Here is a 46,309-nt window from a genome sequence, read left to right as displayed (position 1 = left end):
CTATTGGAGGACAGGGATTGCGTAGGTGCGCGGGGCAAGCGGCGGTCAGGCCGTGAAACGTGTGGTGTCAGGTGAGACTCGCGTACTTTGCGAGGCTCACCCGACATCACACGCGGCAACTTTTGAGATTTGCAAGGCGAGTCGCAGGCGAGCGCAAAGCTCAAAAGTTAGGTGGAAAACGCGCGCTCTTCAGCGCGGTTGGAACCGGCCGCACCGCCTGCACCGCCGCTTGCCCCGCGCACCGAAGCGATCCCTGTCCGGGCTTGGCGACGTCCACGCCTTTTACGCTGTGGTCTTCGTCGAGCTGCGTGGCGCAACGCGGCGTGATATAAGTCGTGACGCCGCCAAGGCACAAACCGCCTTTGCGTCATCCCGCCTTATATCCACCGCTAAAAGCGCGCCACTCCGCTCTGGGGACAAAAAAATACCACACCCCTAGGAGTGTGGTATCTGTATGGTACGTCGGCCGACGGACCCTGATATATCAGGAAGGATTACTTCTTAACTTCCGTGAAAGTGACGCGCTTGCGCAACTTTGGAGAATATTTCTTCAAAGAAAGACGATCAGGCGTGTTACGCTTATTCTTAGAAGTCAGGTAGATCCGTTCGCCGGTTTCAGCACATGCAAGTAAAATGTTATCACGCATGTTCTTCACCTCGCTTTAGAATTTTAACTAACCTAATAATCATACCGGATTTGGCGGGATTGTCAAGGTGATAATTTGACACTATTGCAACGCGGCTTGCCAAGCTGGCGGCATCGGCAGCACCGCACTCATGCGCGTGTTGGTGAAGGGATCGTTGAAACTCAACTCGCTGGCTTGCAATAACTGGGTTTGGTAATGGCTTGTATCGCCACCGTACAAGCCATCGCCCACCACCGGATGGCCAAGATGCGCGAAGTGCGCCCGGATCTGATGCGTGCGTCCAGTCACCAAGTGCACGCGCACCAATGCCGCATGTGGCCCTTGGGCAACACGGGTGAATTCGGTTAGCGCCGATTGGCCGTCTGCACGCACTTCGCGATGAATACCATCTGCAGCTTTGGCCAAGGGCAAATCGATTCGTCCGCTGGCTTCAAGTGTACCGCCAACTACCGCCAAGTACCGCTTCTCTACTTGGGTATTGACGCCTAATGTATCCAAGCGGCCTTGCGCATAACTGTGCTTGGCAACAAGCACCAAACCGGTAGTATCACGATCTAAGCGCGTGATGATCGCCGGTGCAGGACCAGCATAACCGGCTTGTAACAGATAACCTGCCACTCGATTCAACAAGCTGTCAGAAGGATTGCTTGGTCCTGGTACACTTGCCAACCCAGTCGGCTTGTTAACGATCAGCCAATTGGCATTCTCGGCAACAACCGTCAGCGCGCCGCTGCTAATGCTGATCCCTGTTTCAGGCGGCAAAGCAAACGTCACGACGTCACCTTCAAGCAAGGCAACATTGTGCACAGCAATGCCGTTGACTTGCACCGCCGATGCATCATAAAGTTTCTTAAGCAGCCGGTGGCTGACGCCTTGCTCAGCCAGCAGGCGCTTAACGGTAGTGGCTTGGGTGGCGCGATAAGTGAATGTAAATTGCATGGTGAATCCTCCGCTAATCAGTGTACCATATTGGCAAATTTCCAGCAGTGCGGTAAAGTGAGTGAAACGACTATTGGGAGGTCATTATGACACTTATCGCCTTATTGCTCGACATCGTGGCAGCTGCCAGCTGGTATGTGCAAGCTAACAATTCTCAATACTATTTTGTGGGCTTGGTGCTGCAAGTGATTCTTGCGGTGGTGCTGTTGATCATGATCTTTGGCTACCGCGGCCGACGCAACATCCGCATGAACTTTAAAGTGTTTTCGCCGATTTTCACCATTCGCTTTGCGATCATCGTCTTATCGTTTCTGATCAACGCCTTGTTGGTGTTCTTATATTACCTCAACTACACCGGCGCCAATTCAGTGATCTTCGGTTAATTCACAAATCGCCGCTTTGCAAAATTGCAAAGCGGCGATTTTTTAATATAGCGGCGTGTTTTGCGCCGTTTGCAGCTTCTCTGCGGGCTTGTTGAAGTAGAAGCCTTGCAGCCAGCGAATATTGTACTTCATTGCCAGCTGGACATCTTCTGCCGATTCCAGCCCTTCCAAGGTGAAGGGCACCTTTGCATCAGTCGCCAATTTATGCCACTTAGGAATCTCGATATTGGCTTCATCGCCGCGCCCCAAGTCGCGCAGATTCTGCAGCGCATACTTCAACATGTCCACATGCGGGGCGAGCTGCGCAACCAAATCGTAGTCGGCAATGTCGGTGCCAACGTCATCCAGCGCAAGATAAATTCCTGCTTGGCGATACTGCTGGCCAATGTCCATGATCTCATCCAGCGTCGGCGCCTGCGTCACTTCCACCGTCAAACGGTCCAAATCAGGACTGGAGGCGGCGAAGGTCATCAGCTGCTGCATCGTATCTTGTGAGGCGAACTGCTCAGCCGTTAAGTTGATCGAGACATTCTTATTAGGCAGATTGCGCAATACGCGGCGCATCATGCGCATTTGCATTCTGACGGTGATATCGAAGTTATCCGGCAGCACCCAGTCATTGCGCTTGGCGTCCCACACCCGCAACAACAATTCGTATCCGGATGGCTGATGCGTCGTCATATCGATGACGGCTTGCGTGAAGTATGTGTATGTGATCAAGACCTTATCCCCCAAATCGACGCATGCGCCGACTTTCTTTCAACAGTTATATTATACGCACACAAAAAATGAAACTACGAATAGTTTCATTTTCCGTTGGTTATCTACATGAGATCTGCACGCGTCCCAGGCATTGCTGGGCGGCTGAAGTAGTAGCCTTGCACAGCGTTGATGCCTAAGTCGTGGGTCATTGCCAATTCATCGGCAGTTTCCAAGCCTTCGACTTCCAGCGTGTTGTGGTGCGCGGCTGCGGCCTTCTGCCAGGCGCCTAATTGCATAGCGATCTGGTTGAGGTCGTTGCCATCCCGCCGCATCCCGCGCAAGGAAACCTTCAGCGTGTCGACTAAATCAGCGGCTTTGGCCACTTGGGTGCCATCAGTGCTGCTGCTCAAGTTATCCAACGTCAGCTTGACGCCGGCGTCGTGATAAGTCTTGGCGTTGGCGGCCAAGGTTGCCGCGTCTGGAATGCTGCCCAGTTCAACAGTGAGCTGCCCCACTTCGCCGCTTTGTGAAAGCTCAGTGACCGCCTTTTGCGTGGCTGGATCGCTGAATTGCGCATCAGTCAAGTTGATCGATGCGTTCTTCACGTCCAATTGCGCCACGGCGCGCGCCACCAGATGCGCTTCCATTGCAGCCGGGATCGCGAAGCTGGCCGGCAAGTGCCAGCCGCCTTGCTTAGAATCCCAAACCCGCAACAAGAGCTCGTAGTGGTCAACGCTGTTATTGGCCGTGTTCATCACCGGCTGCGAGAAGAACGTGTAATCCGCCATCCCAGGCGCCCCACCCGCGGTGAAAATGTTCCCGTGAGTGAGCTTGGCGTTGTCGTTGATCACATCGATCACTTGTGATGCCGCATTCTGCGGATCATTAATTTTCGGTGCATTCACGATATTCGTGCCAAGGCCGTCAAATGCTGGCGTAACCGCATTAGGCTTCGTCACATTGGCATCAACGTCACCTGGTTGGGTACCAACATTGTCCATCGCAGTGTCCGCTGTTGGTGCTTGAGTAGCATCAACATAGGTCACGGTCCGTGAAGTCGTCCCATCAGGATTGGTCGTTGTCGTGTCAGTCGCAGGCGTCTGGCCGTTGATCCCATTACCCGTTGGCAAGTTAGTCAACGGACTGCTTGGCGTTGTCGGCGTAATCGCAGCTGCCGTTGGCGTGTTGGTAGTATTGCCACCAATATTACCATTCGGCGTTTGAGTTGCGGTGTTACCGCCATTGATCGGTGTACCAGTGTTGTTAGCTGTTACGCCGCCGCCATTTGGTGTTGACGTACCAATGCCGATTGTCGGCGTACTGCCGTTGCTTGGCGTTGACGTATTCCCGTTGCTTGGGGTACTCCCATCACTCGGAGTGTTGCCGTTGCTTGGGGTACTACCGTTGCTTGGCGCGCTCTCGTTACTTGGGGTACTACCATTGCTTGGCGTACTACCATTGCTTGGCGTACTACCATCACTCGGGGTGTTGCCGTTGCTCGGCGTACTGCCATCACTCGGGGTGCTGCCATTGCTTGGGGTACTACCGTTGCTTGGCGCGCTCCCGTTACTTGGGGTACTACCATTGCTTGGCGTACTACCATCACTCGGGGTGTTGCCGTTGCTCGGCGTACTGCCATCACTCGGGGTGCTGCCATTGCTTGGCGTGCTCCCATTGCTTGGCGTGCTCCCATTGCTTGGCGTGCTCCCGTTGCTTGGCGTACTGCCATCACTCGGGGTGCTGCCATTGCTTGGCGCGCTCCCATTGCTTGGGGTGCCGCCATTGCTTGGCGTGCTGCCGTTGCTTGGGGTACCGCCATTGCTTGGGGTGCCGCCGTTGCTTGGCGTTGACGTATTACCGTTGCTTGGGGTGCCACCATTGCTTGGTGTTGACGTATTACCGTTGCTTGGGGTACCGCCATTGCTTGGTGTACTGCCGTTGCTTGGGGTACCGCCATTGCTTGGGGTACCGCCATTGCTTGGGGTGCTGCCGTTGCTTGGTGTTGACGTATTACCATTGCTTGGTGTACTGCCGTTGCTTGGTGTTGACGTATTACCGTTGCTTGGGGTGCCACCATTGCTTGGTGTTGACGTATTACCGTTGCTTGGGGTACCGCCGTTGCTTGGGGTGCCGCCGTTGCTTGGTGTTGACGTATTACCGTTGCTTGGGGTACCGCCATTGCTTGGTGTACTGCCGTTGCTTGGGGTACCGCCATTGCTTGGGGTGCTGCCGTTGCTTGGTGTTGACGTATTACCATTGCTTGGTGTACTGCCGTTGCTTGGGGTACCGCCATTGCTTGGGGTGCTGCCGTTGCTTGGTGTTGACGTATTACCATTGCTTGGTGTACTGCCGTTGCTTGGGGTGCTGCCGTTGCTTGGTGTTGACGTATTACCGTTGCTTGGGGTGCCACCATTGCTTGGTGTTGACGTATTACCGTTGCTTGGGGTGCCGCCGTTGCTTGGTGTTGACGTATTACCGTTGCTTGGGGTACCGCCATTGCTTGGGGTGCTGCCGTTGCTTGGGGTACCGCCATTGCTTGGGGTACCGCCATTGCTTGGCGTGCTGCCGTTGCTTGGTGTTGACGTATTACCGTTGCTTGGGGTGCCGCCGTTGCTTGGCGTTGACGTATTACCGTTGCTTGGGGTACCGCCATTGCTTGGGGTGCTGCCGTTGCTTGGTGTTGACGTATTACCATTGCTTGGTGTACTGCCGTTGCTTGGTGTTGACGTATTACCGTTGCTTGGGGTGCCACCATTGCTTGGGGTGCTGCCGTTGCTTGGTGTTGACGTATTACCATTGCTTGGTGTACTGCCGTTGCTTGGTGTTGACGTATTACCGTTGCTTGGGGTGCCACCATTGCTTGGGGTACTGCCGTTGCTTGGGGTACCGCCATTGCTTGGGGTACCGCCATTGCTTGGGGTACTGCCGTTGCTTGGGGTACCGCCATTGCTTGGGGTGCTGCCGTTGCTTGGCGTTGACGTATTACCGTTGCTTGGGGTGCCACCATTGCTTGGTGTTGACGTATTACCGTTGCTTGGGGTGCCGCCGTTGCTTGGTGTTGACGTATTACCGTTGCTTGGGGTGCCACCATTGCTTGGTGTTGACGTATTACCATTGCTTGGTGTACTGCCGTTGCTTGGTGTTGACGTATTACCGTTGCTTGGGGTACCGCCATTGCTTGGTGTTGACGTATTACCGTTGCTTGGGGTACCGCCGTTGCTTGGTGTTGACGTATTACCATTGCTTGGGGTACCGCCGTTGCTTGGTGTTGACGTATTACCGTTGCTTGGCGTACTGCCATCGCTAGGTGTTTCGACAAATTTATCCTTATCATACACAACTGTGTAACTCGTATCCTTGTCGCCTGGGGCAACATTTTGCGAAGCTTCCGCTTCTGCAGAAGGTGTCACAACGTGATAACCCTTAATGACAGGATTCGAGACGCCTTCCAAGGTACCCTTCTTTTGGGCCGTTACCTCACCGGTAACTGGATCTATGGTTTCACTGACTTCGGCAGTCGCTGTCTTATCAGCGGCAATCTGCTTGCCAGCTTTGTCCACGTAATGCACAGTCTTGGTGATTGTTACATTCTTAACCGTTGGCTCGTCTTTGTCGTAAGTAACAGTGTATTCTCGATCCTTGTCGCCTGGGGCAACATTTTGCGAAGCTTCCGCTTCTGCAGAAGGTGTCACAACGTGATAACCCTTAATGACAGGATTCGAGACGCCTTCCAAGGTACCCTTCTTTTGGGCCGTTACTTCACCGGTAACTGGATCTATGGTTTCACTGACTTCGGCAGTCGCTGTCTTATCATCGGCAATCTGCTTGCCAGCTTTGTCAACGTAGTGCACCGTCTTGGTGATTGTTACATTCTTAACCGTTGGCTCGTCTTTGTCGTAAGTAACGGTGTATTCTCGATCCTTGTCGCCTGGGGCAACATCTTGCGAAGCTTCCGCTTCTACAGAAGGTGTCACAACGTGATAACCCTTAATGTCAGGATTTGAGACGCCTTCCAAGGTACCCTTCTTTTGGGCCGTTACCTCACCGGTAACTGGATCTATGGTTTCGCTGACTTCGGCAGTCGCCTTCTTATCATCGGCAATCTGCTTGCCAGCTTTGTCCACGTAGTGCACCGTCTTGGTGATTGTTACATTCTTAACCGTTGGCTCGTCTTTGTCGTAAGTAACGGTGTATTCTCGATCCTTGTCGCCTGGGGCAACATCTTGCGAAGCTTCCGCTTCTACAGAAGGTGTCACAACGTGATAACCCTTAATGTCAGGATTTGAGACGCCTTCCAAGGTACCCTTCTTTTGGGCCGTTACCTCACCGGTAACTGGATCTATGGTTTCGCTGACTTCGGCAGTCGCCTTCTTATCATCGGCAATCTGCTTGCCAGCTTTGTCCACGTAGTGCACCGTCTTGGTGATTGTTACATTCTTAACCGTTGGCTCGTCTTTGTCGTAAGTAACGGTGTATTCTCGATCCTTGTCGCCTGGGGCAACATCTTGCGAAGCTTCCGCTTCTGCAGAAGGTGTCACAACGTGATAACCCTTAATGCTGGGATTCGAGACGCCCTTTAGGGTGCCTTTCTTTTCCGCCGTTACCTCACCAGTTACTGGATCTATGGTTTCGCTGACTTCGGCAGTCGCTGTCTTATCATCGGCAATCTTCTTGCCAGCTTTGTCAACGTAGTGCACCGTCTTGGTGATGTTTGTTTTCTGCACCTTGTCAGGGAGCTTTGTATAAGTGATCAGCACGTTCAACGCCTTCTGCGTTGGGCCGTTCTTCTTGAGCATTGTCAACGCCGCTGCCGTGTCAACATCTTCAGGTTCATCATGGATATATCCAGTCAGTTCTGGCACATTAATCGCCGAAAAGCCAGACTCCACCTTCCAGCTATCAGGATCGATGGTCTTAGTGCCATCTGCTGCAGATGTTAATTCAACATACGAAAATTCAGCCGTCAAAGTGTCTGTCTTCGGCAACTTGTTTGGATCGCTGGTGGTATCGTCAGCTGCATAGTCATAATCAACATACTTGGTCACTGTCACATGCTTGACAGTGCTGGAATTTGCAGGTTGATAAACCATGCTGATGGTGTAGTCAAAAGGTGTGCCATTCTTAGCTGCCTTGATGATGCCGTCAGTAATGGCTTGTGCATTGGGATTACCAGGGTCAAACGTCGCGCGATAAGTGACAGGTTCTCCGTTTGCATCAAGACCATTGAAATCCGGATAATTATTCTTGTCGACGTCAGCGAAAGGTTTATCATAAGTTATCTTGCCATTCGCATCAACTGTGGCGGTTGTCCATTCTGTGACAGACTTCGGCAATTTCGTTAAATCACCAGTCACGCCGTCTTTATACTTCGCGTCCACGGTTCGAGTGACCAGTACTTGCTTTTGCTGGTCTTTCTTATAGGTGACTGTCTCGACGATGTCATCATCACCATATGTCACTTTTGTCTCAGACTGCGCTGCTTCTGGGATCTTGTCTACTGTGTAGCCGTCTTTGGTCGGCAGTTTTGGAAAGCCTAGCATACCTGATGTTTTGTTGCTCAGTGTGCCATCTGCCGCTTCGTCTGCAGTTAGGTCAAGCGAGTCGGTGTAATCGTCAAAAAGCTTATGCCCATTTTGATCTTCAAAGTGAATCGTCTTGGTGATAGTTTGTTTCTTGTGCGTTAAGGTGTCTTTGGGCTTGCTTGGCTGATTTGGGTCATCTGGCGTCTGTGGCGTAGAGTTGTTAGGATTATCAGGGTCGCTAGGTGCGGTGTAGCCATTGCCGGCACCATCACCATTGATTGCACCGAAGAAGCCGCCGAGGTTGGCTTTATCGGACTCAACATTAGCCACTGGCGCTAAGATATCGACGCTGGTACTTGGTACTGTATCAGAATTCAACACACTCAAGTCGCTGACGTCTGGTGCAGAAATCACAAGTTTGCCATCTTTAATAAAGTCGACGCGCTGGCCAAAGTCCTCATCATGGCCACTCATATCCAGCTTGCCGCCGCCGACAAAATCAAGCACGACATTTCCGCCTGTGTATAAGTCTTGATTAGCAAAGGTTTGGATGTAGCGCTGCGATTGTTGCCAGTCGCTGACGTTTACCGTAAAGATCCATGAATTGCCGACATGCTTGGCATCTTTAAAATCAAAGGTGAAACCAGGCGCATTGTTTACCCCTGTCTTAGCTGCATGCGCTGGATCAGCTTGAGCCGCAAGCGTCTGATTGATCGTTGTGACAGCAGTTTTCAACTGCTGGACTTTAGCGACTAGAGAATCCTTGGAAAAGACAAATTTTGACAGGCCATTATTATTGAGCACACCTGACGGCAAAGCGCCAGTCCCCTTCAAATAGCCGCCATCGGTCAACATTACTTTAGCGTTATCGTTGCTTGGCGCATTGAAGCTGCCGCTATTGATCGTCAAAGAGCCGGCAATCAAATCCCCGTAGCCGGTTTGTTTCAACACGGCGTTGTCGCCGCTGATTTGGCCTTGAGCAGACGCATCGAGACTGCCCCCTGTGATCAACCCTTTATTGAAGGTTGTTGCAGTACTATTCGTCTTACCACCATTCATGGTGATGGTTGACTGAGTGGCCAGAAAGTCCAAAATCTTCTGCATATTAGCCGGGTCAGTTGGTGCCGCTAGCGCTGCATCTGATGGAAAGCCAACTTTGGCCAACACAGTATTGGCATCACCATATTGATACCCTGGTGCTGGGCTGATCGTCCACTGATCGCCATCCGTGGTCAGGCGCATACCCGCCGCTTTGATTGCTGGCAATTGTCCCCAATTGATCGAAACGGTGGTTGTGCCAGCGCTTTTATCAACGAAGGTGCCGTCGGCGATTGCCGGGTCAATTTCTTGTTTGTCGAGTTCTGACTTGCCCATGCCATTGTCCGGCCGCGCATAATTTGCATCGCTGCTGCCGGCAAAAGTAGTTTGTTGCGGCGTTAAAAGGGCCGCAGAAAACAATGCTATCGGAATCGCGATCCCGGTGACAATTGTTGCTGTGACCCAATTTTTACCATCTTTATATAATTTGTAATGCAGCTTCTTCTCAACATCCAGCCGATTATCTCTGCGTTTCATCGTGTTTGCCCCCCAAGCGATGGCAACTTGTTACAACGCCATCAGTCAAACTATCAAATTCCATAAACATATTTAGTCTTTAGAATCTTACATAATTATTAAATCATTTATTACTAGGGGTGTCAATTACGGTGTCACAGCTGTCTATACTTTTTGCTTCCTCGCGCCAAACCAAGCTTTATGATTCAAAAAGACGAATACTGGGCAAAAAAAAGGCCCTAAAGTCAGGACCTTTCTGTGAACTCATAATCAACGATTAAAACTGCTTTAGGCTTGTTTGCTGTCCTTATCGATAGCTTCCCACAGCCCGTTGAGATACGTGATCCCTAAGGCGCGATCATACAAACCATAACCTGGCACCCCGTCTTCGCCCCAGATATTGCGGCCATGATCAGGGCGGATATAGCCGTCAAAATGCGTATCATGCAAAGCCTTCATGATCTCGTACATATCCAATGAACCTTCAGAGGATAAGTGGGCGGATTCATGGAAGTCGCCTTTGGCATTCATGAACTTGATGTTGCGGGCGTGGATGAATGGTGCGCGGTCTTTGGCGACGAATTCGCGAATGATCGCTGGCACGTCATTGTCTGGGTTCTCGCCTAAAGAGCCGGTGCAAATCGTGAAGCCGTTGTACTTGGATTCATGCATCGCTTCAATAGCACGCATGTCTTCGGCATTCTTGTAAATGCGCGGCAAGCCAAACAGCGGACGAGGCGGATCGTCTGGGTGCATCGCCATGCGGACGTCGCATTCTTCACAAGTTGGAATGATGGCATCCAAGAAGTACTTCATGTTGGCGCGCAAGGTTGGTTCATCAACATCCTTGTAAGCCTTGAACAGCCCTTCAATGGTGGCCAAGCGTTCTGGTTCCCAGCCTGGCAGGACGTAGCCATTGGAACCGTTACGGGTGGAGTCGATGATTTCTTGCGGGTCATCGGCTAACTTGTCAGCTTCAAAGGCCATGTCATTGGAGCCGTCTTCTAAGACGTAATGCAAATCGGTGCGCAGCCAGTCGAAAATTGGCATGAAGTTGTAGCAGATCACCTTGATGCCGTATTCGGCTAAGTTGCGAATGGTTTGCTTGTAGTTTTCGATGTATTGATCACGGCTTGGCTTGCCGATCTTAATGTCGTCGTGAATGTTAACGGATTCGATGACTTCCAGCTTTAAGCCGGCAGCTTCGACTTCGTCCTTTAATTCCTTGATCTTAGCCTTTGGCCACACTTCGCCGACTGGAATGTCAAACAAAGCGCCAACGACTTGGGTCGTGCCAGGGATCTGGCGGATGTTTTGTAAGGTGATCGGGTCGTTATTCTTCCCGTACCAGCGAAAGCCCATATTCTTCATATTAGTTTACTCCTACTTCTTCGTGAATAGTTTTAAGCACTGCTCCAGGGGCTTGGATCATCTTGGTGAAGTTGGCTTCGATTTTTTCAGTCAAGCCTACTGCGTCAAGGTCCACTGGGAAGATCTGCTTGTTGGTCAAGATCGGCTGCAGCTTGGCATGGGCGTCAACAGCGTCGCCAAGTTTGATATCAGCCACATAAGGCTGCAGTTCTTCAAGCAGCGGATCGCGGCTTGGGGTAAATGGTGTGCCATCGTCTTTGATGGCCATCAAATAGCGGCACCAGCCGGCGATGATCAACGGGATCGCCTTGAGGTTGCTGGTATCTTTGCCTTCATCCAAGTAATGCTGCAAGGTCACACCATAGCGGATTGGGATCTTCTGTGAGGTATCGCTGGCAATCCGTTGCGGCGTGTCTGGAATATTCTTGTTAGGCAGGCGCTTGTTAACTAATTCATCAATGAAGGCCTTAGGGTCGATGATTTTCGGATCCTTAACCACTGGCAAGTCTTCGTTATAGCCAAGCTGCTTAATCATAGCGACGAGGTCTGGATTGGTCATTTCTTCGGCGATGCTGGTGTAGCCCAGGATCGAACCGAAAATCGCCAAGCTGGTGTGCAATGGGTTCAAGCAGGCGGTGACTTTCATTTGATCGGCATCATTAACCGTGTCGCGATCGGCCAAGATCACCCCAGCCTTGTCCAAAGCTGGGCGGCCATTCGGGAAGCTGTCTTCAATGACCAAGTAGTGCGTCACTTCGGTGTTGCCAAACGGCGCAATGTTGGTGTGCTTATCGGTGTGAATGATTTGCGTATCTGCAAAGCCGCTGGCCTTTAAGATGTCGGCAACAGATTCGGCTGGGTTTGGCGTGATGCGGTCGATCATGCTCCAAGGGAAGCTGACTTGCTTGTCGTCTTTGAGATAATCGATGAAGCCTTGTTCAACGGTGCCGTTTTGGGCCCAGCCTTCAGCGATGGTTAAGACGCCTTCTTCAAAGCGTTTGCCGTTTTCGGAGAAGTTATCGGTGGATACCATAGCGATCGGCAGCTTGCCGGCGTTGTAGCGGGCCAACAGCAGGCGAGCAATGGCACCCATGTTGGTGGCTGCGGCATCTGGTTGGCCTTTGATGTCGGCTTGGGCTGCGGCAGTTAAGTTGCCTTGAGAGTCGCGCAGCGCGTAGCCTTTTTCAGTGATGGACATGGTGACAAACTGCAAGGATGGCTGTTCAAAGACTTGCTTTAACTTGGCCCAGCCTTCAGCGTTGGCTTTGTTGTAGTAAATGGCTTCGGCAACACTGGCAATCAAGGTCTTGTCGTAGTTACCGGCTTCGTCCATCACCACTTGCAGCACACGGTTGTTGTATGGCTTGTAAGCTTGTTCTACCACGCCGTCGTCGTAGGTTTCAGCGACGACCACGCCGGCTTTGAGTTCGCCTTGGTTTAACAAGTCTTGAGCGATCTTGGCATGGAAGCAGCGGAATAAGTTGCCGCCGCCAAAGTGGACCCACACTGGGGCCTTTTCGGCAGCCGCAGCGGCTTTGGCCTGATCAAACTGCGGTACCGTAATGCCTGCTGCGGTAAAAGCGGCAGCGTTTTGTTGGTAATCATCGGTTAATTGAACCATGTTGCATCTCCTTAACGAGTTTTGCATATACTAATATATCACTCCGACTCCACCAAGGTACCACGGACTGAATCCGATTTCAACTCCTAAACGGAAATTTCTGATCTTGCATTGTCGCGCCCACTTTGTCTGCTATAATCGAATTTGAACGATATAAAAGGCGGCGATTTCATGGCACAAGCGATCGGTAATTATCAAGACGAAGCATACCAAGCGATCCAACGCATGATCATGCGCATCGAGCTCAAGCCCGGTGAGCGCGTGAACAAAAAGGCGCTGGAAGAACAACTTTCTATCGGCGCCACACCGGTGCGCGAGGCGATCTTGCGCTTGCGCCGTGAAGGCTTGCTGACGGTGTATCCGCAAAGCGGTACTTTTGTATCCAAAATCAACCTTGATGAAGTTTATCAAGCCCGCTTTGTACGCGAAAGCATTGAGAAGCTGATCGTCACTGAGGTGATCCCTGTGATCACCCCGGCTGAAATCGATCACCTGCGCAAGCTGATCGCCTTGCAAGAAGTTTATATGCGCTCGCGTGATTACGATAACTTCTTTAACTTGGATGAGCAGTTTCACCAACAGTTCTACTTGATCGCGCACAAGGACTTTGTTTGGGACTGGCTGCAAGTGGTCAACTTCCAGTTCAACCGTTTCCGTTATCTGCGCTTGGAAGTGGATGATTTGGATTGGCAACAGATTTTCGATGATCACACCGCGATTGTGGATGCCGTCGCCAATCGCCAAGCCCAACGCGCCGCCACTACTGTTGAGCGGCACTTGCATATGGTCGACGACGATGTGAAGGTCGCCTTGAAGGTGCACGCCGAATATTTTGAGTAATTGATATCTTAATTCCCCCGTCTGGCCAATCGCCAGGCGGTTTTTTTATGCCAAAATGTTGAATCTGTTCAGTAGCATTCATACGTACTGTCATATTCGTAAAAAAATTCACAAAAATATTGCGCGTAAAAACGCCTCCATGCCGGCGATCATCCTGATTTTCTGAAACAATATGGGTATGTTGACAGTTGACATCATCCGCGAAACAAGTAGAATGAAATCGAATTCAAGCAACATACTAATATTTTAATGTTCCATCCTTGATCAGCGTTTAAACGTGCGCATACGTGCAACGCTGATCAACTTATTCGATATTGCGAGGTGCAATTGTATGGACAAGAAACAATCTCAACGTCGTGTCTTCGGCCCCCACGGTCGCAAAGTCACTTATCCTAGAGCCTTAGCCTTTGGGCTGTTTGACTTAATGGGCAGTGGCGGCTTCACCGTTATCGGGGCTTTCTTACTGTTCTTCTTCACGACCTTTGCCGGCTTGACTGCTACGCAAGGGGCTTTGATCATCGGGATCGCCCGGGTCGTGGATGCCGTGGCCAGTTTGGTCATCGGCAGTCTCACTGATAACTTGTGGCGCTACAAAATTGGTCAGCGCTTCGGCCGGCGGCATTTCTTCTTGCTGATTGGTGCCCCGCTGATGCTTGAATACATCTTGATGTGGATCTCCGGTCAAGGCTTCTGGTATTACTTGATCGTGTATCTGTTATTTGAAATCATTGCCGCCGGGGTCATGATCCCTTGGGAAACTTTGCCGACTGAAATGACTGATAACTACACTGACCGCACTAAGATGTCCGCCACCCGCGGCTTCATCTCTTCTGCCGGTGCCTTCTTGGCCACGTTCATTCCCGGCCAGATCATCAAGTACATGGGTCAAAACAACCCTGACGCTTACTTAGTCACTGGGATCATTTTCGCCTTGATTGGCGCCGGTGCGGCGATGTCTGCATACTTAGCCACTTGGGAACGCCCAGTGACCAAGGAAATGCAAGACCTGGCCAACCGCACCCCTAAGCGCGGTTTGATCAAAGGCTTAGCCAAAGAAATCAAAGACTATCTGTCCACGATGCGTGTGAAGTCTTTCCGCAAACATATTGCCATCTACCTGTTATCCTTCACCGCCAAAGATACTTACAACACCATTTTTGTTTACTTCATCGTCTCTTGCATGGGCTTAACGGCGACGGACTCTGCCAACATCTTGTCCATGTCAGTGATCGGGATCCCAACGACCATCTTGGCCGGGATCTTAATGATCAAAAAAGGCCCGCGCTTCTTGTGGAAGAGCGCCTTCTCGATCATGTTAGTGATGTATGTTGCTGACTTCTTGGTTTACCTCTTACAACCAGCTCACCCGCTGCTGTGGCTGTTGGCCATCGGTTTGATTTATCAAATCGGCCGTCAGACTTTGGAATTCACGCCTTGGAACGTGTTCCCATTCATTCCAGACTTGGATGTGTTGATCACCAAGCAACACCGTGAAGGGATCTTCGCGGCCTTCATGACTTTCGTGCGCAAGTCCACGGTTGCCGTCGCTACGGTGCTGGTCGGGATCATCTTGGATGCTTCCGGCTACAAGCCAGGCACGCAATTTCTGATGCACGAACCAGCCAGCGCCAAATTCGCCATCGTTGCCGTATTAGTCTTATTGACTGGCGGCATGATCGTATGTGCTTTGTTAGTCACCCTCACCTTCAAACTGGATCGCAACTCACATGATTTGATCGTCGCTGAAATCAAGCGCCTGGAAAACGGCGGCAAGAAAGCAGACGTCGATCCTAAGACCAAAGAAGTTTGCGAAGAGCTCACAGGTTGGGATTATGACAAGCTATGGGACGAAGATAACGCCAAGTAATTAAACTGCTAGAAGCTGAACCAAAGCAGTTGCGCCAATGACGCAAGCGGCTCTACTCCACGATTTTTGCACTTTGAATCGCGGAGTAGAGCCGTTTGTGTTGCTTGGCGTTGCAAAACGTCTCACGCCGATGAGCCTGATGGCTTGCCCACTTTGAGTATGGACCGAACTCGTGACGCTGCGCAGCGTCTGCTGAAACTGCCTCACGTCACTAATCCGACACGCTTTAACATCGTCACAACACCCATCGCAACTGCACCTAGTGGCCAATTGATCTATTCAGTCAAATAAAAAAGCCGGCACACGGCCGGCTTTAGGCGAAGAGCTTACATCACGCCAAGTGTTTGTAAAATCAAGTAAATGTTCAATGCAATCAAGACCACTGTCGCCGTCCAAGCGCACACCCGCACCCAAGTCTTGTTGGCAAATTCACCCATCAGCTTCTTGCTTGAAGTAAACAGCACCAACGGCACCACCGCAAACGGCAAGGCAATACTCAAGAACACTTGCGAGAAGGTTAAGAGGTTTTCGATTTTGGCTTCATTGCCATGATAGATCACGGCAAAGATCAACACCGGAGTCACTGACAAGCCCCGAGTGACGACCCGCTGGACCCACAATGGCACCTTCATGCGGACAAAGCCTTCCATGATAATTTGCCCAGATAACGTCCCGGTAATGGTGGAACTCTGCCCAGAACTCAACAGCGCAACAGCAAACAACATGGATAACGCTGGGCTGGCAATGGCGCCAACCACGTTGGAATCTTGCAAAGCTTGAAACAGCTCCCCAAAGCGTCCCAGACTGGAATTGGAGCCATAAAACAACGCCGCCCCTAAAATCAACAGCAATGAATTGACGATGAACGCCAGGAACAATTGAATATTGGAATCGATCGTGGAAAAGCGCACCGCTTTGCGTAATTCATCAAGATTAGAACGATCGACTTTACGCGTTTGGGAAATCGATGAGCCCAAGTACAGATCATGCGGCATCACCGTAGCGCCGACAATCCCTAAGGTTAGATACAACATGCCGTGATTTTGCAAAATTGCCTTAGTTGGGACATAACCATTCAAGATCCCGGTGATACTAGGCTTAGCCAAGAAGACTTCATAAGCGAACACCAACAAGATCACGGCAACTAAAGTGGCAACGATCGCTTCGATCTTGCGGAACCCCAGCTTCATCAACAGCAACAGCAACAGGACGTCTAAAGCAGTGATCACGATACCAATCACCAGCGGAATGTGAAACAGCAGTTGCAAGGCGATAGCTGAGCCGATGATTTCGGCGATATCTGTCGCCATGATGGCCGATTCAGCAACAACCCACAATAAGATGCCAGAGAATTTGTTCGTGTGCTCTCGCGTCAATTGGGCCAGGTCTTTACCAGTAACGATGCCCATTTTGGCCGCCATGGATTGCAGCAGCATGGCAATCAAACTCGACAGCAGGACCACTGCCAACAGGCGATATTTGTACTGCGCACCACCGGCGATAGAAGTGATCCAGTTACCAGGATCCATATACCCCACGGCGATCAGAATGCCAGGACCGGTATAGGCCATCAAAGTCTTGAAGAAACCGGCATTTTTTGGGACTTCAACGGAGCCGTTGATCTCGTCTAGGGACTTATCAGCGATCGCGTCTTCTGATTTGATTCGTTCGATATCGATATGCTTATTCATCATATGAGCCTCTTTTCTATATAGATAGAAATTCGGTGACCATCGTGGCTCCCCACAAGCGGCACTTGGTCGAGCGCACGCTCAATTTCCATAGAATACTATAACCAGAATCCGGACCGTTGACAAGCCTTTTGTTAGGAGCGCCGAAGTTTTTGTAATGCCTGTCTCATAGGTTTCTCAGCACCACTTCAAGCGTGGATTAGCCGGCACTCAATCAGCTTAAGATCCGCGCCACCCGCTTGCGGATCGGCTCGTTGGTGTGATAGGCGCGCTTGGCGCCAAGGGCCAGCAGATCCTGCTTGGACGTGGCTTGCGTTAAGTGTTCAACGCCCAGACCGTGCGCATAAAACAGCGCATTGTTAGGGGTAAATGTGTCGATCACCACCGTGTGATACTGCGGGAAGGCCAAGGCAAAATACGCCACCTCCCCCAGCTGCATTGCCACTGGCGGCTTAGGCAAATAGCGCAGCCACGCCACTAAGCGCTGGTGGGTGTCGACATCTTTGACCTTGGCGATTTGCGCTTTGAAATTCGCCAGCGCATCGCTGGTATGTACCAGCAAATGTGTGCGGTGGCTTGGCGACGCGACAGTTGGCACTAAGGGCTTAAGCATCGGCTGCAAACTCGCCCACCAAGCCGCTGTTGGCTCACTTGGCGCAACCAGCAGCGTGTCTAATTCCAAGCTGGTGTGATAAGCACTGGCTGAAACATCACTGGAGCCGATGATGCTCAGCGCCGCTGCTTCAAATTCAACGCTCAATAAGTGCGCGCCTAAAGGCCGATCAGCCGGCGTATAAAGCATCGCACCGGCGTGTTGCAATTCTTGCAAATCAGCGGCGCAACTAGGCGTAAATTTGGTGTTGCACACAATTGAAACCTCTGCTTGATCGATCACCAACGCCTGATCCAAAGTCGAAGCCAACTCATGCAAACCGCCGCTGGTGATGCTTGGCGCCACAATATGCAAGGCTTTGATGCGGGCAAACTGGCGCAAGGCATTAACCAACGACGGCAGATTCAACGCCAAAGGCAGCACTTCTTGAAAACTGGCTTGGCGCGCGGCGGCTTGCTGCAAAGCGCGGCGCACGGTGTGCAACAACTGCGGATCTGCGCCTAAACTTGGCGCCGCCGGCTGCACTGAAGCTTTTGGGGCTGGCGCTGCAGGCTGATTTAATGCCTGCCAAGTTGCAGGCACCGGCCCAAACGCCGGCAGCAGCACTTGCACGGCGCGCTTAAGGGCTGCTTGCGGCACTTGCAAATATGCGGCTAATTGCGCCGGATCGACACCCGGCAGCAATTGCTGGCACAACTGCCACCCCGTCGGCTGCGTTAAGCTGCCGTAAAACACCCACGCCCCAACGCGCGCAGGCAAGTTGTGGGCTTTGGTCCAAGCGCGCTGAGCGTCAGTCAATTCGGCGTTACTGATCGGCTGTTGCACCGCTTGGGATACCAAGTTGCGCGCCAAGTCATAATTCACCAGCATGCCGATCACGCGCTGCAGCCATAAGGTTTTATTGTGCGCCAAGGCGGCTTCCACACGGTGCGGGCGCAAGGCCAGCCACAAGGTTTCACTGATGTTTGGGCCATATAACGCTGCGGCATGAGCCAACACGGCTTGCCCTAGCGCCGCAAAGTTGGCCAATCGTTTCGCCAAGCGCTTGCTGTGAATATCGACCACCGCGGTGTATACCGCCCGAGTCAGTTTCGGGTTGGTCGCATGCAGCGCGGTGTAATTTAACCAATTTGACATCTTATCCTCCATCAAACAAACGTACGTTTAATTCTACGTGGCCACTTGGTCACCGTCAACTACCGCAAAAAAAATTTTGTGCGCAAAGCCTGATTTGACGCGCATCAGTGCTGATTTTAGCGCCTGGTGGCAAATTTTATGGTGAAATATGGTTGCATGATCGCGCTAAAGCGGCTATGATAAGCAACATTAAAACAAAGCGAAAAACTGACGAGAGACAAGTAAGACGACGCTGGCCATCCAGTGAGTCGGGGGCAGTGCAAACCCGATCGGTACCGGTCTTCTGAATAACACTCTCCTAGTTGCTGACCCAACGACATTCGTCTAGTAGGCTCAGTCGCGTTCGGGGCGTTATCATCCGAAAGCGCATGTTCGTGCGCTAATGAGGTGGTCCGGGGTATGCCGGACAACTTGGGTGGTACCGCGAAATAAAGTCTTTCGTCCCTTGATAACTGGGGCAGAAGACTTTTTTATTTTGTCCTAAATACAACAAGGGAGTTCTGTTCATGCAATTACTTACACCACAAGGTTATGATCCTAAATTGTCCCCGCGCAAGACGCAAGAGGCGATTCGCTACATCCGTGAAACGTTCCAAGACGAATTCGGCAAGCAAATGAACCTCAGCCGCGTGTCCGCCCCAATGATGGTCGACCACGCCACTGGCTTAAACGATAACTTAAACGGCGTCGAAAAGCCTGTTTCCTTCACCATGGCCGCTATGCCTGGCCACCAAATGGAAATCGTGCATTCTTTGGCCAAGTGGAAGCGCAACGCCTTGGGTGAATTCGGCTTTCAACCAGGCGAAGGCTTGTACACCAACATGAATGCCATTCGCAAAGACGAAGAACTCGACAACTTCCACTCCATTTATGTTGATCAATGGGACTGGGAAAAAGTCATCACCAAAGAACAACGCACCGTTGAAACCTTAAAGGCTACTGTGCGCCAGATCTTCAAAGTGATCAAGCACATGGAACACGAAGTTTGGTACAAGTACCCAGAAGCGGTTTACCATCTGCCTGACGAAATCCACTTCGTCACCACGCAAGAACTTGAAGACCGCTGGCCTGATCTTGATCCAATGGCCCGCGAAGATAAAATCGCCAAAGAACTTGGTTGTGTCTTCGTGATGGGTATTGGCGGGGCTTTGAAGTCCGGCAAGCGCCACGACGGCCGCGCCCCTGACTATGACGACTGGTCATTAAACGGCGATATCATCTTCTGGTATGAACCATTAGACTGCAAGCTGGAAATCTCTTCCATGGGCATTCGCGTTGATGAAGACGCCATGGCCCGCCAGTTGAAGATCGCCGGGGCGGAAGATCGTTTGGAATTGCCTTTCCATAAGAAGATCATGAACCGCGAATTGCCATACAGCATTGGCGGCGGCATCGGCCAATCCCGTTTGTGCATGCTGCTGTTAGGCAAAGCCCATGTTGGTGAAGTCCAAGCCAGCGTCTGGCCGCAAGATATGATCGACCAATGCGAAGCCGACAACATTCACCTTCTATAATATAGAAGCAAAATATTTTCTTGACCGGTGTGTGAACTCACAAGTTCATGCGCCGGTTTTTTTATACGGCACTGTATTCATGCCGGAAAGGGGCCCCAGGGGCCCCTTTCCTTCTATGTTCGTTTCAGATTACACCAAATAGCGATCAAACTGTGATCGCATCAATTCTTGCCTGCCTCGACTATGGAAGGGCCGGGGTTGCGGCGCATCGTGGGGAAAGCGGCGGTCAGGCCGCGAAACGATCAGCGCAGTGAGACAAGCGGGTTGTGCTTGGCTTGCTGTGCTGATCGCGGCAAGAATCGAGACGGGCAAGTGAGCGCAGCGAGCGCCTGGCTCGATTCTTAGGCGTAAAACACGCGCTCTTTGCGTGGTTGGAGCCGGCCGCGCCGCCTGCGCCGCCGCTTTCCCCACGATGTGCAGCAGCCCCCGCCCGGCCCGTTGCCTTCAAGGAAACCGTTGCCACGAAATTCTTGACATCCCCTTATTTTGCGCTAACATTAATTTATCAATAAGCGCCACGGATCCTTAGTCCTTACTAGGCTTGGATCCGTGCGCGCTTTTTTATCAGAAACAACCAGATCGGAGTTGTGTCTATGTTTACGATCATCATGCACCACACTCATGGCAAAGCCCGCGCCGCGTTCTTCTTGGCGCCTTTGATCATGCTGGGCGAAGTGTTGTGCGACTTGCAACAGCCCACTTTGATGTCTCAAATCATCGATTCCGGCTTGGCGCACGGCGATGGCCATTACGTGTTGACGCATGCGGCGCTGATGCTGATGTTCGCCTTGCTGGGCGTGATGTGCGGTGCCACTTGTGGGACTTTAGGCAGTTATGCCTCGCTTAAAATGGGCGAAGCGCTGCGCAGTCATATGCTTGATATCGCCTTGATCAGCCGCGATCCAGCCGGACTAGCCCCGGCGACGTTGATCACGCGCATCACCAACGACGTCACTCAGATGCAAAACCTCGTGATGATGGTCACGCGCGGTATGGTGCGCTCGCCGATGCTGCTGTTAGGCGGGATTGTGATGTCGGCAATCGTGTGTCCGGACTTGGCGCCGATTTTGTTTATCATCATGCCGATCCTTGTGGTGTTCTTGCTGATCGTGGTGCGCCGCTCGATTCCAAAATATTTGGCCATGCAACAAGCCGTCGATCGCGTCAACCGCAGTATGCGCGAGAACCTCCAAGGCGCCAAAACCATCAAGTCTTACGTGCTGGAAGACCACCAATTGGCGCAATTCAACACTGACAACTTGAATCTGCAAACCACCAGCCAACAAGCCGCCATGGCCACAGTCACCTTAGGCCCGGTGATCCAATTGATGTTAAACCTTGGCGTCGTGGTGGCGTTAGGTTATGGCGGCAGTTTGGCCATCAGCAGCACGATTTCTGATGGCCAGATCATTGCTTTTGTCAATTACATGATCCAAATCACCACCGCCATGATCCAAACTGTCAACATCATCACCGCCTTCTCCCGAGCCATCACCAGCGCCACCCGGGTGCAAGCGGTGCTGGATGAAACAGTTGTCGTGCCGCAAGCCACCAGCCAAGTCCCAACAGACAACACGATCGTCTTTGACCATGTCACCTTCGGCTATGATCAAGCCACCCCGATCTTGGCTGACATCAACTTAACCATCCCTGCCGGCACCACTTTAGGCATTGTCGGTCCCACCGGTTCTGGCAAAAGTTCCTTGATCAATCTGTTGACGCGCACCTACGATGATTACAGCGGGACAATCAGCATCGGCGGCGTCGATATCCAAACCTTGTCGCTTGAAGCCTTGCATCGGCGCATCGGCGTGGCCTTGCAAGACTCGATCCTGTTTTCAGGCACGATCGCTTCAAATTTGCGCTTTGCCAAAGCCGACGCCACGCCAGCCGAGTTGCAAAAAGCGGCGGACATGGCTGCCGCTAGTGAATTCATCACCCCGCTAGCCAAGCAATTTGACGCTTCAGTCGAACAGCGCGGCAAGAACTTCTCTGGCGGCCAGCGCCAGCGGCTGAATCTGGCGCGCGCATTCACCGGCGATCGGCCGATCGTGATCTTAGACGACGCAACTTCTGCGGTGGATCAAAGCACCAACGCGCAGATCAAAGCGGCTTTGGCCAACTCGCGGGCGCATGAAACCTCGATCATCATTTCCCAGCGCGTGACCAACGTCATGGATTGTGACCACATCATCGTGATCAATGCCGGTGCGATCCAAGCTTCAGGCACCCATGATGAATTAATGCAACAGTCGCAATTCTACCAAGACTTGGTCAAGACGCAATTAGGAGGCGACCGCTATGCAAATGAATAGACCGCGGCGCAATATCCATCGCCAGAAAGTCGTTGTTGGCGATTGGCAAACCACCATCAAGCGAATCTGGGGCTACCTTGGCGCAAGTAAGCGCCGGCTGATCATCGTGTTCTTGTTGACGATCTTCACCACGGCAGTCACGATTGTCGGCACTCGGCTCAATGGGGTGGTGATCGATCGCTTCATCGCCAAACACCAGCTGCATACCTTGCTGATTGTCTGCTTGGGCATGGCCATCGTATACGTCTTGGCCAGCGGCTTTGTGTATTTTCAAAACAGCATCATGATCAAAGTTGCCCAAACCACCAGTGCGGCGATTCGCAAAGACGTGTTTGCCAACTTGCAGAAGCTGCCGATGCGCTATTTTGACACGCATGACAACGGCGACATCATGAGCCGCTTGACCAACGATGTGGATAACATCAACACCGCATTGATGCAGACTTTCGTGCAGCTTTTCACCGGCATCATCAGCATTGTCGGCATGGGCGCGGCGATGATCATTTTGTCGCCGGTGTTATTTGCCATCACCTTGTTGGCCACTGCGGCAACATATTGGTTCTCGCGCACCGTTGCGCGCTTGACCCAGAAGGCCTTCATGACCCAACAAGTGGCGTTAGGCAGCTTGAACACCCAAATCGAAGAATCAGTTTCGGGCAAACAAGTGCTGCAGTTATTTGATCATATCGAGCCGACCATGACCACATTTAATGAAACCAATGCCAATTACACCCACGCCGCCTTTATTGCCCAAGCGCTGTCCAGTATCATCGGCCCTTTTAACAACATGACCAACAACATCGCTTACGTCTTGATCACCGCTGTAGGGGCGGTGTCGATTCTGGGCCATTGGGGCGGGATCACCGTTGGCGTCATCTTCACCTTCCTGTTGTATCTGCGCAACTTTACCGGCCCAATCAACAACTTATTGGACTTGATCAACACGCTGCAATTGTCGCTGGTTTCTGCCCAACGGGTGTTTGAACTGATCGATGAGCCCACTGAACAAGACGTGCCTGATGCTTTAACGGTGACGCATACCAAGGGCCATGTCGCATTTGATCATGTCACGTTTGCCTATGATTCAAGCCGCACGATCTTGCATGACGTCAACATCGACGCGCAGCCTGGTGCCGTCATTGCCTTGGTCGGGCCCACCGGTGCCGGCAAAACGACCATCATGAACTTATTGACCAACTTATATCCGCTGCAGTCTGGCCGCGTCTTGCTGGATGGTACCGACGTGACCAAGCTGCATCGCGCCGATTTGCGCCACTTGGTGACTGTGGTCCAGCAAGAATCATATCTGTTCAGCATGTCGATCCGCGAAAACATTCGCTTGGGTCGCCCGCAAGCCACTGATGAAGAAGTGATCCAAGCCGCGCGTGCCGCCAATGCCCACACCTTCATCACCCAACTGCCAGACGGCTATGACACCCAACTGCGGGAAAACGCCAGCAGCCTTTCTCAAGGCCAGCGCCAACTGTTAAGCATCGCGCAAGCCTTCGTCACCCAAGCGCCGATTTTGGTGTTAGACGAAGCCACCGCCGCCATCGACTCCAACACTGAGGCGTTGGTGCAACAAGCCATGAGCAAGCTGATGCGCGGCAAAACCAGCTTTGTGATCGCCCATCGCCTGTCAACGATCCAAGCGGCCGATCAGATCTTGGTCATCGATGCAGGCGCGGTCATCGAATCTGGTACCCATCAAGAATTGCTTGCTAAACATGGTTTCTATGCCAAGCTATATAACAGTCAATTTGATCAGCGTTAAGCTAATGGCGCGGTTTCGTGCCCGATTTGGGTCACGAAACCCCGCCTTTTGTATTGCCAAAAAAGCACGTATGAAAGCGATATTACACGCATTTTGGCTGACAGCGTTTTCTTGTTTGGAACATATTCACAGGTATTCGGATCGTGTCTACGGTCGGCAGACGGATTTTCTGAAAATCGTTAATGAGGATGCTACAATTGGCTTCAGCATAAGGGGTGTTAACGATGGAAGAAAACGCAAAATCCGCGCGTCAAATGGCGCTGATCGGCAGGCTGGGCTCAGCTTTGTCGATCGCAATGTATGTTTCATACGTTCCACAGATCATCAACAACTTGTCTGGGGCCAAAGGTAACCCCTTGCAGCCGCTGGTTGCCGCGATCAACTCGCTTTTGTGGTGTTTGTACGCGGTGATGCACAAGAAAACCGATTGGCCGATCCTCATCGCCAACGCGCCTGGGATCGTGTTTGGCCTGGTGGCATTTCTCACAGCGATTTAAGAAAAAGCCGACTTGCAAAAATTTGCAAGTCGGCTTTTACTATAGCGGCTTCACCAAGTTGTACCAGACTTCGCCGGCATGCGTCGACTCAGATTCGCCTTCATTGACATACCCATTGGCTTCATAAAATGGCACCAAGCGCGCCAAACACGTTAAGGTAATGGCTTGGCGCTTTTGCGCAGTGGCCACTGTCGCCAATTGCTGCAACAACGCCGCCCCGACGCCGTGTTTGCGCATATTCACGGCCACCGCCAGGCTTAACACGGCTTGATAAGGCGCCTCAAGGGGATTGGCAACGGCTTGTTCAAACAAATCATCCGCCAAATAACGCGCTTTGATCGCCGGGCCCACCACATAGCCGGCAAGATGTTGTTCAACAACCGCCACGATGAACGTGTCCGGATAAGCCTGGATCCGCGCTTGCATCGCTTCTTGCGTGGCGGCTTCATCAGGCGTGAAGCCGGCTTGTTCAATGGTCATGATCGGATTTAAGTCACTTAATTTAGCAGGGCGAAATTCAATATTCACTGCGACACCAACTTTCTTTGCTGTCGCTAGTATAGCATCAAGGATTTTGCACCGCCACCCCGATCAAACCTGGCCCGGTGTGCACGCCGATTGCCGCAGACACTGAACCGGTATAAGCCACATGATGGCCGGCTTGTTCAATTGCGGCCGTCACGGTGTGCAGCAATTCTGGATTGGCCCCATGCGCCACGGCGATGGTGCTTTGCGGGGTGACTTGCGCCAGCGCAAGTTCCAGCAGTTTCTTGATGGCTTTGTGTTCAGAGCGAACCTTGGCCACCGCCGCCACTTCGCCGCGCTCGTCCACAGCTAACAGCGGCTTGATTTGCAAGGCGGTGCCTAGCACTGAAGCGACTTTACCAATGCGCCCGCCGGCTTGCAAATATTTAAGCGTGGGCACATATAACCACACGTGGCTGTGGGCAATAGCATGTTGCACCGCGGCAATCACCTCCACAAAGCTGTGGCCTTGATCGATCAAATCCAATGCATACACCGCCAACAACCCGCTGCCAATGCCGGCGCTTTTGCTGTCTAACGTCATCACCTGACCTTCCGCAAACGCCCCAGCGGCCAGCCGAAAGCCTTGATAGGTAGCCGATAAGCCGCTGGAAATGGTGATGCCCAACAACTTGGTATAGCCTTGATCAAACAACGCCTGCATTTGTTGGGTGATCAGCCCAGGCGCCGGGCTGGCGGTTTGCGGCAAGTTATCTGTCGTTAAGTGGGCATAGAAATCATCTGGCGTTAGATCCACACCGTCTTGAAAATCTTGGCCATTCTGCCGCACATGCAGTGGCACCACTGCGACATTAGAATGCGCGGCTAACACTTGCTGCGGCACATCAGAACCGGAATCAACGATCAACGCGATTTTATCAGTCATGTTTATCCTCCGTTACCAATTGTGGTTAACAAGAGCATAACCATTTCAATGCATTTTGTAAATGGCATAAACACTATATGCCGTCATAAAAGTCAAACCGCCGCCTGATCAAGATGAGGCGGCGGTTTGCGGGTGTTGCTTATGTGCCGGGTCAAAAGCCGGTATTGTCATGACTCATTAACCTAATAACCGCAACGCCATATAACTGCCGGCATCAGTGCCGATCACATCGCGATATGCCAACGCCACCAACGTGTGAAAGCCCAACGCGTTGGCAAAGCCACGTTCACCAAATCGAACCATTGACTTGCGCATGACGCTTGCCGCCTTTCTCACATCACCAGCCGGCTTTTGACCCACTTCAAGCCTAGCGCCGTGCAAGAAATTCGTCAAACTTTTGCTTGAGCCGCTTGCGCAAATTCGTCAGCAAACGCGGCCACATCATCCCCGACTACCGCCAAGACATCTTGATGTTGCGCCGCGGCGTCTTCAAACAACGCCAGCAGCGCTACCAAAGCCTGCGCGTTGGGCAAATACGTCGGCGCAATGGCAACTTTAAACCAATACCGTGAAATTGCCTGATACACCACTTGATAATCATGCGGCAGCGCTTTGACGCGGGCTTGATGCGCCCGCCATTGTCGTTTATCGTCTAGGATCGTCACAGTCTTACCTCCCTAATTGCTTGTGCACATCAGCATTGAGCTGTTGGCGCCACTTGTCTTGTAAGACCTTGACGCCGCTGGCCTGCGCGGCAGCCGCGGCAAAATCAGCCGCGTCTTCGCCTAACACCACAGCCACCGGCTCACCTAATGCGGCAGTTTCGCTAAACAATTGCACAATGCCGGCCAACACCGGCATCACATTGCGCCCGGTAAAACTCGCCGCGCCTTGGCGATAATCGCCGCCGCCCCACAAGGTTTGGGTGATGGTTTGCCAAGCGGCTTGATAATCTTTCGGCAAGGTGGCGATAGTTTGCGTATATGCCGCCATTTGCCGATCCATGTCTGCGCCAGTGAGTTTATCCCAAAGTTTCATGTCGTTGCGCCTCCAATTCTTGCATCCGTTGCGCCAAGAAGTCCCACTTCTGCCAAAATGTTGCCAAATACGCCTGTCCTTGCGCATTTAAGCTGTAGAATTTGCGCGGCGGGCCGACTTGCGACTTGCGCCTGACCACAGCTAACAATTGCTTGCGCTCCAAGCGCAACAACACCGTGTACACCGTGCCTTCGACAATGTCTTCAAAGCCCAAGTCGATCAAGTATTGCGTGATCTCATAGCCATAAGTTTCCCCTTGGGCGATGCGCTGCAACACCACGCCTTCCAGCACGCCTTTAAGTAATTCAGTTAAGTCTTGCATGCTGCCACCTCTTTATTCGTTATCACTAGGTACTGGTACATCATATTACTAGGTAGCAGATGTGTCAACCTTTGGCGCACAAAAAATCCCCGCCAAGTTGCTGGCGCGGATCTCAATGATTATTCAGCTAACACGCCATGTACGACCATCACTTCGCCGGCTTCAGCTGGTGCTTCCAGCCAGTGGAATTCACCAGGCGCCATCACCACCGCTTGGCCTGGCACCAGCGTGGTGGCTTCATCATCGGTATGAAAGACAATGGCGCCTTTAATGGCGACAACAGTCACCGTCATTAATGAACGGTGGCGCTTGATGGTAAAGCCTTTAGGCAACACCAAGCGCACAATGCTTAAGTGGCGCTTTGACAACATGCGATCAGGGCCTTGGCTAACGGATAAATCAGGATTGAGGATTTGCATAAGTAAGCCTTTCTACAACAAGATAGCTTTATTATACACTTATCATGATTGTCTCAGTATATCCTCATTATTGCTTAGCAGCTCACCCCAGCGACCGTTAACCCTTTGCCAAAAGCCGCCAAGACGTCCTTGCCTTCTGCGATTCGCAGGCCATCATCGAAGCTGTGGGCGTTGTCCTTCAAGCGGATCTGATGATCAACAAAATCCAACACCAAGCCTTGTTCCAAGAACAACAGATCATATTCAGAGCTGTAAAGCGAAAGGCCTGCCGCATTGGTTAAGTGCACCGGATATTCTGGATCAGGTGCATCCAAGGCGATCAAGGTGAAACGCGAGCCAATGGTGCAAGCGCCGCCTTGCAACGAATATTTGCCGCCGCCATCATCGGCGATCAGCAACAGCGTGCGCTGAGCTAACTTTTTGGCTTTCATCAGCGCCACAAACGCCGGGGTCAAAGTGATTTCTGTCATCATAGATCCTCCTTGATTAGGTTACTTTTCGTCAGTGTCTCACCTCATCGCCGCTGATGCAACTAAAAAGTGCCCGACCACAGTCAGGCACAATGAATTCGTTAATCTTGCATCAATACAGCCAAGGCCAAGTAAACCCAGATCAAGACGCCGCCGCCAAAAACAAACAACAGCCGCACCCAAATCGAACTGATTCCTAAGCTTTCGGCTAAACCGCCACATACCCCTGTGAACACGCGATCAGCTTGTGATTTGCGTAAACGCATCATTTTCACCCCACTTGATTTGATAACTTAAGCATACCAAGTTAAGGCAATCAGCGCCTCAGTCAGCAAACGGATAAGCGCTCAGCCGCAAGCCCGATTAGGCGATGACTTTAGCCACTGCGGCGTTGACCGCATCAGCTTCAGCTTTAACTAAGTCCACGCGGCTTTGGATCACTGTGGTGTCCATGGCGATTTCACGACTCAAGCCAGGATTTTGTTGCAGCGGTTTGAAGAAGGCGATGAATTCAGCCAAGCGCCCAGGCGTTTCAAATACGCGTGAGGTCACAGTGATGTAAGTCGGGAACTCCATATCGCCGCCAACTGTGGCTTCCAGCCAGCTCCAGCGCGTGCGCAGCCAGTCCCAAGCCAATTGTTGACCTTCCGGATTGGCTAAGACGCCGGCAAACCAGGCGCGCAAATCTTGCGGCTTGATCGTATCGGCATCTTCAAAGGCGGCCACAACGATCTTTAATTGCGCCAAGTCTGGCGTTTGGGTCAACGCCGCGCACAAGTCGCGCTTGTAATTGGCGTCGGCACTGGTGCGATAAGCGTCTAACAACTGCGTGAATTTCTCGGCGGTGTTGAAATTGGCCAATTCGTTGCGCAAGATATACACGCGTGTATCTGCCGGCAAAGCTTGCGGCTGTGTTGCATGGGCTTCAAATTGTTCATGCGCCGCCAACAATGCATTAGGCGTCTTGGCGTATAACGCGGCATTTAACACATAAGGCCGCGCCAACGTGTCGGCAAACGTATCTGAATCTTTCGGCGTCCAGCCTAAGCGTTTTAAGGCAGATTCGCTGAGCTTGGCAAACAACTTGCGCAATGCCGCATTCTCTGCGCTGTGCGGGGCGGTGAACTTCTTTAAGCTGTTGGCTAAGGTGTATAACGCCGCTTGCACGATTTGAGAGTGACTGTCAGCAAAGTTTGGCAGCATCGCCACGACTTCGGCATACCCCAGCACCTGACCTTCCGCCAGCAAGCGCTGATCTTGGATCAATTGCATTTGGGTGATCGCATCCAGTTGGGTCACTTCTTGCATGATGTCGTTAAGCAAGGTTTGATCATAATGCACGATAAAATGCGACTCGTTGCCATCATTTAAGCGCAAGGCATGGCCTGCTTGGCTGCGCAATTGTGCATAGTCGCCGAGATCAAGCGTGGCGTCTTTCATTAATTGCGGGGCGTTGAAGTTGGCTTTTAACGGGATCTGCCACAAGCGGCCGCGATCTTGGCCTTGGCCGATGAAGAATTGTTCTTGGTGCAATTGCAAATGGCCATCAACGACGGCAGCATTAACGGTTGGGTAGCCTGGTTGTTCCAGCCAAGAATTCATCACCGCCCCGACATCGATGCCGGAAGCTGCCCCTAACGCAGCCCACAAGTCAGCACCAGTGGCATTGGCGTATTGATGCTTGGCAAAATACTGCTTCAACCCAGCGCGCAAGGCGTCATCGCCTAACAAAGCGCGCACCATGACTAACATCCGCGAGCCTTTGGCATACACGATTGCCGAATCAAACAAGGCATCGATTTCTGCCGGATCTTCAACTTGGACATGCACCGCTTGCACGCCATCGGTGGCATCGCGGGTCAATGCGGCAATGGCTTCATCGGTTTGGAAGGTTTCCCAAATGTGCCATTGCGGCATTAAGGCATCTACGGCGACGTATTCCATCATGTTGGCAAAGGATTCATTCAACCATAAATCATCCCACCACTGCATGGTCACCAAATCACCAAACCACTGATGCGCCAGTTCATGGGCCACCACCGTTGCCACGCGTTGCTGCATTTCCAAGCTGGTATGTGCTGGATCGATGGTCAAATACGCTTCGCGGTATGTGACCAAGCCCCAGTTTTCCATGGCGCCGGCTGAGAAATCTGGCAGCGCCAATTGATAAGAATGCGGCAGCGGATAAGGGGTTTGGTAGAAGTCTTCGTAGAATTCAATGGACCGCTTGGCAATGTCCAAGGCAAAATCCAATTCCTTGGCGGCATGCGCTTTGGTGGCAAACACGCCGATTTCCACGCCGGACTTGGTGTGCGTCAGCTTGCTTTGCAAATCGCCAAAAGCAAACGCCACCAGATACGTGGCCATTTTAACGGTGGTGGCAAAATGGTGATAGCCGTCAACAACTTTGGTTTGGGGCATGTTGGCGATAATGGTTTCGCCTGGTTGTTCGTCAAACTTCACCGCCAAGTCAAATGTCGCCTTGGCAGCAGGTTCATCAATGCTTGGAAACGCCTGGCGTGCTGCAGTGGTTTCAAATTGGGTGCCGATGATCTGCTTGCGCACGCCATCGACTTGATAATATGACGGGTAAATGCCCATCATTGAATCGGTTAACGGCGCGGTGTAGTCGACTGCCAAGGTGACGTCACCGGCTTTAGGCAAGGTGATGTCGATGCGCTCTGTGGCATCATCAACGGTATAAGGCACCGCAGCACCGTTTGCACTAACGGCGCTGACCTTGAGATATTTCTGGTTTAAGGCCATTTGCGCCGCAGCGGCAATGCCTGATACCGTGGTGTGGCCAGTAATGGTTTTGGCCTTGCGATCGATCGCCAAAGCCACCGTGTAATGTGCTGGTGTGAAACTGCTAAGTAAACGAGTTGATTCTCCCATGCCAATACCTCTTTTGATTAAGAATTAGATTAATTCTATTATACGCCTCACACTTTCACCGCGGGGAAAATTTGGCTTGTTGCGGCATCGGAAAATGCTTACACTAAAAGTATCAACCGTTCAGAAAGGATCCCTCATGCAACCTTATGCAATCTTCATGGACATCGACGGCACCTTAGTCGACCGCACCCAAATTCCCACTGCCGAAACTGTTGCCGCCATCGCCAAATATCAACAAGCCGGCCATCAATTCTTCATCGCCTCAGGCCGGCCGCTGTTTTCCGCTTCAGTCATGGCCAAGCGCATCGGCGACAATTTAAACATCATCTGTTCTAACGGCTCAGTCACCAAAATCGGCCCCACCGTCCACAACATTCACTTAACCTCACAAGCCTTAAGCGGTATTTATGCCATCGCCAAGCGCTATGATGTGCGCACCCATTTCTTCACCAAAACCGGGGTGATCTTCTTAGACGATCCTGATGCCAATGTTTCTTGGGACGCACGCAACCGCATCGCCGGCGAAGACGCCAAATACAATCATGTCGTCCATTCCGCAGACGCGTTGTTGCAATTTGAAACCCAAATCACCAACGGCTTTGCCTTTTGTGCCGATGACACCCGCCGAGACGCGGCCAAAGCGGCCATGGCCGCACTGGCTGATGTTGACGTGTCGTCTTCCAACCATGACAACATTGAAATCACCGCCCGAGGCATCAACAAAGCCTTCGCCATCAAGCAAGTTTGCCAAACCATGCACATCCCCTTGACGCACACGATTGCATTCGGCGATGGCGACAACGATTTGCAAATGCTTGAAACTGTCGCGCATGGCGTGGCCATGGGCAATGCCAATCCCACTGTGGCCGCTGCCGTTTGTGAACACACCTTAGACGTGCACCATAACGGCGTGGCCCATTATCTGCAGGATTTCTTCCACTAAAATAAGCGCTGCCAGCAGCGCTTATTGATGATTTTATTCCGTATGTCCTTCGATGGTCACCCGATCGCGTCCGGCACGTTTGGCTGCGTATAAATAGCTGTCAACGCGGCGAAACAGCACCGTCGGGTTGGCATCAGCTTCGCGACAATAAGTCATGCCAAAAGAACTCGTCAAGCGCACCGTGCCTTTGCTGGTTGGTACCGCCAGTTGTCTGACCACATTTTGAATCGTAAATAACAGATTCTGCGCCGCTTCTGGCGTCATATCCGGCAAGATCACCGCGAATTCTTCGCCGCCAGTGCGATACAAGCGCGCTTGGGCGGTGGTGCGCCCGAGATGGTATTGCACGGCGTTGGCAAAGTGCACCAGCACCTTGTTGCCAATCAAATGACCATAATGATCGTTGATCGCCTTGAAGTGGTCAACGTCCATTTCGATCAAGGCAAAAGGCGCGGGTTTTTGTTCAAACATGTCGTTGAGATCAGTTTGAAAAGTCGCCCAATTGCGCACCTGCGTCAACGCGTCGTATTGGACTTCGCGCGTTAAGCGGGCCACCACGCGCTGGTCTTTTTGGTGATAATGGTCGAAATCCAGCAAGGCCAAATACCCCCACACAAACGCAATGTAACAGACCAAAATCTCGCCTGGCTTAGCATTTGCGCCGCGGCGCAAATATATCGTGCCCCAAAACATTGCCGCAGCCACAAACGGGATGAAGAAGCGATACGCTTGATGAAAGCGCCCTTGCGGCAGCCAGCGCGCACCATACACCACCAAACACGCCAGCACATCCATCGCCAAAGCGCCGCCTGAGAACTCCGGATCCGTGGCAAACACCGCCAAGCCGCAAATTTGAATCACCAAGAAGGCCCAGGTGGAATCGATCAATAAATTGGCGGTGACTAAGATCAACAATTGCAAACTCAAGAACACATCATTGATCGCTGCCGGCGCGCCGATGGCCAACACCCGCAAGCTGATCACCAAGCTGCAAATATAAATCACTTGCGGCACCAAGCGCATACGCTCATTGAGTTCATGGCGGACTTGTTGTTTCTGGCGGGTGCCAGCGACCACTTGGGCGTTAACGGTGGCATAACCGAGAATGCCGATCACCACAAAGAACAAAGTCCGTAACATACTCATCAGGCGTGCGCCTCCTTTGGGGTTTAGACGTCAACGCCAATGCGCGTATCCAAACCAGTGATTATTATATAACAAAATATTTTTATTAGAAATCATGGATATGCCGTTTTATTGAGAAAACGCTATCCTTTCACTTGCTCACATGGTATATTCGACACGTCAAAGGAGGACTTGCCGTGAACGAAAAACCGATCATTCCCAATCTTACTTCGACTTTGCGCACCAACATCGTCGAATCCCCTGATGCGATCCGCAAAGCCACTGGGATCCGCTTGTTTGGCAAGCGCATCAAAACCATTGTCTATTCCACCGATGTGGCGGTGATCGCCAATTGCGATGCCGATGCGATCTTAGCGGTATACCCTTGGACGCCGAACACCCGCATCCTGGATGCCATCGGCCGCGTCGCCAATGTCCCGATTTTAGCTGGGGTCGGCGGCGGTTTGACCAAAGGCCTGCGCTCGGCGACAGTAGCGCGTTTTGCCGAAGAAAACGGCGCCCAAGCCGTGGTGTTAAACGCGCCAACGAGCTTAGAAACGTTAAACAGCGTGCGCAAAATCGTCGACATCCCGATTTTTTATACCGTGGTTAATCAAACCACTGATCTTGAGCGGTACATCAAAGCCGGCGTCAATGCCTTAAACATCGCCGGCGGTAAACAAACCGCCGAGCTGGTTGCTTGGGCGCGGGCGCAAATCGACGCTGCGCATCCGCATTTTCCAATTATTGCCAGCGGCGGCAAAACCGATGAGCAGATCCAAGCCACGATCCAAGCCGGCGCCAATGCCATTACCTACACCGCCTATGGCATGACTGAAAAGACGTTCCATGAGAAAATGGCGCATTATCGCGAAGAACAAGCGCCTAACGAATAACGCAAACAAACGCCGGGTCACCGCGATTGAATCAATCGCGGTGACCCGGCGTTTGGCTGTGAAATGGTGCGAAACCTAAATGCTTTTTACTTCTGCAACTTCAAGTTGTTGATGTTTTCGTAGTATTCGGCAATGGCACTGTGGTCTTCTTTCTCATGACCATATGTCTTCAAAGATTGTAAGATCTCCATGGCTTCAGCGGTGAATGGCGTGGAAACGTTGATATCATGCGCAGTGTCCAAGGCGTTTTGCAAGTCTTTGATGTGTAATTCAACTCTGAAGCCTGGCTTGAAGTCGCCAGAAAAGATCTTGTGGGACTTTTGGTCCATGACCACAGAGCCGGCCAGGCCGGTGTGAATGGCGTTATAAACAGATTCTGGATCGACGCCAGCCTTCTTGGCCAAAGAATAAGCTTCGGAAATCGCGGCGATGTTGATAGCCACGATCATTTGGTTAGCCAACTTGGTGATGTTGCCGGCACCATACACGGTGTCGACCAAGTTGACCGAGCCGCCCATGGTTTCAAGCAATGGCTTGTACTTGTCAAAAGTGGCTTGCGGGCCGCCAACCATGATGGCAATGGAGCCGTCAATGGCTTTAGGTTCGCCGCCGGAAACTGGCGCATCCAAGAATTCTACACCGATTTCGCCTAAGCGCTTGGCAAAGGATTGCGAAGCTTTCGGCGCGATGGAAGACATATCGATGACGGCTTTGCCTTTGCTTAAGCCGGAAACGATGCCGTTGTCAGCAAACAATGCGGCTTCAACATTAGGAGAGTTTGGCAGCATCGTGACGACGACTTGAGTCTTTTCTGCCACGTCTTTGCCGCTGGTGCCGGCAGTGGCGCCGGCTTTAACGACTTCGTCCACCGCGTCTTGGTTAAAGTCGAAAGCCACCACGTCGTAGCCCGCCTTCAACACATTCTTGGCCATGGGCTTGCCCATGATCCCTAAACCTACAAAACCTACTTTATAATCAGCCATAATTATTTGCTCCTTTTCATTAAAAATGCACGGATCACAGTTTCGCCTGCGATCGTTAAATTACATTGCACCTGCTTCAAGGCTTCCGCCAAACTCGTTGGCCCCAGCCCAATTGCCCATACGGCATCGATGCCGGCATCATATACCGCATCAAGTTCTGCCGCTCTGGCGCCGACTAGTGCCACCACCGGCACGCCATGGGCTTTGGCCGCTTTGGCAATACCGATCGGGGCTTTGCCGTTAAGCGATTGGGCATCCATACTGCCTTCGCCGGTGATCACCAGATCACAATCTGTTAACTGGGCATCCAACTGCACCAAGTGCAAGATCTCATCAATGCCACGATAAACCTTTGCGTTGGTAAAAGCCAACAGCCCGGTACCTAAACCGCCAGCCGCGCCGGCACCAGGTAACGCGCCGATGTCTTGGCCGACAGTTGATGCCACCAGCTTGGCGTAATGGGCCAGCCACTTGTCAACTTGCGGCACTTGCGCTTGGGTGAGGCCTTTTTGCGGGCCGTATACTGCAGCGGCACCAGCCGGGCCGGTGAGTGGGTTGGTGACATCCGACAAGATCTTAATGCGCACTTGTTGGATCCGCGGATCAAGGTCTTGGACATCGATTTTAGCCAGTTGGGCCAACCCGCATGCGCCACACGAAATCGGCTCACCGGCTGCGGTATCAAAGCGCACGCCTAAGGCTTTGGCCATGCCCACGCCGCCATCGGTGCTGGCAGAACCGCCTAAGCCTAAATAAATTGTGGTGGCGCCTTCGTCAATCGCCGCTTCGATCAACTCGCCAACGCCATAAGTGGAAGCCCGCATGGCTTGTTGCGGCGCTTGGCTGGTAAGGTTTAACCCGGAAGCTTGCGCCATTTCCACAACTGCGGTGGTTTCGTTTAACATGCCAAACTCTGCGTCCACTTGTTCACCAAGCGGCCCGGTGACACGCTTGGCCACCACGCGGCCATGCAGCGCTGCGGTCAATGCCGCCACGGTGCCTTCGCCGCCATCGGCGATGGGGATTTTTGAGACTTTGGCTTGAGGAGCCACTTTATGGATCCCTTGTTCCACCCACTGCGCCGCCTGCAGACTGGTCGCGCTGCCTTTGAATGAATCGATCGCCACGACGATATGCATTGCCGACGCCTCCTTTAGTGATTACTGAATTACTTCAAGTAGCCTGCTTCACGCATGGCTTGCTTCATCTTCTCAAGCACCGGCCCGGTTGTGGCTTCTGTTGGCAACACGCTTGGCCCAACATCCATGCCCATTAAGTTGGCCATGTCTTTAGTGGCAGCTGGGAAGCTGGCAGCGTCTTGGGAGTTGCGGATCGGATTGAGTTTGAATTGGTTGGCGCGAGCGCCGGCGTAATCGCCAGCTTGGAATTTGTCATAAATGCCGCAAACCAATTCGGTGTACATATTAGCCGTTGAGCATACCGCCCCGACTGCACCAACACACAGCCCTGGGAAAACGATTGTGTCTTTGCCAGCAAAAGCTTGAAAATCAATGTCTTGCGTGCGGCGCACTAATTCTTCCAACTTGGTGACATTGCCGCTGGATTCCTTGATGCCAACAATATTTTCCACATCATGCGCCAACTTGACGATCAAATCGTCGCTCATGGTATAACCGGTACGCCCAGGGTTGGAATATAAGAGCATTTTCGTATCAGGTACAGATTCTGCGATGGTCTTAAAGTGGTGATAAAGTGCGGTTTCAGTCGGTTGGATAAACATCGGCTGCAAGACACTGATTGCTTCGATCGGCAATTGGGATGCGCGCTTGGCCAAAGCCACCGCCTGCTTGGTGCGGATGTGCCCGATACCAAAGTATACCGGTACGGCACCTGCGGCTTCATCTAAGATTGTCTTGGTGGCTTCGATCATTTCATCATCAGTGAACATGTAGAACTCACTGTTAGAACCAAACGCCAAGATCCCATCGATCCCGTTGTCGATCACGTGACGGGTGATCCAGCGCAGCTTCTTCAAATCGATATTTTCGTCTTGGTCAACTGGGGTGATGATCGGCACCAAGATCCCATGAATACGACTCAAATCAAATTTACTCATGACTTGCTCCTTTGTATTAGCGAACCATCGCTGGCTTCTTCGGGTCAAACTTCCAGCCGGGGATCAAATATTGCATTTGCTTGGCATCATCGCGACCGCCTAGGGCATGCTCAACATATAACTGATGCGCTGCAGCCAGCTTGTCATGATCCAAGGTGATACCTAAGCCTCGGCCATCACGCGGCACTGCGATTTCACCGCCAACGATTTGTGGCGACTGCTTGCACAAGCCTTGACCGTCTTGCCAGATCCAATGGGTATCAGCGGCATTGACGCGACCTGGAGCAGCCGCGGCGGCGTTGGCCACCATGGCCAACGAAATGTCGAAGTGGTTGTTGGAATGCACGCCCCAAGTCAGATCCAAGTCATGGCACAATTGCGCCACGCGCACAGAACCTTGCATCGTCCAAAAATGCGGATCAGCTAACGGAATGGATACTGAATCCAAGCGCAGCGCCGCTTTCATTTCCCGCCAATCAGTGGCGATCATGTTAGTGGCAGTTGGCAAGTCGGTGAGACGATGGAATTCCGCCATCACTTCACGGCCGGAGAAGCGCCCTTCTGCCCCGCAAGGATCTTCAACATAAGTCAAGATGCCTTGCATGTTGCGGCACAACTCAACGGCTTCATCCAAGCTCCAAGAACCATTAGGATCCAAGGTGATGCGGGCGTTAGGAAAGGCCTGCTTCAAGGCTTTGATTGCTTCGATTTCGACTTTGCCTTCAAAGACCCCGCCTTTAAGCTTGAAGTCTTCAAAACCGTACCGGGCATGCGCAGCTTTGGCTAAAGCCACGATTTGTTCCGGCTTGGTGGCTGGTTGACGCCGCAAGCGGCCCCATTCATCAGAATCATCATCGCCATCGATATACGGCAGATCAGTCTTGGACTTGTCACCGACGTAGAATAAGTACCCTAAGAACTTCACATGGTCACGGACTTGGCCATCCCCAAGCAAAGCGGCCACCGGCACATTCAGGTGTTGGCCTAATAAGTCTAACAATGGGGTTTCCACTGCGGTCATCACATGCACCGTGGTGCGCAAGTCGAAGGTTTGCAAGCCGCGGCCGCCATCATCGAAATCCTTGTAACGATTCTTGATGTCTTGCACGATCGCCTTGTATTCGCCGAGGCTGCGGCCGACGACTAAGTCTTTGACGGCTTCCAGGGTCTTGGTAATTTTTTCACCACCTGGCACTTCGCCGACGCCTTCGTTGCCGTCAGAATCTTTCAAAACGACGACGTTACGGGTGAAATATGGTCCATGAGCACCTGATAAATTTAATAACATACTATCGTAACCGGCTACCGGCACGACTTCCATACTTGTGATGGTTGGCACTGACATTTGAATCCCTCCGCTTCCTGTAAGCGTTTCAACATGGTTCTAGTATATGTTCAGTGCTAGACAAACTGAATAGTCGCCGACACTTAACTCGTGACACATTTCACGGGAAAAATGTTCTTTGTAACATTCACGGCTTTGTGTTATATTTATCGGCGAAAGGGATGAAACCTTATGCAGTTAGAGCCTAAAGTCGCTAGTGCCATTGTTGATAGCCTTAAAGACATCATTCATCATGAAATCAATTTGTTCGATACGACAGGAACGATCATTGCCAGCACCGACGCCAAGCGCGTCGGCACCTTCCATGACGGCGCCTACCAAGTGATCAAAAGCCGCCAGCCGGTCATCATCAGTTCTGACGATGAATTCCATGGCGCCCGCAAAGGGACCAATTTGCCGGTTTTGTTCAATGACTCCGTTGTCGCGGTGATCGGCATCACCGGCGATCCTGACACAGTCGCGCCTTTGGGCAACATCATCAAGAAGATGACGGAAATCTTGATCCGCGAGAACTGGAGTCAAATGACGCGCTACACGCGCCAAGCCAACTTCAATTCGCTAGTCGCCCAGCTGATCGCCAAAGAACATGACCGCTCCTTGATCGATTACTTAATGGCGGTGTTGGAAGTTCAACCTGATACGCCGCGCCAAGTCGTGGTTGCCCAAGTGCTTGCTGGCGGCAAACGCTCTGCCAGCTACACCGAAGCGGCTGAAACCATCGTCAAATACTTACAAAGCCTGCCGCAAACGTTCTATACGGCCACTGGCTCTGAAATCTGCTTAATGCTGGAACATCAGCCTGCCACTGAACAGCGCCGCTTGTTAGATCACTTGCAAAGTGAATTATCCACCGCTTGCGGCCAACCAGTAGCCATTGGCGTCGGCCGCCAAGTCCAAAACATCAACGATTACTGGCGCAGTTATCAAGACGCTGAAGCTGCCTTATCTTGGCAGCTGTTTACCAAACAAGCCAGTGTGCAAGCTTATGCGCAATTGGATTATCAATTGCTGTTGACCAAGCTGCCGCAGCAAGTCGGTAACGATTTCTTGAATCAAGTCTTAAAGAAGATCCCTGCCGATCAACTGCCTGAATTCAAAGAAGTGCTGAATGCTTATGTCACCCACAACGGCAGTATCATTCATGGCGCCGAAGCAATGTTCATTCACAAGAACACCTTCCAGAATCGCTTGAATCTTATTCACACCACCACCGGCTACAATCCTCGCGAGTTGCGCGATTTTGTCGTGTTATACCTGGCCTTTCAACTGGATGATTATTACCACTTCCAAAACCAGCGCCACCAACAGTGAGCGCATGACGCTTTACTGCTTTTGGGGCAGACAAAAAAGATCCTCGACACAATGTCGGGGATCTTTTTTCGGCTGCTAGATTAATCGTTGGTCTTTTGGGCCATTTGGGCTTGGACTTGGGTGTTGGCGTGACCAACACGGGTGCGGGTGACACCGTTTTTGGTTTCAACAACCTTGACGGTGGCGCCGTTGTCGCTGAGTTCAACATAATATGCGCTGACGCCTTCTGGCTTGGTGGTGATGTTTAAGCGCTGGCCGTCAACGGTGTAATGCACATCGTTGGTCACATCGGCATTGCCATTGCCGACGAACAACTCTGCCACCCGCGCGGTATGCCCGTTTGCGTCAGTCAATACAGACTTGGTGGCGGTGCTATTGGCACTGTTGGCATTATTGGTGTAGTAGTCGTCTTTCACTACCCGCTGCACGGCGGAGCTGGCCGTGTCATCAGTGATGGCGTGGGCTTGATTGACGCCGTATGTCGCCAACAGCACCGCGCCTAACGCAACTAACAGTAATGTATATAATTTTTTCATGGTGAGCCTCCAAGTGTGCAATCACTAGTACAGTTTCTCTACACTTATATCATACACCATCGTTACCGATGGTAAAGCCCTCGTGCATAAATTTGTACAATTATGGTGTAAAGAACATCTGGAAGCCGATACAATCACGTTTTCATGGTTCATGTGCCATCGAAGATTGTGAAATCACTAACGAGTACAGCACGTTTAAACTGTCTCAAATTGCAAACTGAACAACGCCAATTCTTCACAAACTAGCCTGCCAATTGATGCAAAAGCCATACAAAAAGCCCACCCGTGAAACATCATTGTTTCACGAAGTGGGCTTAAAAGGTGTCTAGGTTAGCGAACCAGCGCCGGGCGCTTGGCATCATATTGCCAACCGGGGATCAAATATTGCATGCTGGCAGCGTCGTCGCGGTCATAATATTTCGGATCAATTGCTTCATACAGCGCATGCGCTGCCGCCAAACGCTCAGGATCCAAGCTAAAGCCCAGCCCTGGCTTATCCGGCAGCGGCACTTGGCCATCGCGGATCTTTGGCGAATCTTGCAACAAGCCTTGGCCGTCTTGCCAGATGTAATGGGTATCTACCGGCGTGATTTGCCCAGGGGCGGCAGCAGCCACTTGCACATAAGTGGCCAAGGTGATATCAAAGTGATTATTGGAGTGACTGCCCCAAGTCATGCCCCAATCGTTAAGCAATTGGGCCATGCGAATCGAGCCGTTCAAGCCCCAGAAATGCGGATCTGCCAACACAATGTCCACAGACTTCAACGCAGCAGCGTGTTGGAACTGGCGCCAGTCGGTGGCGATCATGTTGGTGGCCACCGGCACATGGGTGGCCATGCGAAATTCAGACAACGTTTCGCGCCCAGAATAACCGGCTTCTGGGCCGCATGGGTCTTCCATGTAGGTGATGGCATCTTTATGCGCATTGACCAATTCAATGGCTTGCGCCTCGCGCCAAGCGCCATTAGGGTCGATATTGATGTGGGCTTCAGGAAAAGCCTCATGCAGCGCCTGCACCGTATCCATTTCCACTGCTGGGTCCAACACGCCGCCTTTGAGTTTGAAGTTGTGAAAGCCATAGCGCGCTTGGGCCGCATGGGCTTCTTCAACAATTGCTTCAGGTGTTAAGGCTGCATGGCGGCGCAAACGCCCCCATGCGTCACTGTCATCATCGCCTTGCAAATATGGCAATGGCGCCTTGTTGGTATCGGCAATGTAGAACAGATAACCTAAGAATTCAACCGACTGCCGCTGCACGCCATCGCCTAACAACGCGGCGATCGGCAAATCAAGGAACTGCCCTAACAGATCCATTAAGGCACACTCCACTGCGGTTTCAGACTGCACGACGAATTTAAGCTGTGAAATATCCAGGCTTTGAATACCTTCACCAGAATTGGTTTTGGCTTGGACATTCAATTGACGCAAGTCGTTAACCACGCCGCGATAATCGCCGATCGAACGCCCCACCACATGAGGGATATACGATTCAAGCTGCTTACGGGTATACTCCCCGCCATGGATCTCGCCGATGCCGACATGACCTAGCGAATCAGTGATCTGCACAATATTGCGGGTGAAATACGGTGCATGGCACCCGGATAGTGTCAACGTCATCGAATCATAGCCGGCCACTGGTGTCACCTGCATACTTTTAACTGTTGGAATCACAATTTACCTCCTAAAAAACGCCGGTTTCCCGGCGTCTTGTTGCATAGCATTAACGGAATACCCCGATGGCAAAGCCGACAATCGTCCAAGCAATGTTCATCAGCCACAATTTACCAAATGAATACTTCACATATGTCGCCAAAGGCATGCGATCGGTCAAGTCGGTTGCCACATAGATCTGCGGTTGCGCAACTGGCGAAACCATGGCACCAAAGTTCATGAACATCGTGACGATCACGACATCAGTCGATACCCCGTATTTTGCCGAGAAGGCTGCCACGATTGGAATCAAGGCATAGAACCAAGTATCGTTGGTGAAGATGAACATCAACGGTGTTGCCAACATCGCCAAGATCAAATATACCCAAGGCCCGATGGCAGCTGGGATGACCAGCATCAAGACTTTGACCATTTCATTGAGCATGCCGGAGTATTGCATGACCCCGACAACGACCCCAGACAACAGCACGGCTGGTGTGACTGGCCATAACTTAGAATAGTACTTCTGCAGGAGTTTGCCTTGCAGCTTCTGTTCTGGATAATTCATCATCATTGCCAAAACCAACCCGACGGCAAAGACGAAATACTGCGGAATGGCAGAGAAAGCAACCAAGACAAAGATCACCAACGCCGTGAGCAACAGGTTGGGAATGAACAGCTTAGGGCGAGACAATTCGGTGTCTTTGATCATGCCGATCAATTCATCACGGTCGATCGCCGCAGCCCCGACGCTGTTCTTCATTTGCCGCCAGCCTAAGAAGGCAGCAAACGCCAGCAAGGCCACCATGCCGATCAATTGCACCGGCAGCATGTGCATGAACAATACAGTTGAAGCATTCTTGGTGCTGGTCAAAGAAGCGGCCCGCAGCATCCGAGAATCCCAAGGCTTGGAAGTCATCAAGATGACAGAAGCCGAGCACAAGAACGGTAAGATCTTCAAGTCAATATTAAACCGCTTATATAGAGGCAACATCAACGGAATCGTGATCAAGAACACAGACAACACAGAGCTGTCCAGTTCGCAAATCGATGCGATCAATACCGTTAACATGCAGATGATCGGGGCGGTCAACTTGACCCGCTTGAGAATCGCTTTGACGATGTAATCGAACATCCCAGCATCTGACACCAAGGTGAAATATGGCATGGAGAACATCATCATCAACGCGATCTCATATGTTTTAAGGATCCCTTTTTCAACGTAACCCCCGATTTGGGCAACGCTGGCGCCAACTAAAACGGCGAAAACGATTGGGACCACCGTGAAGGCGAAAATGGTACTGACCTTCTGCTTCATTAACAGTACCGTAATCAGGATCATCATGGCAAAACCCATGAACGCGAGGTAACTCATATCTAGACCTCCTCAGAATAATTGCAAACGCTTGCGCTGATCTACATTGACCAGTATATCTGCGGTGTTGGCCTAGATTAAGAGCCAAGAAACCACAATTCGGCGGTGGATTCTGCCAATTCTTTATTACGTGTAACAATTCACAATTTTGTGCTATCTGCCGCTATAACAGTTCACGCTTAACTGGGTAATCGGTTTTGTTGCTGATATATCAACGTTTCCCGGTCATTACAAGTTAGCTGTCACGAATCTTTGGTGTTCGATATACTATTGTGAAGGCAGGAGATAGCGCTGTCTTTTGGTCGATTGCGTCTTTTCTGGTGGTGGTACAGCGGTATACTTGTGCATGTAAATACAAGGAGGCGACAAGATGAAAGTCATCCAATTAACGCCTAAAGATAACGTTGCGGTGTTAGTCGAGCCTGGCAAAAAAGGCGATCATGTTGACAACATTGCGGGATTAACACTGCAAGAAGATATCCCGCAAGCCCACAAGATCACCTTGGAAGATGTCAAAAAAGGCGAGCCGATCCGCCGCTACGGTGTGGTATTAGGCTATGCGCTGCATGATTTTCCCAAAGGCTCTTGGATCAATGAAACCAGCTTGAAATTGCCGGCCAGCCCAGCACTTGATGCGCTGCGGGCCAACCCTGACTTCAAAGAACCTGATAACATTCGCAAACCCAAGACTGATTATTTCATGGGTTACGCCAACGACCCGGAATTCTCTGAATACTCCGGCACGCGCAATATCTTGGCAATCCATACCACGGTGCAATGCGTGATTGGTATCGTTAACGCCGCGATCGTCAAGATCAAGAACCAACTGCTGGCCAAATACCCGAATGTTGACGATGTCATCGCCATCAACCACCAATATGGTTGCGGCGTGGCGATCAACGCCGAAAATGCTGAGATCCCCATCAATGGCTTGCGCAACTTGCTGCACCACCCGAATTTTGGCGGACAAATCATGTGCGTCAGCTTAGGTTGCGAGAAATTGACCCCGCAAATGCTGTTGCAAGATCAATGCAAGCCTGAGAACTTGGTGATTTTACAAGCGCAACACGGCTTTAAAGGCATGATCGATGCGATTTTTAACATGGCCGACAAGAAACTGGCCAAGCTTAATGAACGCCAGCGTACCCCACAGCCGCTGTCCAAGCTGCTGATCGGCTTACAATGCGGCGGCTCTGATGCCTTCTCTGGCGTCAGCGGCAACACCAGTGTCGGCTATGCGGCTGATATGCTGGTTAAAGCTGGTGCCACAGTGATGTTTTCTGAAGTTTCTGAAGTGCGCGATGGCGTTAACTTCATTGCCAATCGCATCACGAGCCCGGAAACTTGCGAAACGTTCAAGAAACAAGTGTCTTGGTATGACGACTACTTAGCCAAAGGCAAAGTCGATCGCTCCGCTAACCCAAGCCCTGGCAACAAGAAAGGCGGGTTGTCCACGATCGTCGAGAAGTCCATGGGCTCCATTGCCAAGTCCGGCTCTTTGGAAATCAAAGAAGTGCTTACGCCTGGCGGTATTCCAACCAAGCACGGCATGATCTTTGCCGCAACGCCGGCATCTGATCTGGTTTGCGGCACGATGCAAATGTGTTCCGGCGCGACTTTGCAAGTCTTTGTCACCGGCCGCGGCACGCCTTATGGGCTGGCAGCTTTGCCAGTGTTGAAAGTCTGCACCAGAAACGAACTCAAGGAACAATGGCCTGATGTGATCGATATCAACACCGGTTCAGTCCTGACCGACGATACGTCGATCCAAGATATGGGCGAGTCAATTTGCGACACGATCTTGAAAGTCGCTTCCGGTACCGAAAAGCCGTTTACTGAACAATACGGGATCTATAATGATATCTGCTTGTTCAACCCGGCACCTATTACGTGATCTTCCCTTCCCCTAGCCTTCGCAGCTGCCACTGCGAAGGTATTTTTGTGCCCAAGAGCGGAGCAAAGCGCGCTTAGCGGGTCAATTAGCCTAGCCCTCGTGCTTGCGGCGCACTTTGCCGCGAGTGCGGGGGCGTAGCTAATTGCACCCGCGTTGCTTTGCGCAGCTCGACGAAAACCAGAGCAGAGTGGCGCGCACTTAGCGATGTGTATAAGACGGGATGACGCAAAGGCGCTTTTTGCCTTGGCGGCGTCGCGGCTTATACGCAATCGCGTTGCGCCACGCAGCTCGACGAAAACAAGAGCGGAGCAAAGCGCCCTTAGCGGTGGATATAAGATGGGATGACGTTTGGGCGTACTTGGCCCAAGCGGCGTCACAGCTTATATCACGCCGCGTTGCTTTGCGCAGCTCGACGAAAACCACACTCGTCGCCGGGCCCGGATCGGTGAAGCTTCGGTGCGTGGGGTAAGCGTCGGCGCAGGCTGTGCGGCCGGCTGCAACCACGCAAAGTGCGCGTGTTTTACGCCTAACTTTTGAGCTTTGCGCTCGCCTGCGGCTCGCCTTGCAAATCTCAAAAGTTGCCGCGCGTGGTGTCAGGTGAGCCTTGCACAGTTCGCAAGGCTCACCTGACA

At 51.9% G+C, this 46,309-nt stretch carries 37 protein-coding genes and 1 other annotated feature; of the genes, 11 read left to right on the top strand and 26 right to left on the bottom strand.

The window, feature by feature from the left end:
• Positions 1-494 precede the first annotated feature (494 nt).
• Positions 495-647: a 50S ribosomal protein L33 gene (rpmG, locus tag ACGG90_RS09650; protein ID WP_054718962.1), complete on the bottom strand. Its 153-nt coding sequence runs from the start codon at positions 645-647 to the stop codon at positions 495-497.
• An 81-nt stretch (positions 648-728) separates the two neighbouring features.
• Complete coding sequence (locus ACGG90_RS09645) at positions 729-1,586, bottom strand: RluA family pseudouridine synthase (RefSeq protein WP_390408871.1); 858 nt, start codon at positions 1,584-1,586, stop codon at positions 729-731.
• Between the two features lie 86 nt (positions 1,587-1,672).
• On the opposite strand from ACGG90_RS09645, the gene ACGG90_RS09640 reads away from it, so the two are divergent.
• On the top strand, positions 1,673-1,969 hold the full coding sequence (locus ACGG90_RS09640; RefSeq protein ID WP_390408868.1) for a hypothetical protein: 297 nt from the start codon (positions 1,673-1,675) through the stop codon (positions 1,967-1,969).
• A gap of 42 nt (positions 1,970-2,011) precedes the next feature.
• Here ACGG90_RS09640 and ACGG90_RS09635 read toward each other — a convergent pair whose 3' ends face one another.
• The 4 genes from ACGG90_RS09635 to ACGG90_RS09620 form a co-directional block, all read right to left on the bottom strand.
• A complete protein-coding gene (locus ACGG90_RS09635) occupies positions 2,012-2,689 on the bottom strand; it encodes an EAL domain-containing protein (RefSeq protein WP_390408866.1) in 678 nt (225 codons plus the stop codon).
• Positions 2,690-2,793: 104 nt separating this feature from the next.
• On the bottom strand, positions 2,794-9,768 hold the full coding sequence (locus ACGG90_RS09630) for a mucin-binding protein (protein WP_390408863.1): 6,975 nt from the start codon (positions 9,766-9,768) through the stop codon (positions 2,794-2,796).
• Between the two features lie 267 nt (positions 9,769-10,035).
• Complete coding sequence (gene uxuA, locus ACGG90_RS09625; protein WP_390408860.1) at positions 10,036-11,118, bottom strand: mannonate dehydratase; 1,083 nt, start codon at positions 11,116-11,118, stop codon at positions 10,036-10,038.
• 1 nt (position 11,119) lies between these two features.
• Positions 11,120-12,739 carry a mannitol dehydrogenase family protein gene (locus ACGG90_RS09620; protein WP_390408857.1) on the bottom strand — a complete coding sequence of 540 codons (1,620 nt, stop codon included), beginning with the start codon at positions 12,737-12,739 and terminating at the stop codon, positions 11,120-11,122.
• Positions 12,740-12,910: 171 nt separating this feature from the next.
• Here ACGG90_RS09620 and ACGG90_RS09615 point away from each other — a divergent pair, with 171 nt between their 5' ends.
• Positions 12,911-13,579: a GntR family transcriptional regulator gene (locus ACGG90_RS09615; protein WP_390408854.1), complete on the top strand. Its 669-nt coding sequence runs from the start codon at positions 12,911-12,913 to the stop codon at positions 13,577-13,579.
• 331 nt (positions 13,580-13,910) lie between these two features.
• Positions 13,911-15,446 (top strand): MFS transporter, encoded by a 1,536-nt coding sequence (locus ACGG90_RS09610; protein ID WP_390408851.1) that lies wholly within the window; start codon positions 13,911-13,913, stop codon positions 15,444-15,446.
• A gap of 326 nt (positions 15,447-15,772) precedes the next feature.
• Here ACGG90_RS09610 and ACGG90_RS09605 read toward each other — a convergent pair whose 3' ends face one another.
• Both ACGG90_RS09605 and ACGG90_RS09600 read right to left on the bottom strand, forming a co-directional pair.
• Positions 15,773-17,137 (bottom strand): Nramp family divalent metal transporter, encoded by a 1,365-nt coding sequence (locus tag ACGG90_RS09605; RefSeq protein ID WP_390408884.1) that lies wholly within the window; start codon positions 17,135-17,137, stop codon positions 15,773-15,775.
• A gap of 214 nt (positions 17,138-17,351) precedes the next feature.
• Complete coding sequence (locus ACGG90_RS09600) at positions 17,352-18,887, bottom strand: hypothetical protein (RefSeq protein WP_390408849.1); 1,536 nt, start codon at positions 18,885-18,887, stop codon at positions 17,352-17,354.
• A 200-nt stretch (positions 18,888-19,087) separates the two neighbouring features.
• Positions 19,088-19,336 (top strand) — a binding site (T-box leader).
• Positions 19,337-19,393: 57 nt separating this feature from the next.
• On the opposite strand from ACGG90_RS09600, the gene asnA reads away from it, so the two are divergent.
• The 4 genes from asnA (at position 19,394) to ACGG90_RS09580 (ending at position 24,987) form a co-directional block, all read left to right on the top strand.
• Positions 19,394-20,401: an aspartate--ammonia ligase gene (gene asnA, locus ACGG90_RS09595; RefSeq protein WP_390408846.1), complete on the top strand. Its 1,008-nt coding sequence runs from the start codon at positions 19,394-19,396 to the stop codon at positions 20,399-20,401.
• 593 nt (positions 20,402-20,994) lie between these two features.
• Positions 20,995-22,716 (top strand): ABC transporter ATP-binding protein, encoded by a 1,722-nt coding sequence (locus ACGG90_RS09590; RefSeq protein WP_390408843.1) that lies wholly within the window; start codon positions 20,995-20,997, stop codon positions 22,714-22,716.
• Complete coding sequence (locus tag ACGG90_RS09585; RefSeq protein WP_390408840.1) at positions 22,703-24,490, top strand: ABC transporter ATP-binding protein; 1,788 nt, start codon at positions 22,703-22,705, stop codon at positions 24,488-24,490. The genes ACGG90_RS09590 and ACGG90_RS09585 overlap by 14 nt, the downstream gene beginning before the upstream one ends.
• 224 nt (positions 24,491-24,714) lie before the next feature.
• Entirely contained in the window at positions 24,715-24,987 is a 273-nt protein-coding gene (locus tag ACGG90_RS09580) for a SemiSWEET family transporter (protein ID WP_390408837.1), read from the top strand.
• Between the two features lie 39 nt (positions 24,988-25,026).
• Here the strand turns inward: ACGG90_RS09580 and ACGG90_RS09575 are convergent, their stop codons facing one another.
• From ACGG90_RS09575 to ACGG90_RS09530, 10 genes are all read right to left on the bottom strand, one after another.
• The gene (locus tag ACGG90_RS09575) at positions 25,027-25,515 is read right to left on the bottom strand and encodes a GNAT family N-acetyltransferase (RefSeq protein WP_390408835.1); all 489 of its coding nucleotides are present in this window, start codon (positions 25,513-25,515) and stop codon (positions 25,027-25,029) included.
• Positions 25,516-25,552: 37 nt separating this feature from the next.
• Complete coding sequence (locus ACGG90_RS09570; protein ID WP_390408832.1) at positions 25,553-26,398, bottom strand: DegV family protein; 846 nt, start codon at positions 26,396-26,398, stop codon at positions 25,553-25,555.
• A gap of 177 nt (positions 26,399-26,575) precedes the next feature.
• Complete coding sequence (locus ACGG90_RS09565; protein WP_390408829.1) at positions 26,576-26,713, bottom strand: hypothetical protein; 138 nt, start codon at positions 26,711-26,713, stop codon at positions 26,576-26,578.
• Positions 26,714-26,787: 74 nt separating this feature from the next.
• Positions 26,788-27,063, bottom strand: coding sequence for a DUF1048 domain-containing protein (locus tag ACGG90_RS09560; RefSeq protein ID WP_390408826.1), 276 nt, complete (start codon positions 27,061-27,063; stop codon positions 26,788-26,790).
• Between the two features lie 4 nt (positions 27,064-27,067).
• A complete protein-coding gene (locus tag ACGG90_RS09555) occupies positions 27,068-27,436 on the bottom strand; it encodes a DUF1048 domain-containing protein (protein WP_390408823.1) in 369 nt (122 codons plus the stop codon).
• Positions 27,420-27,758, bottom strand: a complete 339-nt coding sequence (locus ACGG90_RS09550) for a PadR family transcriptional regulator (protein WP_390408820.1) — start codon at positions 27,756-27,758, stop codon at positions 27,420-27,422. Before ACGG90_RS09550 ends, ACGG90_RS09555 begins: the two co-directional genes overlap by 17 nt.
• A 119-nt stretch (positions 27,759-27,877) precedes the next feature.
• The gene (locus ACGG90_RS09545) at positions 27,878-28,177 is read right to left on the bottom strand and encodes a cupin domain-containing protein (protein WP_390408817.1); all 300 of its coding nucleotides are present in this window, start codon (positions 28,175-28,177) and stop codon (positions 27,878-27,880) included.
• 74 nt (positions 28,178-28,251) lie between these two features.
• Complete coding sequence (locus tag ACGG90_RS09540) at positions 28,252-28,647, bottom strand: iron-sulfur cluster biosynthesis family protein (RefSeq protein WP_390408815.1); 396 nt, start codon at positions 28,645-28,647, stop codon at positions 28,252-28,254.
• A gap of 101 nt (positions 28,648-28,748) precedes the next feature.
• Positions 28,749-28,913, bottom strand: coding sequence for a PspC domain-containing protein (locus ACGG90_RS09535; RefSeq protein ID WP_390408811.1), 165 nt, complete (start codon positions 28,911-28,913; stop codon positions 28,749-28,751).
• Positions 28,914-29,010: 97 nt separating this feature from the next.
• Positions 29,011-31,542, bottom strand: a complete 2,532-nt coding sequence (locus ACGG90_RS09530; RefSeq protein WP_390408808.1) for a M1 family metallopeptidase — start codon at positions 31,540-31,542, stop codon at positions 29,011-29,013.
• A 136-nt stretch (positions 31,543-31,678) separates the two neighbouring features.
• On the opposite strand from ACGG90_RS09530, the gene ACGG90_RS09525 reads away from it, so the two are divergent.
• A complete protein-coding gene (locus ACGG90_RS09525) occupies positions 31,679-32,485 on the top strand; it encodes an HAD family hydrolase (RefSeq protein ID WP_390408805.1) in 807 nt (268 codons plus the stop codon).
• A 33-nt stretch (positions 32,486-32,518) separates the two neighbouring features.
• Here the strand turns inward: ACGG90_RS09525 and ACGG90_RS09520 are convergent, their stop codons facing one another.
• On the bottom strand, positions 32,519-33,631 hold the full coding sequence (locus ACGG90_RS09520) for a GGDEF domain-containing protein (RefSeq protein ID WP_390408802.1): 1,113 nt from the start codon (positions 33,629-33,631) through the stop codon (positions 32,519-32,521).
• Between the two features lie 176 nt (positions 33,632-33,807).
• Between ACGG90_RS09520 and ACGG90_RS09515 the strand changes: the two genes are divergently transcribed.
• Positions 33,808-34,506: a hydrolase gene (locus ACGG90_RS09515; protein ID WP_390408799.1), complete on the top strand. Its 699-nt coding sequence runs from the start codon at positions 33,808-33,810 to the stop codon at positions 34,504-34,506.
• An 86-nt stretch (positions 34,507-34,592) separates the two neighbouring features.
• Here the strand turns inward: ACGG90_RS09515 and garR are convergent, their stop codons facing one another.
• The 4 genes from garR to ACGG90_RS09495 are packed head-to-tail and all read right to left on the bottom strand — an operon-like array spanning position 34,593 to position 38,911.
• Positions 34,593-35,489 (bottom strand): 2-hydroxy-3-oxopropionate reductase, encoded by an 897-nt coding sequence (garR, locus tag ACGG90_RS09510; RefSeq protein WP_390408797.1) that lies wholly within the window; start codon positions 35,487-35,489, stop codon positions 34,593-34,595.
• A 2-nt stretch (positions 35,490-35,491) separates the two neighbouring features.
• The gene (locus ACGG90_RS09505) at positions 35,492-36,628 is read right to left on the bottom strand and encodes a glycerate kinase (protein ID WP_390408794.1); all 1,137 of its coding nucleotides are present in this window, start codon (positions 36,626-36,628) and stop codon (positions 35,492-35,494) included.
• Positions 36,629-36,657: 29 nt separating this feature from the next.
• Entirely contained in the window at positions 36,658-37,566 is a 909-nt protein-coding gene (locus ACGG90_RS09500; RefSeq protein ID WP_390408791.1) for a dihydrodipicolinate synthase family protein, read from the bottom strand.
• Positions 37,567-37,582: 16 nt separating this feature from the next.
• The gene (locus tag ACGG90_RS09495; protein ID WP_390408788.1) at positions 37,583-38,911 is read right to left on the bottom strand and encodes an enolase C-terminal domain-like protein; all 1,329 of its coding nucleotides are present in this window, start codon (positions 38,909-38,911) and stop codon (positions 37,583-37,585) included.
• A gap of 171 nt (positions 38,912-39,082) precedes the next feature.
• On the opposite strand from ACGG90_RS09495, the gene ACGG90_RS09490 reads away from it, so the two are divergent.
• Positions 39,083-40,222, top strand: a complete 1,140-nt coding sequence (locus ACGG90_RS09490; protein WP_390408785.1) for a CdaR family transcriptional regulator — start codon at positions 39,083-39,085, stop codon at positions 40,220-40,222.
• 80 nt (positions 40,223-40,302) lie between these two features.
• On the opposite strand, the gene ACGG90_RS09485 is transcribed toward ACGG90_RS09490, so the two are convergent.
• The 3 genes from ACGG90_RS09485 to ACGG90_RS09475 form a co-directional block, all read right to left on the bottom strand.
• Positions 40,303-40,758 (bottom strand): hypothetical protein, encoded by a 456-nt coding sequence (locus tag ACGG90_RS09485; protein WP_390408782.1) that lies wholly within the window; start codon positions 40,756-40,758, stop codon positions 40,303-40,305.
• Positions 40,759-41,088: 330 nt separating this feature from the next.
• Positions 41,089-42,432 (bottom strand): enolase C-terminal domain-like protein, encoded by a 1,344-nt coding sequence (locus ACGG90_RS09480; protein ID WP_390408881.1) that lies wholly within the window; start codon positions 42,430-42,432, stop codon positions 41,089-41,091.
• A 46-nt stretch (positions 42,433-42,478) separates the two neighbouring features.
• Positions 42,479-43,783, bottom strand: coding sequence for an SLC13 family permease (locus ACGG90_RS09475; RefSeq protein ID WP_390408779.1), 1,305 nt, complete (start codon positions 43,781-43,783; stop codon positions 42,479-42,481).
• 370 nt (positions 43,784-44,153) lie between these two features.
• On the opposite strand from ACGG90_RS09475, the gene ACGG90_RS09470 reads away from it, so the two are divergent.
• Positions 44,154-45,677: a UxaA family hydrolase gene (locus ACGG90_RS09470; RefSeq protein ID WP_390408776.1), complete on the top strand. Its 1,524-nt coding sequence runs from the start codon at positions 44,154-44,156 to the stop codon at positions 45,675-45,677.
• Positions 45,678-46,309: the final 632 nt, after the last annotated feature.

It is taken from the genome of Lacticaseibacillus jixiensis (assembly GCF_042847315.1).
Taxonomy (GTDB): Bacteria; Bacillota; Bacilli; order Lactobacillales; family Lactobacillaceae; genus Lacticaseibacillus; species Lacticaseibacillus jixiensis.
This window is presented reverse-complemented; position numbering and strand designations above follow the sequence as displayed.

Excerpts from the sequence above, each read along its gene's own strand:
- rpmG (WP_054718962.1), bottom strand. The coding sequence starts at position 647 with ATGCGTGATAACATTTTACTTGCATGTGCTGAAACCGGCGAACGGATC.
- ACGG90_RS09645 (WP_390408871.1), bottom strand. The coding sequence starts at position 1,586 with ATGCAATTTACATTCACTTATCGCGCCACCCAAGCCACTACCGTTAAG.
- ACGG90_RS09640 (WP_390408868.1), top strand. The coding sequence starts at position 1,673 with ATGACACTTATCGCCTTATTGCTCGACATCGTGGCAGCTGCCAGCTGG.
- ACGG90_RS09630 (WP_390408863.1), bottom strand. The coding sequence starts at position 9,768 with ATGAAACGCAGAGATAATCGGCTGGATGTTGAGAAGAAGCTGCATTAC.
- uxuA (WP_390408860.1), bottom strand. The coding sequence starts at position 11,118 with ATGAAGAATATGGGCTTTCGCTGGTACGGGAAGAATAACGACCCGATC.
- ACGG90_RS09620 (WP_390408857.1), bottom strand. The coding sequence starts at position 12,739 with ATGGTTCAATTAACCGATGATTACCAACAAAACGCTGCCGCTTTTACC.
- ACGG90_RS09615 (WP_390408854.1), top strand. The coding sequence starts at position 12,911 with ATGGCACAAGCGATCGGTAATTATCAAGACGAAGCATACCAAGCGATC.
- ACGG90_RS09610 (WP_390408851.1), top strand. The coding sequence starts at position 13,911 with ATGGACAAGAAACAATCTCAACGTCGTGTCTTCGGCCCCCACGGTCGC.
- ACGG90_RS09605 (WP_390408884.1), bottom strand. The coding sequence starts at position 17,137 with ATGAATAAGCATATCGATATCGAACGAATCAAATCAGAAGACGCGATC.
- ACGG90_RS09600 (WP_390408849.1), bottom strand. The coding sequence starts at position 18,887 with ATGTCAAATTGGTTAAATTACACCGCGCTGCATGCGACCAACCCGAAA.
- asnA (WP_390408846.1), top strand. The coding sequence starts at position 19,394 with ATGCAATTACTTACACCACAAGGTTATGATCCTAAATTGTCCCCGCGC.
- ACGG90_RS09590 (WP_390408843.1), top strand. The coding sequence starts at position 20,995 with ATGTTTACGATCATCATGCACCACACTCATGGCAAAGCCCGCGCCGCG.
- ACGG90_RS09585 (WP_390408840.1), top strand. The coding sequence starts at position 22,703 with ATGCAAATGAATAGACCGCGGCGCAATATCCATCGCCAGAAAGTCGTT.
- ACGG90_RS09580 (WP_390408837.1), top strand. The coding sequence starts at position 24,715 with ATGGAAGAAAACGCAAAATCCGCGCGTCAAATGGCGCTGATCGGCAGG.
- ACGG90_RS09570 (WP_390408832.1), bottom strand. The coding sequence starts at position 26,398 with ATGACTGATAAAATCGCGTTGATCGTTGATTCCGGTTCTGATGTGCCG.
- ACGG90_RS09565 (WP_390408829.1), bottom strand. The coding sequence starts at position 26,713 with ATGCGCAAGTCAATGGTTCGATTTGGTGAACGTGGCTTTGCCAACGCG.
- ACGG90_RS09555 (WP_390408823.1), bottom strand. The coding sequence starts at position 27,436 with ATGAAACTTTGGGATAAACTCACTGGCGCAGACATGGATCGGCAAATG.
- ACGG90_RS09550 (WP_390408820.1), bottom strand. The coding sequence starts at position 27,758 with ATGCAAGACTTAACTGAATTACTTAAAGGCGTGCTGGAAGGCGTGGTG.
- ACGG90_RS09545 (WP_390408817.1), bottom strand. The coding sequence starts at position 28,177 with ATGCAAATCCTCAATCCTGATTTATCCGTTAGCCAAGGCCCTGATCGC.
- ACGG90_RS09540 (WP_390408815.1), bottom strand. The coding sequence starts at position 28,647 with ATGACAGAAATCACTTTGACCCCGGCGTTTGTGGCGCTGATGAAAGCC.
- ACGG90_RS09535 (WP_390408811.1), bottom strand. The coding sequence starts at position 28,913 with ATGCGTTTACGCAAATCACAAGCTGATCGCGTGTTCACAGGGGTATGT.
- ACGG90_RS09530 (WP_390408808.1), bottom strand. The coding sequence starts at position 31,542 with ATGGGAGAATCAACTCGTTTACTTAGCAGTTTCACACCAGCACATTAC.
- ACGG90_RS09525 (WP_390408805.1), top strand. The coding sequence starts at position 31,679 with ATGCAACCTTATGCAATCTTCATGGACATCGACGGCACCTTAGTCGAC.
- ACGG90_RS09520 (WP_390408802.1), bottom strand. The coding sequence starts at position 33,631 with ATGAGTATGTTACGGACTTTGTTCTTTGTGGTGATCGGCATTCTCGGT.
- garR (WP_390408797.1), bottom strand. The coding sequence starts at position 35,489 with ATGGCTGATTATAAAGTAGGTTTTGTAGGTTTAGGGATCATGGGCAAG.
- ACGG90_RS09505 (WP_390408794.1), bottom strand. The coding sequence starts at position 36,628 with ATGCATATCGTCGTGGCGATCGATTCATTCAAAGGCAGCGCGACCAGT.
- ACGG90_RS09500 (WP_390408791.1), bottom strand. The coding sequence starts at position 37,566 with ATGAGTAAATTTGATTTGAGTCGTATTCATGGGATCTTGGTGCCGATC.
- ACGG90_RS09495 (WP_390408788.1), bottom strand. The coding sequence starts at position 38,911 with ATGTCAGTGCCAACCATCACAAGTATGGAAGTCGTGCCGGTAGCCGGT.
- ACGG90_RS09490 (WP_390408785.1), top strand. The coding sequence starts at position 39,083 with ATGCAGTTAGAGCCTAAAGTCGCTAGTGCCATTGTTGATAGCCTTAAA.
- ACGG90_RS09485 (WP_390408782.1), bottom strand. The coding sequence starts at position 40,758 with ATGAAAAAATTATATACATTACTGTTAGTTGCGTTAGGCGCGGTGCTG.
- ACGG90_RS09475 (WP_390408779.1), bottom strand. The coding sequence starts at position 43,783 with ATGAGTTACCTCGCGTTCATGGGTTTTGCCATGATGATCCTGATTACG.
- ACGG90_RS09470 (WP_390408776.1), top strand. The coding sequence starts at position 44,154 with ATGAAAGTCATCCAATTAACGCCTAAAGATAACGTTGCGGTGTTAGTC.